This window comes from Maritimibacter sp. 55A14, assembly GCF_003122205.1.
Classification (GTDB): Bacteria; Pseudomonadota; Alphaproteobacteria; order Rhodobacterales; family Rhodobacteraceae; genus QEYE01.
Genome location: NZ_QEYE01000014.1, coordinates 1 through 57,316 on the forward strand (window position 1 = coordinate 1; position 57,316 = coordinate 57,316).

Annotated in this window: 46 protein-coding genes and 1 pseudogene; 27 read left to right on the plus strand and 20 right to left on the minus strand. The window is 66.7% G+C overall.

The genetic code is table 11. The features are described 5' to 3' along the window. The 3 genes and pseudogenes from DDZ14_RS12735 to DDZ14_RS12745 form a co-directional block, all read right to left on the minus strand. A pseudogene (locus tag DDZ14_RS12735) lies at positions 1–398 on the minus strand (transposase); the annotation flags it as partial. Positions 399–531: 133 nt separating this feature from the next. Continuing rightward, positions 532–1,758, minus strand: a complete 1,227-nt coding sequence (locus DDZ14_RS12740) for a M20 family metallopeptidase (protein WP_109425369.1) — start codon at positions 1,756–1,758, stop codon at positions 532–534. A gap of 129 nt (positions 1,759–1,887) precedes the next feature. Next, positions 1,888–2,553, minus strand: coding sequence for a GntR family transcriptional regulator (locus DDZ14_RS12745; RefSeq protein ID WP_146193138.1), 666 nt, complete (start codon positions 2,551–2,553; stop codon positions 1,888–1,890). A 200-nt stretch (positions 2,554–2,753) separates the two neighbouring features. Between DDZ14_RS12745 and ehuB the strand changes: the two genes are divergently transcribed. The 9 genes from ehuB (at position 2,754) to DDZ14_RS12790 (ending at position 12,104) form a co-directional block, all read left to right on the plus strand. Beyond that, on the plus strand, positions 2,754–3,599 hold the full coding sequence (ehuB, locus tag DDZ14_RS12750; protein WP_109425371.1) for an ectoine/hydroxyectoine ABC transporter substrate-binding protein EhuB: 846 nt from the start codon (positions 2,754–2,756) through the stop codon (positions 3,597–3,599). Between the two features lie 66 nt (positions 3,600–3,665). Then, complete coding sequence (gene ehuC, locus DDZ14_RS12755) at positions 3,666–4,331, plus strand: ectoine/hydroxyectoine ABC transporter permease subunit EhuC (protein WP_109425372.1); 666 nt, start codon at positions 3,666–3,668, stop codon at positions 4,329–4,331. A 3-nt stretch (positions 4,332–4,334) separates the two neighbouring features. Then, positions 4,335–5,003, plus strand: coding sequence for an ectoine/hydroxyectoine ABC transporter permease subunit EhuD (gene ehuD, locus DDZ14_RS12760; RefSeq protein WP_109425373.1), 669 nt, complete (start codon positions 4,335–4,337; stop codon positions 5,001–5,003). Beyond that, positions 5,003–5,815 carry an ectoine/hydroxyectoine ABC transporter ATP-binding protein EhuA gene (ehuA, locus tag DDZ14_RS12765; RefSeq protein ID WP_109425433.1) on the plus strand — a complete coding sequence of 271 codons (813 nt, stop codon included), beginning with the start codon at positions 5,003–5,005 and terminating at the stop codon, positions 5,813–5,815. Before ehuD ends, ehuA begins: the two co-directional genes overlap by 1 nt. A 122-nt stretch (positions 5,816–5,937) precedes the next feature. After that, positions 5,938–7,083, plus strand: coding sequence for a Xaa-Pro peptidase family protein (locus tag DDZ14_RS12770; protein ID WP_109425374.1), 1,146 nt, complete (start codon positions 5,938–5,940; stop codon positions 7,081–7,083). A gap of 33 nt (positions 7,084–7,116) precedes the next feature. Beyond that, a complete protein-coding gene (locus DDZ14_RS12775) occupies positions 7,117–8,370 on the plus strand; it encodes a sarcosine oxidase subunit beta family protein (protein ID WP_109425375.1) in 1,254 nt (417 codons plus the stop codon). An 11-nt stretch (positions 8,371–8,381) separates the two neighbouring features. Further along, positions 8,382–8,669 (plus strand): sarcosine oxidase subunit delta, encoded by a 288-nt coding sequence (locus DDZ14_RS12780; RefSeq protein WP_109425376.1) that lies wholly within the window; start codon positions 8,382–8,384, stop codon positions 8,667–8,669. Beyond that, a complete protein-coding gene (locus DDZ14_RS12785) occupies positions 8,666–11,563 on the plus strand; it encodes a sarcosine oxidase subunit alpha family protein (protein ID WP_109425377.1) in 2,898 nt (965 codons plus the stop codon). Before DDZ14_RS12780 ends, DDZ14_RS12785 begins: the two co-directional genes overlap by 4 nt. After that, entirely contained in the window at positions 11,556–12,104 is a 549-nt protein-coding gene (locus DDZ14_RS12790; RefSeq protein WP_158275523.1) for a hypothetical protein, read from the plus strand. Before DDZ14_RS12785 ends, DDZ14_RS12790 begins: the two co-directional genes overlap by 8 nt. A 27-nt stretch (positions 12,105–12,131) precedes the next feature. Here the strand turns inward: DDZ14_RS12790 and DDZ14_RS12795 are convergent, their stop codons facing one another. Further along, positions 12,132–12,917 (minus strand): MBL fold metallo-hydrolase, encoded by a 786-nt coding sequence (locus tag DDZ14_RS12795; protein WP_109425379.1) that lies wholly within the window; start codon positions 12,915–12,917, stop codon positions 12,132–12,134. Positions 12,918–13,513: 596 nt separating this feature from the next. Between DDZ14_RS12795 and DDZ14_RS12800 the strand changes: the two genes are divergently transcribed. The 5 genes from DDZ14_RS12800 (at position 13,514) to DDZ14_RS12820 (ending at position 22,501) form a co-directional block, all read left to right on the plus strand. Then, a complete protein-coding gene (locus DDZ14_RS12800; protein ID WP_109425380.1) occupies positions 13,514–16,036 on the plus strand; it encodes a serine/threonine-protein kinase in 2,523 nt (840 codons plus the stop codon). A 368-nt stretch (positions 16,037–16,404) separates the two neighbouring features. Continuing rightward, positions 16,405–17,472: a transporter substrate-binding domain-containing protein gene (locus DDZ14_RS12805; protein WP_109425381.1), complete on the plus strand. Its 1,068-nt coding sequence runs from the start codon at positions 16,405–16,407 to the stop codon at positions 17,470–17,472. Next, entirely contained in the window at positions 17,472–18,863 is a 1,392-nt protein-coding gene (locus tag DDZ14_RS12810) for a LysM peptidoglycan-binding domain-containing protein (protein WP_233252572.1), read from the plus strand. The genes DDZ14_RS12805 and DDZ14_RS12810 overlap by 1 nt, the downstream gene beginning before the upstream one ends. A gap of 500 nt (positions 18,864–19,363) precedes the next feature. After that, the gene (locus tag DDZ14_RS12815; protein ID WP_109425383.1) at positions 19,364–20,323 is read left to right on the plus strand and encodes a PP2C family serine/threonine-protein phosphatase; all 960 of its coding nucleotides are present in this window, start codon (positions 19,364–19,366) and stop codon (positions 20,321–20,323) included. Positions 20,324–20,590: 267 nt separating this feature from the next. Then, a complete protein-coding gene (locus DDZ14_RS12820; protein WP_109425434.1) occupies positions 20,591–22,501 on the plus strand; it encodes an elongation factor G in 1,911 nt (636 codons plus the stop codon). A 219-nt stretch (positions 22,502–22,720) separates the two neighbouring features. Here the strand turns inward: DDZ14_RS12820 and DDZ14_RS12825 are convergent, their stop codons facing one another. The 8 genes from DDZ14_RS12825 to DDZ14_RS12860 all read right to left on the minus strand — a co-directional run bounded on the left by DDZ14_RS12825 (position 22,721) and on the right by DDZ14_RS12860 (position 32,190). Continuing rightward, positions 22,721–23,515, minus strand: a complete 795-nt coding sequence (locus DDZ14_RS12825; RefSeq protein ID WP_109425384.1) for a hypothetical protein — start codon at positions 23,513–23,515, stop codon at positions 22,721–22,723. Positions 23,516–23,567: 52 nt separating this feature from the next. Beyond that, positions 23,568–23,948 (minus strand): hypothetical protein, encoded by a 381-nt coding sequence (locus tag DDZ14_RS12830; protein WP_109425385.1) that lies wholly within the window; start codon positions 23,946–23,948, stop codon positions 23,568–23,570. Positions 23,949–24,103: 155 nt separating this feature from the next. Next, positions 24,104–25,099 carry a dynamin family protein gene (locus DDZ14_RS12835; RefSeq protein WP_109425386.1) on the minus strand — a complete coding sequence of 332 codons (996 nt, stop codon included), beginning with the start codon at positions 25,097–25,099 and terminating at the stop codon, positions 24,104–24,106. Positions 25,100–25,124: 25 nt separating this feature from the next. After that, entirely contained in the window at positions 25,125–27,203 is a 2,079-nt protein-coding gene (locus DDZ14_RS12840) for a dynamin family protein (RefSeq protein ID WP_109425387.1), read from the minus strand. Positions 27,204–27,383: 180 nt separating this feature from the next. Continuing rightward, positions 27,384–28,706 carry a hypothetical protein gene (locus DDZ14_RS12845; protein ID WP_109425388.1) on the minus strand — a complete coding sequence of 441 codons (1,323 nt, stop codon included), beginning with the start codon at positions 28,704–28,706 and terminating at the stop codon, positions 27,384–27,386. Further along, the gene (locus tag DDZ14_RS12850; protein ID WP_109425389.1) at positions 28,706–29,644 is read right to left on the minus strand and encodes a PP2C family serine/threonine-protein phosphatase; all 939 of its coding nucleotides are present in this window, start codon (positions 29,642–29,644) and stop codon (positions 28,706–28,708) included. The genes DDZ14_RS12845 and DDZ14_RS12850 overlap by 1 nt, the downstream gene beginning before the upstream one ends. Beyond that, positions 29,628–30,737 carry an FHA domain-containing protein gene (locus DDZ14_RS12855; protein ID WP_233252573.1) on the minus strand — a complete coding sequence of 370 codons (1,110 nt, stop codon included), beginning with the start codon at positions 30,735–30,737 and terminating at the stop codon, positions 29,628–29,630. The genes DDZ14_RS12850 and DDZ14_RS12855 overlap by 17 nt, the downstream gene beginning before the upstream one ends. Before the next feature lie 34 nt (positions 30,738–30,771). Beyond that, on the minus strand, positions 30,772–32,190 hold the full coding sequence (locus DDZ14_RS12860; RefSeq protein WP_109425390.1) for a serine/threonine-protein kinase: 1,419 nt from the start codon (positions 32,188–32,190) through the stop codon (positions 30,772–30,774). A 461-nt stretch (positions 32,191–32,651) separates the two neighbouring features. Between DDZ14_RS12860 and DDZ14_RS12865 the strand changes: the two genes are divergently transcribed. The 12 genes from DDZ14_RS12865 to DDZ14_RS12920 all read left to right on the plus strand — a co-directional run bounded on the left by DDZ14_RS12865 (position 32,652) and on the right by DDZ14_RS12920 (position 48,111). Further along, positions 32,652–35,150: a cation:proton antiporter gene (locus DDZ14_RS12865; protein WP_109425391.1), complete on the plus strand. Its 2,499-nt coding sequence runs from the start codon at positions 32,652–32,654 to the stop codon at positions 35,148–35,150. Positions 35,151–35,509: 359 nt separating this feature from the next. Then, positions 35,510–37,726 (plus strand): catalase/peroxidase HPI, encoded by a 2,217-nt coding sequence (katG, locus tag DDZ14_RS12870; protein ID WP_109425392.1) that lies wholly within the window; start codon positions 35,510–35,512, stop codon positions 37,724–37,726. 212 nt (positions 37,727–37,938) lie between these two features. After that, positions 37,939–38,172, plus strand: coding sequence for a hypothetical protein (locus DDZ14_RS12875; RefSeq protein WP_109425393.1), 234 nt, complete (start codon positions 37,939–37,941; stop codon positions 38,170–38,172). 80 nt (positions 38,173–38,252) lie between these two features. Then, the gene (locus tag DDZ14_RS12880) at positions 38,253–39,236 is read left to right on the plus strand and encodes a zinc-dependent alcohol dehydrogenase family protein (protein WP_109425394.1); all 984 of its coding nucleotides are present in this window, start codon (positions 38,253–38,255) and stop codon (positions 39,234–39,236) included. An 18-nt stretch (positions 39,237–39,254) separates the two neighbouring features. Next, positions 39,255–41,702 (plus strand): Lon protease family protein, encoded by a 2,448-nt coding sequence (locus DDZ14_RS12885; RefSeq protein ID WP_109425395.1) that lies wholly within the window; start codon positions 39,255–39,257, stop codon positions 41,700–41,702. After that, complete coding sequence (locus tag DDZ14_RS12890; protein WP_109425396.1) at positions 41,692–42,453, plus strand: hypothetical protein; 762 nt, start codon at positions 41,692–41,694, stop codon at positions 42,451–42,453. The genes DDZ14_RS12885 and DDZ14_RS12890 overlap by 11 nt, the downstream gene beginning before the upstream one ends. 84 nt (positions 42,454–42,537) lie before the next feature. Beyond that, a complete protein-coding gene (gene speB, locus DDZ14_RS12895; RefSeq protein ID WP_109425397.1) occupies positions 42,538–43,521 on the plus strand; it encodes an agmatinase in 984 nt (327 codons plus the stop codon). Then, the gene (locus DDZ14_RS12900) at positions 43,518–44,582 is read left to right on the plus strand and encodes a PotD/PotF family extracellular solute-binding protein (RefSeq protein WP_109425398.1); all 1,065 of its coding nucleotides are present in this window, start codon (positions 43,518–43,520) and stop codon (positions 44,580–44,582) included. Before speB ends, DDZ14_RS12900 begins: the two co-directional genes overlap by 4 nt. 61 nt (positions 44,583–44,643) lie before the next feature. Next, positions 44,644–45,684: an ABC transporter ATP-binding protein gene (locus DDZ14_RS12905; RefSeq protein WP_109425399.1), complete on the plus strand. Its 1,041-nt coding sequence runs from the start codon at positions 44,644–44,646 to the stop codon at positions 45,682–45,684. Beyond that, a complete protein-coding gene (locus DDZ14_RS12910; RefSeq protein ID WP_109425400.1) occupies positions 45,681–46,532 on the plus strand; it encodes an ABC transporter permease in 852 nt (283 codons plus the stop codon). Before DDZ14_RS12905 ends, DDZ14_RS12910 begins: the two co-directional genes overlap by 4 nt. Next, positions 46,529–47,329 (plus strand): ABC transporter permease, encoded by an 801-nt coding sequence (locus DDZ14_RS12915; protein WP_109425401.1) that lies wholly within the window; start codon positions 46,529–46,531, stop codon positions 47,327–47,329. Before DDZ14_RS12910 ends, DDZ14_RS12915 begins: the two co-directional genes overlap by 4 nt. Further along, positions 47,326–48,111: a carbon-nitrogen hydrolase family protein gene (locus DDZ14_RS12920; RefSeq protein WP_109425402.1), complete on the plus strand. Its 786-nt coding sequence runs from the start codon at positions 47,326–47,328 to the stop codon at positions 48,109–48,111. The genes DDZ14_RS12915 and DDZ14_RS12920 overlap by 4 nt, the downstream gene beginning before the upstream one ends. Positions 48,112–48,511: 400 nt before the next feature. Here DDZ14_RS12920 and DDZ14_RS12925 read toward each other — a convergent pair whose 3' ends face one another. Genes DDZ14_RS12925 through DDZ14_RS12955 form a run of 7 tightly spaced genes read right to left on the minus strand, consistent with a single transcriptional unit; the run spans position 48,512 to position 56,102 of the window. Continuing rightward, on the minus strand, positions 48,512–50,149 hold the full coding sequence (locus DDZ14_RS12925) for an AMP-binding protein (RefSeq protein ID WP_109425403.1): 1,638 nt from the start codon (positions 50,147–50,149) through the stop codon (positions 48,512–48,514). Further along, a complete protein-coding gene (locus tag DDZ14_RS12930) occupies positions 50,146–50,586 on the minus strand; it encodes a RidA family protein (RefSeq protein WP_109425404.1) in 441 nt (146 codons plus the stop codon). The genes DDZ14_RS12925 and DDZ14_RS12930 overlap by 4 nt, the downstream gene beginning before the upstream one ends. Continuing rightward, a complete protein-coding gene (locus tag DDZ14_RS12935) occupies positions 50,583–51,761 on the minus strand; it encodes an acyl-CoA dehydrogenase family protein (protein WP_109425405.1) in 1,179 nt (392 codons plus the stop codon). Before DDZ14_RS12935 ends, DDZ14_RS12930 begins: the two co-directional genes overlap by 4 nt. 33 nt (positions 51,762–51,794) lie before the next feature. After that, positions 51,795–52,607, minus strand: a complete 813-nt coding sequence (locus DDZ14_RS12940) for an enoyl-CoA hydratase family protein (protein ID WP_109425406.1) — start codon at positions 52,605–52,607, stop codon at positions 51,795–51,797. Further along, on the minus strand, positions 52,604–53,059 hold the full coding sequence (locus tag DDZ14_RS12945; RefSeq protein WP_109425407.1) for a MarR family winged helix-turn-helix transcriptional regulator: 456 nt from the start codon (positions 53,057–53,059) through the stop codon (positions 52,604–52,606). The genes DDZ14_RS12940 and DDZ14_RS12945 overlap by 4 nt, the downstream gene beginning before the upstream one ends. Positions 53,060–53,070: 11 nt before the next feature. Then, positions 53,071–53,811 (minus strand): SDR family NAD(P)-dependent oxidoreductase, encoded by a 741-nt coding sequence (locus tag DDZ14_RS12950; protein ID WP_109425408.1) that lies wholly within the window; start codon positions 53,809–53,811, stop codon positions 53,071–53,073. Next, on the minus strand, positions 53,808–56,102 hold the full coding sequence (locus DDZ14_RS12955; RefSeq protein ID WP_109425409.1) for a bifunctional salicylyl-CoA 5-hydroxylase/oxidoreductase: 2,295 nt from the start codon (positions 56,100–56,102) through the stop codon (positions 53,808–53,810). The genes DDZ14_RS12950 and DDZ14_RS12955 overlap by 4 nt, the downstream gene beginning before the upstream one ends. A gap of 253 nt (positions 56,103–56,355) precedes the next feature. Here DDZ14_RS12955 and DDZ14_RS12960 point away from each other — a divergent pair, with 253 nt between their 5' ends. After that, positions 56,356–56,793 carry a GFA family protein gene (locus DDZ14_RS12960; RefSeq protein WP_109425410.1) on the plus strand — a complete coding sequence of 146 codons (438 nt, stop codon included), beginning with the start codon at positions 56,356–56,358 and terminating at the stop codon, positions 56,791–56,793. 20 nt (positions 56,794–56,813) lie between these two features. Here DDZ14_RS12960 and DDZ14_RS12965 read toward each other — a convergent pair whose 3' ends face one another. Beyond that, a complete protein-coding gene (locus DDZ14_RS12965) occupies positions 56,814–57,242 on the minus strand; it encodes a GFA family protein (protein WP_109425411.1) in 429 nt (142 codons plus the stop codon). Positions 57,243–57,316: the final 74 nt, after the last annotated feature.

The window sequence follows — 57,316 nt, forward strand, 5'->3', positions numbered from 1 at the left end:
GCCTCTCGGCAGCTTGCGCTGTGTCGAGCGATGCTGACGCAGCACGCGGCAGGCCCGACGCTCCGACACCCGGAGCTGACCCCGCACATGATCGATGCAGGCGCGGCGGCGGGCGGGGCTCAGAAGTTTCCCCGTGCGGCCTCCGTCAGGATGAGCTTGTCGAGCGTCAGGTCCGAGACCGCTTTCCTGAGCCGCTCGTTCTCCTTCTTGAGCCGCTTGAGTTCCTTCAGTTGGTCGGTTCCCATCCCGCCATACTGCTTGCGCCATCGGTAGTAGGTCTGCTCGGTGATGCGCACCTCGCGGATCGCATCCAGCCGCGCCATCCCTTGCCCGACAAGCACCTCAACCTGCCTCAGTTTCGTGACAATCTCCTCAGGCTTGTGCCGCTTCGTAGCCATTCCGGTCCTCCGTTTTCCTAAACATTACGGCGGACCACTTTAGTGGGGGAAGATCACGTGATCTGAACGGCGGCAGGATTCCACGGTAATGCCGTCATTGAGCGGTCGTGGCCGGGGGGTGAAGGCCGGCGATCTAGCGGTCCCGGCCGGGACCGGCCCGGCCCGGTGTGCCTGTCTCGGCGGAGATGAAATCGAGCGCCGTCGCGAAGGCGACGCGCGCGACGTTCACCAGATCCGGGACCGGCACGAACTCGTCGGGCTGATGACAGACCCGAAAATCCCCGGCGCCGAAATTCACTGTGGGAATGCCCGCGTCACAGACGAAATTGCGCATGTCGCTGCCATAGGGCGGGCCCCAGATCTCGGGCTCGGCACCAGTGATCTCACGTATGTTGCGTCCGAGTGACTGCACGAGGTCGCTGTCGAGCGCGGTTTCCGTCGCCTCGTTGAGATCGACGAAGGCGACGTCCCAGCCGATGTCGTCGCGCCCGGCGGCGGCGCGCTCCAGCATGGCGCGCAGGTCGCGTTCCACATTGGCCACGCTCTCGTCGGGCAACATGCGGCGGTCGACGGTCATCTCGCAGCCGCGCGCCGTGCTGTTATGCGTCTCACCCAACTGCAGGCGGGTGATCCGGCAGCCGGGGCTGGCCAGCAGGTGGTGGGTCTTCTGGGACACCTCGGCATGGTAGGCTTCGACCTCGGCGGCGAAGCGCTGCACCACATGCATCAGATCGGCGGCGTCCGGCGCGGTCAGGCCGCAGTGGCACGCCGGGCCGGTCAGCGTGATCCGGTGCCAGCAGGCGCCCCTTGTGCCCGGCCCGATGCGGCTGTCGGTCGGCTCCATCGTGATGGCGGCGTCTCCCGTGTAGCCCTGGGCCAGCAGGGTCTTGGTCCCCGGCTCGTCGGTTTCCTCGCCCATCGGGAACTGCGCCATCAATGTGCCGGGAAGGCGCGCGCCGCTGTCCTTGAGCGCCTTGAGCATCGCCATGATGCTGGCCAGCGATCCCTTCATGTCGCAACTGCCCAGCCCGTAGAGCCGATCGCCCACGCGGGTTCCCTCGAAGGGCGGGTAGGTCCAGAGCGCCGGGTCGCCTTCCGGCACCGTGTCGATATGGGCGTTGAGGATGAAGGTCGGCCCATTGCCGTTGCCGCGCATCCAGGCCACGACCTGCGGGCGCTCCGGGTCGGGGGCGGGGATCAGCTCGGCCTCGATGCCCCAGCCCGTCAGCGTGTCGTGGATGAAGGCGGCGCAGGCTTTCTCCTCTCCCGGAGGATTGCGCGTCGGGATCGCGATCAGTTGGCGCGTCAGATCGACGATCAGGTCTTCCGACAGCGCCGCGATGATCTGGTCTCTGGTCATGAGTTTCCCGGTTGCTCTGGGTATGAACTACCCGGATGTATACATCTGAAGCGATGCGGCCCGCAAGCGGTGGCCGTCGGTTTCGGGGCATATGCCGTGCGGGCGTTTCAGGGGGGCGGCAAAATACTTTCAGACGGCGAGCTCCTCTTCCTGTAGATCGTTCCGAAAATGCTGGGCCTGCCGGTCGATGCTGCCGGTCAGATGCAGCCAGCGGATATGGCCCACGGCACGCACATCGTTGCGCTGCAACGCCATGTACACATCGGTCATCTCGGCGATGAAATGGCCTATCTCGTCGCGCAGGTTCAGTTTCGGGATCGAGTGAACCCACAGTCTTGCGGTCAGATAGTAAAGTTTTTCAGTGACTTCCCTGAGCGCGGCATTCCCGCTGATCTGCTGGATCAACTCGAAGAACTTGGCGTTGAGCTTGGCGAATTCGGTGACCGTCAGGGTGTCGCCGCGCACCTGGCATTGCCGCATGAGCGCGGCCACGCCGCGGCTCAGTGGGCGCGCATCCTCGACCGGCGACATCTGGCACAGCAGAAGGGCCATTTCCTTGCGCAGTTCCAGCGTCTGGAGCAGCGCCTCCGGTTCGATCTCCGTGACGATCGTGCCGACGCCGCGCCGTGCGTTCACCAGCCCCTGCGCCTCCAACTGGGCCAGAACCCCGCGAATCGGGGTCCGGCTGACATGAAACTCGTTGGCCAGTTCGATCTCGCCGAGCCGACTTCCGGGGGGGTAGGTCAGAAAGCAGATCCGGTCCCGCAGCTCGCGGTGTATCTCCTGTGTCTTCACGCCCAACCTCTTGATTCAACGACGGATTAAAGCCCAGCTTGATGCAGGGGTGCAGCCTTGCATCGGTTAAATTGTATACACCGGTTTCTCCGTTCCGCAAGTTTATCGCCGGAATGTGCTAGAATCGCTTGACCGGGGACCGGAAATTTCTGTGATGTATACACCTAGAATAGCACTGCCACCAACAGAGGGGACTACCAATGAGACGCGATTTCCTGAAACTCGCAGTATCCGCCGCCGCGCTGGCGTTCGCCGCGCCGATGGCCGCGCAGGCCGGACAGCTTATGGACCGGATCGAGGCGGGCGAGACGATCCGCATCGGCTTTGCCAATGAAGTGCCCTGGGCCTATCCGGGTGAGGGCAACGAGCCGCTGGGCTTCGTCAACGCCCATGCGCTGGGCGTGCTCGAACAAATGGGTTACACGGATATCGAGCCCGTCGTGACCGATTGGGGCGGGCTTATCCCCGGCCTGAAGGCAGGCCGTTTCGATATCATCACCGGCGGCATGTACATCCTGAAAAGCCGCTGCGAGAACGTCAATTTCTCCGAGCCGATGGCGCAGGTCTCCGACGCGTTCATCGTGGCGTCGGGCAATCCCAAGGGCATCCAGACTTACAAGGATCTGATCGAGAATGACGCGGTCATGGTGACCGGTGCGGGCTTCAACACGGTCGAGGCCGCCAAGAAGGAAGGCGTGCCCGACGCGCAGGTGATGCAGGTGCCGGGACCGACCGAGATCCTTGCCGCCGTGCGCTCGGGTCGTGCCGATGCAGGCGCAGTGACCTTCTTCACCGCACAGGAACTGGCCGCGAATTCCGGTGGCGAGGTGGAGGTGACCAATCCCGCTGCCCTGCCTGAATGGACGCAGAACTGGGTGGGCATCGCCTTCCGCCCCGGGGATCAGGATTTCCTGGACGAGTTCAACGCTGCGCAGGACGCCTATCTGGGCTCCGACGAGATGCTCGCCGCGGTCGCACCATACGGTTATGACGAAAAAGTGCTTCCCGGTGACGCCTCGACGGAATGGGTTTGCGAGAACCGCTGATCGCCATGTGAGAACCGGCGGGCCCGGCGGGCCCGCCCCTATCGCCCGTCGGCGCGCGGAGGCCGTATGTCCTACTGGGAGTTCCTGTCCGAATACGGCCCCCGTCTGATCGACGGAACGCTGGTCACCGCGGCGCAGTTCTTCCTCGCCGCGGCGCTGGCCATCGTGATCGCGCTGATCGCCGGGCTCATGAAACTCTCGCCGTATCTGCCGGTCCGCGCACCGGCCGTCGTGTATATCGAGGTGTTCCGCGGCACGTCGCTTCTGGTGCAACTCTACTGGATCTTCTTCGTGCTGCCGCTCTTCGGCGTCAGCTTCGACAAGTTTACCGCGGGCTTCGTCGCCGTCGGCATGAATCTCGGGGCCTACGGGGCGGAACTGGTGCGCGGCGGCATTCAATCGGTGCCCAAGGGGCAGTGGGAGGCCGCCTATTCCCTGTCGATGTCTCCGCTGCGCCGGATGTGGCGGATCATCCTGCCGCAGGCGCTGCTGAACATGCTGCCGCCCTGGGGCAACCTGCTGATCGAGCTTCTGAAGGGCACCGCGCTGGTTGCTCTGATTTCGGTCGCGGACCTGATGTTCGAGGCCCGGCAGATCAACGGCTCGACCTATCTTTCGGCCCAGACCTTCGGCTCCGCGCTGATTATCTATTACATCTTCGCGCGGCTCATCATCACGCCTTTCATGCGCTGGCTGGAACGGGTGATGCGGCGCAAGCTGGGGAGGGCCTGAGCCATGTTCGACTGGCGCTGGGACTTCACCTGGGAGATTCTGCCGCGGCTGTTCGAGGCGACGCTGAACACGATGATCGCCGCGGGCGCGGGCTATGCGATCGCGGTGGTGCTGGGGCTCGTGCTGGCGCTGGCGCAGCGCACGCCCTGGCGCGTGCTGACCTTCGTCGTGCGCGAGGTCGTGGAGTTCATCCGCTCCACCCCGCTCGTGTTGCAGATTTTCTTCGTTTTCTTCGTGGGGCCGCAATTCGGCATCCGGCTCGATCCCTGGACCTCGGGCATGATCGCCATCGGGCTGCACTATTCGGCCTATCTCTCCGAGGTCTACCGGGGCGGGATCGAGAGCGTGGCGAAAGGCCAGTGGGAAGCCTGCGCCTCGCTGTCGATGTCGACGCGCGACACCTATTTCCGGATCATCATCCCGCAGGCGCTGCCGCCTTCGCTGGCGGGGATGGGCAATTACCTGGTGGGCATCTTCAAGGACACCCCGATGCTCTCGGTGATCGGCGTGGCGGAGCTGATGCACACGGCCAACGCCATCGGGTCCGAGAATTACCGCTTCCTCGAACCCTATACGCTGGTGGGGGTGATCTTCCTCGCCATTTCACTGCCCGCCGCCGGTCTGATCCGGGTCTTCGAGGGCTGGGTCCGCAAGAAACTGGGAATGCAATGATGGACGACCTGACGCAATATCCCCTGACGCTGGAGGGAGCGGACGCGCCGATGGTCAGCTTCCGCAACGTGACCAAGCGCTACGGCTCGCTCACCGTCCTGGAAGGGCTCGACCTGGATGTGGCCGAGGGCGAGATGATCGCGATCATCGGTCCGTCCGGGTCCGGCAAGACGACTGTGCTGCGGATGCTGATGCTGGAGCGCATCCAGGAGGGTGTGATCTATGTGGACGGCAAGCCGATCACCCATCAAGCGAAGAACGGCAAGCTGGTTCCGGCAAGCGACCGCTACCTGCGCCGCGCGCGTGAGCCGATCGGAATGTGCTTCCAGCATTTCAACCTCTTCCCGCACATGACCGCGCTGCAGAACTGTATGGAGGGCCCGGTGCAGGTGCTGGGCATGTCGCGGCGCGACGCGCGGGAGCGCGCGGAGGACCTGCTGGAGATGGTGGGCATGATCGACAAGAAGGATCAGCACCCCTCGCGGCTTTCGGGCGGTCAGCAGCAGCGGGTGGCCATCGCCCGCGCGCTGGCGATGCGGCCCAAGGTGATGCTCTTCGACGAGGTGACATCGGCGCTCGACCCCGAAGTGATCGGCGAGGTGACGAATGTCATCAAGAAACTGGTGACCGAGCACAATCTGACCATGCTGATGGTCACGCACCAGATGGGCTTTGCGCGCGATATCTCTGACCGGGTGTGTTTCTTCTATGGCGGCCGCATCGAGGAGCAGGGCAAGCCGGCGGAGTTGTTCGACAACCCGCAAAGGGAGCGCACGCAACAATTCCTCTCGGCGGTCAAATCGGCCGATTGACCATGAAAACCACGTTCATGCGGCGCCTGTCCGGCGGACAGGCCGCGCCCCCGCTGTGACCCTGGTTCCTTACACCCTGCCGCGCCCGGACGGTCCGGGCCGAATTTCAAGGTCTGACTGACATGCACAAGAACCCGTTTTCCGATGCCGAGCTTGCGCGGAGGCTTGACGCCACGCGCCGTCAGATGGAGACGCGGCAACTCGACATCGCGGTCTTCTCCGCGCCCGAGAGCGTCTTCTACCTGACCGGGCTGGATCACTGGGGGTATTTCGCGCCCCATCACCTGGTCGTGCCGCTGGCTGGCGAGCCGGTGCTGATCACCCGCGAGATGGAGCGTGTGAGTATTGAAAACCAGGTGCGCAACGCCGCCTTCCGGGGCCATAGCGACAGCGAAAGCGCGGCCGATTGTCTGGCGGGCCTGCTGGCGCGGATGCCGGGTGTGCGGATCGGCATCGAGGCGCAGAGTACGGGGCTCAGCGATGCGGCGGGCCGGGCGCTGCGCGCCGCGATGGACGGGCGGGCGTTCGAGGATATCTCGGACCTCTCGCCGCACATGCGGCTGGTCAAGAGCGACGAGGAGATGGCCCTGATGCGCCGCGCGGCGGTGGCCTCCGACGCCGCAGCGATGGCGGCGGTCGCGGCCATCCGGGACGGTGCGCGCGAGGCGGATGTGGCGGCCGAGGCGGTGGCGGCGATGACCCGCGCGGGCGGCAACCCGCCGGGATTCGGCCCCTTCATCCGCCCCGACGCCCGGCTGGGCGAGGAGCATACGACATGGGGCGAGGGCCGCTATGCGAAGGGCGAGCGCGTCTTCATGGAGCTTGCCGGCTGCGTCTCGCGCTACCATGCGCCACTGGGCCGGCTGGTGCATATCGGCAGTATCCGGGACGAGGACGCGCGAATGGCCGAGACGTGCAAGATCGCCTTCGACGCGGTCCGCGCGGCGCTGCGGCCCGGCGCGCGGGCCCGCGATGTCTATGCCGCCTGGCAGGATGTGGCGGACGCGGCGGGAATGGCGCATTACCGGCGGCACCATTGCGGCTACCTGGTGGGGATCGGCCTGCCGCCCTCCTGGACCGGGGGCAACTCGGTCACCGGGCTGCGCCACGATTCCGACCTCGAAATCGTGACCGGCATGAGCTTCCACATCCTCAGTTGGCTGATGGGCACCGGCAAGGGCGATTTCTTCATGTCGAACTGCGTGCTGCTCGGCCCCGATGGGGCGGAAGTGCTGACGCGCACGCCGTCCGGGCCGCAACTGGTCTGACCGCGCGGTGCAGCGGATGAGGGGGTTTGAGATATGAAGCGTTTCTCCGGGCTGCGCATCCTGGCCGAAGGGCTGACCGGCAATGCCGGGTGGCGGCCGCACTGGCGCGATGCCGCACCGGCGGAGGCTTATGACATCGTGATCGTGGGCGGCGGCGGGCACGGGCTGGCCACCGCCTATCACCTGGCCGAGACGTATGGCGAGGCGCGCATCGCCGTGGTGGAGAAAGGCTGGATCGGCGGCGGCAATGTGGGGCGCAACACCACCGTGGTGCGCGCCAACTACCTGTTGCCTGCCAACCAGCGTTTCTACGCGCTGAGCCTGCGCATGTGGGAGCGCTTCGAGCAGGAGTTGAACTACAACGCGATGGTGTCGCAGCGCGGCATCCTCAATCTCTATCACAGCGACGGGCAGCGCGACGCCTATATCCGGCGCGGCAACGCAATCCGCTTCTCCGGCGCGGACGCCGAGCATCTGGACCGCGCCGCGCTGGAACGGATGTGGCCATTCTTCGACTACGACAACGCTCGATTCCCGATCCGCGGCGGGCTCTGGCAGCCGCGCGGCGGCACGGTACGACACGATGCAGTGGCCTGGGGCTATGCGCGGGCAGCTTCGGCGCGGGGCGTTGATATCGTCCAGAACTGCGAGGTGACGGGCTTCGACATCCAAGGCGGCCGGATTGCCGGGCTGCGCACCAGCCGCGGCGCGATCGGCGCGGGCCGGGTCGGCATCTGCGTGGCGGGCCATTCCAGCCGCGTGATGGAGATGGCGGGCATGAACCTGCCGGTCGAAAGCCATGTGCTCCAGGCGTTCGTGTCGGAGGGGCTCAAGCCCTGCATTCCGGGCGTCATCGGCTTCGGCGCCGGGCATTTCTACATCAGCCAGTCCGACAAGGGCGGGCTGGTCTTCGGCGGCGATCTGGATGGCTACAATTCCTATGCGCAGCGCGGCAACCTGCCGATGGTGGAACATGTCTGCGCTGGCGGCATGGCCTTGATGCCGATGATCGGGCGGGCGCGGCTCTTGCGCATGTGGGGCGGCGTGATGGACATGACGATGGATGGCTCGCCGATCATCGACCGCACGCCGGTGGAAGGGCTCTTCTTCAATGGCGGCTGGTGCTATGGCGGCTTCAAGGCGACGCCCGCATCGGGCCTTGTCTTCGCCCATCTGATTGCCACCGGAACCCCGCACGAGGCCGCGGCGGATTTCCGGCTGGACCGTTTCGCGCGCGGCCATCTGATCGACGAGGCCGGCAGCGGCCCGCAGCCCAACCTGCACTAGGAGACACGGCGATGATGATCGACCATCCGATTCTGGGTCCGAGGGATGCCGAGGAATTCGTCTATCTGGGCGACGCCTGCCTGATGGTGCGGCCCGACGGCATGGCTGCTGATGCGGCGGAAGCTTTTGCGACCTATCTCTATGCGCGCGAGAACCCCGCCGGGCGGCATCGCGAGCTCTGGTTTCACGAGCAGGGCGACCAGTCCTGGCTGATCGTCACACGCTGCACGCGGACGCACGCGATCGAGAAGGTGGAACTGGCGCAGGACGCCGCGCGGGCCGGGGTGGTTGGGCAATGACGCAGCACCACCGCATCGGCGGCGGGCTGGTCGATCGCAGCCAGAGCCTGAGCTTCACCTTCAACGGCCGGACGATGCAGGGCCATCCCGGCGATACGCTGGCCTCGGCGCTGCTTGCCAACGGCGTGCGGCTCGTGGGGCGAAGCTTCAAGTATCACCGCCCGCGCGGTATGTTCTCCGCCGGGCCGGAGGAGCCGAACGCGCTCGTGACCCTGGGCGAGGGTGCCCGGACCGAGCCCAACACCCGCGCCACCATGGCCGAGCTTTTCAACGGCCTCCAAGCGGCCAGCCAGAACCATCGCGGCCCGCTGGGCTTCGACCTGATGGCCGCGACCGACCTGCTGGCGCCCTTCCTTGGGGCGGGGTTCTACTACAAGACATTCATGTGGCCGCGCGCCTTCTGGGAGCGTGTCTACGAGCCGTTGATCCGCCGGGCCGCGGGTCTCGGCGCGCTTTCCGGGCAAGACGATCCGGGGCTCTATGACAAGGGCTACCGGCATTGCGACGTGCTGGTGATCGGGGCGGGTCCCGCCGGGATGGCCGCGGCGCTGGCGGCGGGGCGTGCCGGTGCGCGGGTGATCCTGGCGGACGAGGATTTCCGCCCCGGCGGGCGGCTTCTGGCGGAATGGCACGAGATCGACGGCCAGCCGGGCGCGGACTGGGCCGCCGCCGCCTGGGCCGAGCTTGACGGCATGGAGCATGTGCGCCTGATGCCGCGCTGCACCGTATTCGGGGTCTACGATCACGGCATCTGCGGCGCGGTGGAGCTTACCGCGCCGGATACGCCCGAGGACCGGCCGCGCCAGGTCATGTGGCGGATCTACGCGCGGCGCACGGTGCTCTGCGCCGGGGCGACCGAGCGCTCGCTCGTCTTTCCCGGCAACGACCGGCCGGGGGTAATGCTGGCCGGTGCGGTGCAGGCCTATGCCAACCGCTGGGCCGTAGCCGCCGGGCGCAATATCGCGGTGCTGGCCAATCACGACGGCGGCGCCGACCTGGCGGAGGAGCTGCGCGCCGCCGGGCTGAGCGTCGCGGCCGTGGTCGAGGCCCACAATGGGCAGGGCGTCGCCGCCACGCGGGGGCGGCTGGGGCTTCGCGGGGTGACGCTGGGAGATGGCAGGCGGCTGGACTGCGACTGCCTGGCTGTCAGCGGCGGCTGGTCGCCCAACATCCACCTGACATGCCATCTGGACAGCCGGCCGGTCTGGTGCGACGACATCCAGGCTTTCGTGCCCGGATCCGTCCTGCCGGAGGGGATGCGCGTGGCGGGCGCCGCCAACGGCGCCTTTTCCTTGCCGGATTGCCTGGCCGAGGGGCAGGCGGCCGGCCGTGCCGCGGCCGAGGCCGCCGGGCACCCCGCCGCCGCCCCGGTCCATCGCGCTTCCGGCATCGCGCATGCGCCCGCGCCGGTCTGGCGGACCGGGCCGGAGAAGGGCCGCGCCTGGGTCGATCTGCAAAACGACGTGACCGCCAAGGATATCGCGCTGGCCCGGCGGGAAGGATTCGGCGCGGTCGAGCATCTCAAGCGTTACACGACGCTCGGCATGGCCACCGACCAGGGCAAGACCTCGAACCTGCCAGGGCTCGCGCTCCTGGCGGGCGCCACGGGGCGCAGCATTCCCGAGACCGGCACGACCCGCTACCGCCCGCCCTACACGCCGGTCAGCATCGGGGCCTTCGCGGGGCGCGAGCGGGGCCGTCATTTCCGACCCGTCCGCCATACCCCGGCGCATGACTGGGCGGCGCGCCTTGGTGCATCCTTCACCGAAAGCGGGCTCTGGCTGCGGGCGGAATGGTTCGCGCGGCCCGGCGAGACCGGCTGGCGCGACAGCGTGGATCGTGAGGCACGCCAGACGCGCGCCGCCGTGGGCATCTGCGATGTCAGCACGCTGGGAAAGATCGATATCCGCGGGCGCGACGCCTTGTCCTTCGTCGACTTCGTATTTTGCAACGGCTTTGCCAGCCTGCCCGTGGGCAAGGTGCGCTACGGGCTGATGCTGCGCGAGGACGGGCTCGTCATGGATGACGGCACCACCGCGCGGCTGGGCGAGCATCACTTCCTGATGACGACCACGACCGCCAATGCCGGGCCGGTCTACCGGCACCTGGAATTCGTGCGCCAATGCCTTCAGCCGCACTGGGACGTGCATCTGGTGCCCGAAACCGATGGCTGGGCGCAATTTTCCGTCGCCGGGCCGAAGTCGCGCGCGCTGCTCTCGCGGCTCGTCGATGCGCCCTTCGACATCTCCAACGCGGGCTTTCCCTTCATGGCCTGCGCGGAGCTGACCGTCTGCGGCGGCACGCGGGCGCGGCTCTTCCGGATCTCGTTTTCGGGTGAGCTGGCCTACGAGATCGCGGTGCCCGCGCGCTATGGCAACGCGCTGGGCGCGGCGCTGATGGAGGCCGGGGCCGATCTGGGCGTCCTCGCCTACGGGGTGGAGGCGCTCGATGTGATGCGGGTGGAGAAGGGCCACCCGTCGGGCAATGAGCTCAACGGGCAGACAGGGCCCGTGCATCTGGGGATGGACCGCATGGCCTCGCGGCGGAAGGACTATGTCGGGCGTGCCCGGCTGGGGATCAGCCATGTGGACGGGGCAGAGGATGTGCAACTCGTCGGCGTGCGCCCGGTGCGGGAGGGCGATACGCTCTGGAACGGGGCGCATTTCCTGGAACCTGGCGCGGCGGCCACACTGGAGGCGGACCAGGGCTGGATGAGTTCGGTCACCCATTCGCCTGCGCTGGGTCACGCGGTCGGCCTGGCCTTCATCCGCAACGGTGCCGCGCGGATCGGCGAGCGGCTGCGTGCCGTGGACCTGGTGCGCGGAAGCGATGTCGAGGTGGAGATCGTGCCGCCCCATTTTCTCGATCCAGAAGGGGAGCGTCTTCATGCCTGAGCTTCGTTTGACAGAAACGCCGGCGATTGTGCGTGCGCCGGTGGAACGCGGCGGAACGCGGCTTGTGGCGGTCGGCGAGAGCGGCGTCCTGACGCTCGTTCTTCGGCGCGGCGATCCGCAGCGGCTCGCGCAGGAGATCGGCGCGGCGCTGGACTGCGACCTGCCCGCCGTGGGGGGCAGTACCGACGCGACCGGCGGCGCGCGGCTTTTGCGCCCGGCGGCGGAGCGTGCCCATCTGGTCACGCCAGGCTCTTCCGTCCCGTCCGCGGCTGAAGGTGAAACCTTCTATGGCATCGATCAATCCGACTACTGGTCTTGCCTGAACCTTTCGGGGCCGCTTTCGCGCGCCTGTCTGGAGCGGCTCTGGAAGCCCGATCTCGGCGATGCGGCCTTTCCGCCGGGCGCCGTGGCGCGCAGCGCGCTCGGCCCGGTGGCGGCCGTCCTCTGCCGCCTGCGGCCCGCGGCGTACCTGCTGCTGGTGCCGCGCTCCTACGCGCAGGCCGGCTTCGATGAGCTGGAAACCTCGCTCGCCTGGGTCTGAGGCGCGAGCCGGCCGTGCGGTGTACGGTCAGAGGTCCGGGTTGTCAGGATACCAGTCCACCAGCCGGACCGTCGTTGCCGCCGGGACGAGGTTTGCAAAGGCGGCCGGGTCCTGCGTGCCGCCGTCGCGGCCGCGGTAATGGTAGGGATAGACGAACCGGGGCTTGAATTCCGCCACCGCCGAGGCTGCGGCCTCGGCCGCCATGGTGAAGGGCAGGTTCATGCAGACGAAGGCCAGGTCGATATCCCGGAGCGCCCGCATCTCCGGCACGTCTTCGGTATCGCCGGAGATGTAGACGCGGAAGCCCTCGAAGCTCAGCACGTATCCGTTGTCGCGTCCTTTCGGATGGAAGTTCATCCTCTCCTCGGTCAGGTTGTGGGCCGGGATCGCGTCTATCCCGACGTCCCGCCAATCCGTGGCCTCGCCATTTCCGATGACCTGCGACATGCCCGCCAGATGGTCCGGCATCATGCCCAGGACGTCCGGGCAGGTGATGATCGGGGTTCGGTCGGCCGCGAGCGCGGTCAGCGTCTCGGGGCTGTAATGGTCGCCATGGCGGTGGGTGACGAGGATGAGTTCGGGCCGCGGGAAGCCGGCATAGGCTCCGGTGTCACCGACAGGATCGCAGTAGATCGTCCCGACCGGCGTCTCCATGACAAAAGATGCGTGGCTGACCGGATGCACTGCGATCTCGCCGCCCGCAGCCTTGAAGACATCCGGTCCGCCTTCCTCCGCGCGGGCGCCGTAGGGCAGGAGGGTGACCGCCCCGGTCGTCGCGGCGGACACGAGAAAATCACGTCTCGTCTGGGTCATGGCGTTCTCCTTTGCTTCTTCGGGGTGCCTGGGATGTAGCGTGGCCCGACGGGTTGGCCAGACGCGGGACCGGCCGCGTTGCACAAAGCCGTCGATGGCTGAAGGTTGCGTTTCCTCGGGGAGACTATTCCCGTCCGCCGATGCGCTCTTCCGATGTCAACGGGTCTGCGCAATCGGCGCGCAGGTGATTCTCTTTGGGACTGCGCGGGGGCGGCCCCACGGCCTGTCTGCGGCCCCCTCGGCCGCGCGAACCCGCTTCGCTTGTGGCCGCTCCCCCGGCTTTCTTGTGCAAATTCGGTGAGCGTCCGGCCGGCAAGTCGGTTAATTGTTCGAGCCGTCGAAACTATGGAAATTCCGGCTGGCCCGAAAATCCGTGGATTTGCGACCATTTCCGCATGAACTCGGACCCGAAATCTGCGCAGTTTCAGATATTTGCAGCCAAGCGATCCGTCATTATTCCCCCTTTGCGCCCAAATGTTGCCAGTTTCTCGAACGATCAGAAACCTGGTTTCAGGGGATATCAAATCTTCGAACCGGGCTCGGGAGAGGCAGGCGTCCGCACTTCCTTCCCCAATCGACGCAATTGGAGTACCAGAATGGCACCGCAGGAACAGCCCGAGACTTCCGAACTCGACGGGCCGCTAGACGAGTTGCAGCCGGGCACGACCCTGCTTCACGGGCAGTACACCATCACCCGGTTCCTGAATAATGGCGGCTTCGGAATCACCTACCTGGCCAAGGACAGTCTCGACCGCGACGTGGTGATCAAGGAATGCTTCGCCGATGCGTTCTGCCGCCGCACGAACACCATCGTTAGCGCCAGGTCGCGTGCACATCAGTCCTCGCTGAAGTCGATCATCCGGCATTTCATCCAGGAAGCCCGGAGCCTGTCCAAGCTCCAGCATCCCAACATCGTGGGTGTGCACCAGGTTTTCGAGGACAACGACACCGCCTACATGGCCATCGACTTCGTGGACGGGAAGGACCTCCTCGATATCGTCGATGACGCGAAGACGAAGCTGACCGCGGACCAGATCGTCGGGATCACACGCAAGCTGCTCTCGGCGATCGGCTACGTGCATCAGCACGGCATGCTCCATCGCGATATCTCGCCCGACAACATCCTGCTGAACAAGGAAGGCGAGCCGATCCTGATAGATTTCGGCGCCGCGCGGGAGCATGTCGGCGAAACCGGACGCAAGCATTCGGCCTTGCGGGTGGTCAAGGACGGCTACTCTCCCCAGGAATTCTACATCGCCGGCAGCGAACAGGGGCCGTGGAGCGATCTCTATGCCCTGGCCGCGTCGCTCTATCACGGGATCAAGGGCGAAGCGCCGATCAACGGTCAGGCCCGGCTCGCGGCAATTGCCGAGCAGCGCCCGGACCCTTACGTGCCTCTGGCCGGGGCCGTTGACGGATATCCGGCCGGTTTCCTGGAAGCCATCGACAAGGCGATGTCCACGAAGCCCTCGGCGCGGTTCCAGAACGCCGCCGAATGGATCGAGATGCTCGACAATCCGGCGGCAGTGTCGGAGGCGGCCGACGCCAATGTGAAGGAGACGCTCTCCCGCCTGCTCGAGTCCGGCGATCTGCTCGGGCCGGAACAGGACGAGGCCCCGGCGCGGGCGGCTGGAATAACGGACCGTTTCGGTGCCCTGGCTGATCCGGCGGGCCGGCCGCAGGCCGCACAAGCATCGCGGGGCCGCGGCATGATCGTGACGGTGTCCGTGCTTGCGCTCCTGGCCGCACTGGGCGCGGCCGGCTATACCTTCCTGCGGCCCGGCACGCCGCCGCAATCGCAGGTCGCCGCGGTTTCGGATACCGCCCCGATCGTCCAGGACGAAATCGCCGGGACACCGGTGCCCGCTCCCGCGCCCGTCGACGACGGGCCGGTCGCGCAGGCACCTTGGCAGCCGGAGGTGGCGGACAGCCAGACCGGAAGCGGCTTCGCCGCCGCCGAACTGGCCGAACCAGCGGCCAACCACAGCACGGTCGCGCTCGCGGAGCCCGCAGACGCAGAGGCCGTGCCGGTTTCCGAGCCCGCGGCAGAGGACATGGCATCTGACGCCTCCGCACCGGACCAAGCCGCACCGGCCGAAACGGATATCGAGGTTGCCCTGGCGGAACACCCCGATGCAATGGACGCGGCTGACGGCGCTGCCGCGGATGCGCCCATCACGGCCGCCACGGACGAACCGGCGATGGTTCCCGAAGCCGAAACGGCGCTGCTGACTGTGGAAACGGGCGGGTCTGAAACTGTCGCCCAAGCAGAGAGCGCGACCGCCCCTGAAGAGATCGCCGAACCGGAGGCTGCGGGCGAACCGGAAAGCGTTGAGCCGGAGACCGTTGTGGAACCGGAGAGCCTTTCCGAATCCGAGATTGCCGCTGAACCCGTGATCGCCGCCGAGCCCGAGACCGCCGAGCCGGAAAGCGCGGCCGAGCCGGAGCCGGTCGTCGCGGCGGCAGCGCCCGCCGAGCCCGCTCCGCTGGCCAGCACGGGCGCAAGCCTGCCGGTGGCGCAACAGCAGGTGACCTTCGAACTGTGGGATGTCGCCTTCCCCTTCGGCTTTATTCAGAACACCGTGCGCAATGCCGAAGTCGCCGTCATCACCGATGTCTCCGATGCCGCCGATCTGGGGGTTGTGGGAACCTGGGTGCGCGAAGGCGTCGAGATCTACACGGTCAATGACCAGCCCCTGTCGAAGGCGGTTCCGTTTGCCTCGCAGATCCTGAACGCGATGGTCGTGGACCCTGACGGGTACACCCGTGCCGTGGTCCGCTACAAGAACGCCGAGAACAACCGTTTCGAACGGGCCCTTCTGGCTATCCCGGTGGTGCGCCGCTTCGGGCTGGCCGACGGATCGGAGATTGAGGCCCGCTTCGTCGATGACGCTTGGCGCCTTACCGTTGCGCAGGTCGGCCGGCAGCCGGAAGACGGATTGCAGGTGGGCGATGTTCTGGTCGCCGACGTGACGACGGGCCGGGCCTTCGACACGCTTGACGGGGTCTCTGCGGTTCTGCAGCGCCTTGTCGCCGAAGACAGCACGTCGACCGGGTTCCGGGTTTTGCGCGACGGGGCTGAAATGCAGGTGAGCTACGAACTGGCGCGCCAATGGTAACCAGCCGGCGGGTGGCGATGCGTCGCGCGCCGGTCCCACATTGTTGTACGGCGCGGGAAACTGGGCCGCTCGAGGCGAGGAAAGGAAGGACGAGACAGGCAGGGCAGATATCCGTGCAGGCCCGCCGAAGGATGCGTTCGGCGGCGGTCGCGACCGGCAGGACCGGGATCGGATCAGGTTGCCCTGGCGCAGGCGGAGACGGATACAGCGAAGCCGGACCGCGCGGTTGTTCCGCGGTTTTCCGGGTGGCTGTCCAGGCAAGACACAATCAGATGAAACGATCTGTCGGGGCGAATGCGCCGCGGCTGGCCCGGCCATACCGATGCCGGGTGTCGGCCCGGATACCCCGAAACGAAAGGAAAATGAACATGCGGCATTCAACAGGGTTTATCGGTGTTTCGGCCCTTGCGCTCATCATCGGCGCGGGCTCGGCCTGGGCGCAGGAGGACTGCGGAACCTACCAGGTCGCACCGGGCGACTCCCTCCAGAAGATCGCCAGTTCCGTTTATGGGGATGTGAGTTTCCGCGTGATCTACGACGCGAACAGGGACGAGATCGGGTATAACCCGAACGTGATCGAGGCGGGCATGGTGCTGCGACTTCCCTGTATCGACAGGCCGCTGCCGGAGAAGACGGTGCAACGCGTGCCCGAAGCCGCCGAGGCGCCCGCCGCCGCGGAGGACAAGACGATTGTCCTGATCACCGGCAACGACTTCCCCCCGTTCACCGACGAAAGCCTTCCGGGCCGCGGAATGTTCACCGAACTCGTCGAGACAGCCGCGCTCCGCGCGGAAAGCGGACAGACGGTCGAGGTCAGGTTCGTGAACGACTGGGACGCGCATTTCGAAACGCTGCTTCCGGTGCAGGCCTTCGACGGCTCCTTCCCCTGGACGCGGCCGGATTGCGAGGCCCCGGCAAGCCTGTCCGACGAGGACAGGAACAGATGCGAGAACTACATTTTCTCGGACCCGTTCTACGAGGTCGTGGACGGGCTTTTTGCCCGCAAGGGCAGCCCCTTCACATCCACGCTGGACGTGTCGGACCTGGCCGGGACGCGTATCTGCCGGCCGGAAGGCTACTCCACCGCGCGGCTCGACACGGTCGGCTTGTCCGAACCGATCATCACGCTCTACCGGCCGGTGCGGGTCGCCGACTGTTTCGACGCCCTGATGGGCGGAACGGTCGATATCGTGGCGATCGACTCGCTGGTCGGCACCGATATGATCGAGTTCATGGGGCTAACAAACGAGATCGTTGAGAACCAGAATCTCGGCAAAGTCAGCGCGCTTCATGTGCTGGTGCACAAGGACAATTCGCGCGGCAAGGAAACGCTCGATCTGCTCAATGCCGGTTTGCGCGAAATGGTCGGGTCCGGCGAATGGTACGACATCGTTTCCAGCGCCCTCCGGCGAGGGATGATGAGGGAGATGAATTAATGCGGTTCGAGAAAGAAAACCGCAGCGAACCGCCGATGCCACCGCATCGGCAAAATGAAAACGGGCGCGGTTCGGCTCTGCGCCACGAACCTCGGAATACCGGGACAGAAGAAGACCGCGTCTGCGCGCGTTCCCGTTCCGGCATTGTCGCGCCGCATACCGCGTTCGCGACCTCAATTCGGGTCCGTCGGGATTCGAAGCTATTCAGACCAGCGACCGCGCCGCGGGCATCAAGACGAATGCGGCATGAGCTCCTATCAGCAAGCGGTTCGTACAAAGCAAGGAATACAACCATGAAAACAATGACCAAGAGTTTGAATGCGTGTCTTCTGGCTTGCGCGGCGTCGGCCCTCTTCTCAGGGGCGGCGGCGGCGCAGGAGGCCTGCGCGCCCTATACCGTCCAGGCCGGTGACAGTCTCGGGTCGATTGCGCAGGCGGCCTATGGATCGTTCGACTACCAGATGATCTTCAACGCGAACCGGAACACGATTTCCAATCCGAACCAACTGGCGCCGGGGACGCTCCTTCAGATCCCCTGTGAAGACGGCCGCCTGTCGGCCGATCAGGATCTGACCGAGATCATCGAGAAGCAGGAGGAGAAGCAGGCGGCACGGACCACGTCGGACGTGTATTCCCCGCCGATCAAGATGGTCAGCGGCAACGGCTGGGAGCCCTATACCGGCGAGGATCTGAAAGGCGGCGGTATGCTGGTGCGGCTGGCGACGACGGCGCTCAACCGTGGCGGCAACGACCGCGAATACAATCTGAATTTCGTGAACGACTGGCAGGCCCATTTCGATACTTTGCTGCCGATGGGCCTTTTCGATATCTCGATCGCCTGGTACCGTCCGTCGGATTGCTCCAACCTCGATGCAATGGACGACAACACGCGGTACCGCTGCACCCAGCTCGACTATTCGCTGCCGATCTACGAATCCGTCTCGGCCTACTGGACGATGCCGGACAGCGAATACGCGAATGTGACGTCCTATGCGGACTATGCCGGCGCGGTCGTCTGCCGGCCCGAGGGCTGGTCACTCGCGGAACTGTCGAGCGAAGGTCTGGTCGAGCCGGTGATAACGCTTCTTCAGCCGTCGGGCGTCAAGGAGTGCATCGGGGCGCTGGTTTCGGGCGATGCCGATATGGCGCTGCTCGACCTCGAAGGCGGCGATGCCGTGATGGGGGACGTCGAAGGGGCCGCTGGCGTGGTTCAGCCGAACCCGAGCCTGTCAAAGCTGCAGACGATCCATTTCGTCGCGCACAAGACCAACCCGCGCGGCAAGATCTATCTGTCGTTCCTGAACAAGGGGCTCAATGAAATGCGCGAAAGCGGCGAATGGTACGCGATCATCGCCGACAGTCTCGCGGATTTCAACAAGATCGCCCAATAGGGCGAATTCGCCGGTACGACAGCGCCCTCCGCAAGCCGGGGGGCGTTTCCTCATTCCGAATCCAGCCGAAATCTTGTTCCGGAAGGCAGGGCGAAAAATTGCTTCTGGTATTTTGTTCCGGCGTGGGAAGAGACAAAGTGGTGTCATTTTTTGAACAAATTGAAATGGTGTCAATAAGGTGGAATGACGATGGGTATGTATATCCTATTCGCTGACAAGAATAAGAGCGGAGCCAAAGGAGGGGACTGGTTGTTTGCCGAGGCGTTACGGTACGCCCACGCGTCAAGCCTTGCGCGATTGTCCGGATCCGGACCTGTGCGTTCATCCCTGGCCAAGGCGGACAAGGCGACACCCTGAACCCGAATGACGAGCCGGACACGGAAGACGCGCAACAATACGTTGACGATCACGTCCCGCTTGACGGAAGGGTTCGGTCCCCCGCGGGACGGCGTGGCCTGGACGTGTTTCGGGCGTGAAGTAAGAAGAAAAGGGAGCGGATAATGTGGAAATCGCCTGAACCGAGGTTCGACGTGGCCTCTGCGATTTGCCAGGGGGGGCGCGATTACCAGGAAGACACGATTGTCATCGACTTCCCGACTGGGACGGATATCGGCGTCGCGGTTCTCGCGGACGGAATGGGAGGCCATGCCGCGGGCGACGTGGCCTCCAAGATCGTGGTCACCGAAGTCTTCAGCGAGCTGAAATTCGAAAGCGCGAGTTTCGGAGAGCGCGAGCCGGAGATTCCGGCCTACCTCACCTCGGCTGCGGCGAATGCGAATGCCTGTGTCCGGAACTATGTGATGCAGAACCCGCGGGTGCGTGGCATGGGCGCGACCCTTGTCTCCCTCGTCATGGTCGAGAACCGCATGTACTGGATGTCGATCGGGGACTCGCCGCTCTATCTCATGCGTGGCGGAAAGATGCGTCAGCTGAACGAGGATCACTCGATGGCGCCGCAGATCGATGCGATGGTCCGGGCGGGAATGATCGACGCGGAGGCCGGCCGTGACCACCCCGACCGCAACTGCCTGACATCGGTGATCATCGGCGACAGGGTTGCACGGTCCGACTGCCCCAAGACACCCTTCACGCTCGAAGTGGGCGACATCGTCGTTGTGACGAGCGATGGTCTGCAATATCTCGACGAGCCGAAGATCGAAAAAATCCTTTACAAGTACCGGCGCCGCAAGAGCGCGGAGATTGCCGAGCATCTTCTCGCCGCGATCAACGACCTGGCGGACCCCGAACAGGACAACGTGTCCTTCGCGGTGATCAAGCTCAACCACAACAAGCCCGCCACCCATGCGGTGCGCAGAAAGCCGGTCGATCTTGTCGAGGAAAACATGTCCCGCACCACGCGCGTCGTTTCCATCGAGGACGCGCGCCCCGGCGATGCCGAAGTGGCCGCGGACGAAACCCCACCCTCCAGAACCGCGTCCGGCGGCGTCTCGGAGCGATAGGCGCAGCAACGGGCCTTGCCGAAACCTGGGCAGGGGGCTTTCCGGCGCGGCCCGTCGGCTTCGCGACGCCGCGCCCTCTTGACCGGCGGCACGGGAATGTCCGAATGTGAGGGAAAACGCATGTCCTTTCCGGGCCGCTCGGCGCGGCCTGCGAAAAAGGGCAGGTAGGTTCGGTTTCTCAGGTCGGGGCGCACGCCTCTGAATTGCGCCTTCCCCCATCGCGCAGTGGGCAAGTCATTGCGCCTGATGTGGCGGGAGGAGAAGACCATGAGAGCATTCACCGTGATCGGACCGCCCCATTCGGGAAATTCCAGCCTTGTCGGCGCGCTGGCGGGGCTCGACGGCGTACCGGTACGCCGGCTGGGGATGATGGGCGAGGCCAGCGTGACGGGCTTCGACTACATGCAGGAACGCTGGGCCGCCTTCGACATTCCCGGCGGACTCGACAACGTCGCACAGATCGGCCCGGCGCTGGCCGCCAGCGATGCCGCGGTGCTCTGCGCCCCCGCCGAGGCCGAGGCGGCTGTACTCTGCGCACCCTATCTGCGGCTCCTCGAAGCCTCTGGCGTTCCGAGCTTCATCTTCATCAACGGCACGGACACGGCGGCCGACCGGATCAGCGATATCGTGGCGGCGTTGCAGGTCTATTGCGCCCACGGGATCATCCTGCGCCAGGTGCCGATCCGGTCGGAGGGCCAGATATCCGGGGCCATCGACCTGATCTCGGAACGCGCCTGGGAGTATCGCGAGGGCGAACGGTCCGCCTTGGTCGAGCTTCCCGAGGAAATGCGTGCCCGCGAGGAGGAGGCGCGTTACGAGCTTCTGGAGTCGCTTGCGGATTTCGATGACGGGTTGCTCGAGCAGATCGTCGAGGACCAGCGGCCGATGACCGACGATCTCTATTCCGTCGCGACCCGCGTGCTTCAGCATCACGACCTGGTGCCCGCCTTCGTCGGTTCCGCCACGATGGGCAACGGCATCCAGCGGCTGATGAAGTCCCTGCGCCACGAGGTGCCTGGGGTCGCTGCCCTGCGTGGGCGGCTGGGGCTTGGCGAAGAGGTCGCGGCGGTGGCCTGCCTGGCCGACAGCATGAAGCATCTGGGCAAGACGGTTTTGGTGCGCGCGTTGCAGGGCGGGGTCGAACCCGGCGCGCGGCTGGGCGGCGACACGCTTGGCAGCCTCAACGATCTCGACGCCAAAACGCCGGTTTCGGCGCTCGGGGAGGGCGAGTTGGGGCTGACGATCAAGAGCGACCACATCGCGCTGGGGTTCTTCCTGACCTCCGAGGGCACGGTGGCGCTGCCCGACTGGGCGCAGCCGTCGCCGCCCGCGCTCCGGCGCATCCTGCGGCCGCTGCACGAGCGCGACGAGAACAAGCTCTCTGCGGCGCTCACGCGGCTGGGCGAGATCGACACCGGCCTTGCGGTGACGCAGGACGAGCGCAGCGGGCATCTGGTGATCGGCGTGCAGGGGCCGCGGCATCTGCGCCGGGTCGTGGACAAGCTGGCCGGGACATTCGGAATCAAGGTCGAGTGCGAGGAGGTGCCGACCGCGTTGTGCGAGACGATCCGGCGCAATGTCGAACTACGCCACCGGCACCGCAAGCAGTCCGGCGGCGCCGGGCAGTTCGCCGACGTCGTGCTGGCCCTCGGCCGCCAGCCGCTGGGAAGCGGGTTCGCCTTCTCCGATACGGTCAAGGGCGGGGCCGTGCCGCGCAACTACATCCCCGCGGTGGAGGCCGGAGTGCGCGATGCGCTGGCCGAAGGCCCTGCCGGCCATCCGGTCGTGGATGTCGCGGCGACCCTCAAGGACGGCAAGGCCCATTCGGTGGACAGTTCCGATTTCGCGTTTCGGACGGCCGCGAAGAACGCCACGAAGGAGGCCCTGAAGGAGGCCGGTACCGTGATCCTGCAACCGATCATGCAGGTGAGCATCGACGTGCCATCGGTCTATGCCGGTGGCCTCGTACCGCTGATGAGCGGGATAAAGGGCCAGGTCCTGGGGTTCGAGGCGCATCCCTCTGCCGCCGGATGGGATGTCTTCCGCGCGCTCATGCCCATGTCCGTGGAGGAGGAGCTTTTCCGCAGCCTCGCAAGCGCCACACGCGGGACCGCGCGGTTCGTGTCCGAGCCAGACCATTACGAGGAACTGCGCGAGGCGGCCGCGACGACCGCCTGAGGTGGCCGCCGCGGGCGGCCGGCGGGAGGTCCGTCCCGAGAAACTGGACCGAAGCGCCCGCGACGGCCCTTGCGGACGTTGGATAGGTTGGAGATGCGCCGTGCAGTGGCCCGCCCGTCGGGCGGTCTGGCGATCGCGCGACGGGTGTCGCCCTTGATCCCGCGCGAGCGTAACAGGAGAGCGCCCGCCCAAGGTCAGGTATCGCGGAGGGAGGTGGCGTCAGGAATTCGCCGCCTGCCAGAGCGCGGTGATCCGCGCCAGGTTTTCGGATGGGAAAATCAACGCCACGCGCGCCTCGCCGGCCGCGCCATAGAGCAGCGATGCGCCGGTCTCGTCGTTGCCCGACAGCAGTATGCAGCCGTCGCCGCGGGGTTTGCCGGGCAGGGCAAAGCCGCCCTCGGCCAGCGCGGCCAGGCGTTCGGCATGGTTGCCGTCCCCGCCCCGGCCGGCGATCTCCTCCCCGCTCAGGGCGATCCAGGCCAGGGCCAGATCCCCGGCTGACGCCAGAAACGTCCCGACCGGGCCGTCGGGGAGGGCTGGCGCGGGATCCTCGCCGATCAGAGATGCGTCCCAGGCCGTGGCGAGGGCGTCGGCTGAGCAGCCCAATTGCGACTCCCGCGGCCGCCGGGAGAGCTTGCGTGGCTCGACGGTGACCGTCCGCACCCCGTCAAGAAACACCTGCAACAGTTCGCGCAGCGCGACGGCCGCGGGGTCCCGCAGCTCCGAGATCGGCTGATCGAGATGTTCGGAAAAGGTCTCCTGCAGCGTCTCGGGCGCGACGGCGCGCACCCGCAGCAGCCGGCGCCCGGAGACATCGAGGCCCAGCATCTCGCCGCGGTCGTTGTGGAAATCCAGCTCACGGCCCAGCAACGTGTCGTCGATCTCGCGCAGGATCGCGGCCAGAAGCTCCTGCGGTCCTTCGCCCGCCAGATCCCGCCGTCCGGACGCCGCCGCCGGCGTCTCCGCCGCAGCGAGCCGGTCCAGCTTGTCCTTGAGTTTCCTGACGTCTCTCAAAACCGTTGTCCCACCTTGCGTCTCGAATTCAGCGGTGCCGCGCCCGCGCCGCCTAGACCTCGCCGATCGCTTGCAATTCCGCGCGCCCCCGCGAGATCAGCGCGTCGATATCAACCTCCGGTGTCGCCACGATGCAGAGCGCATCCGTCGCGACCGCGGGCGAGCGAAGGAATATCTCCAACCCCCCACCTTCCATCCGCAGGGCGTGTTGCAGCGGTTCCGCGCCGGGCGGAAGCGCGGTGCCAACCGATCTGGCGGTGCGCCCGTCGAGCAGTTCCTTGCCGGTCAGGCAGAGCGCGTCCAGGCGTTCCTGCGGCAGCCGCTGCGCGGAGCTGACCGAGAGCACGAGACCGGCCGAGATGTCCCCGAAGGCCACGGTCGAGCATTCGGGAAAGTTACGCCGCAGTTCTTCGAGATGGTCGACAATCTTCATTGCGCTCCCCGGCCGATGAACGGAAATGCCGGCCACCCGGCCCGAAAGACCGAAAGGCGATGCCGTGCTTCCATCCCATGGCTGAGCCATATCAGCAGTACGCAGCGGTGGGAAGACCGGACGGGCGGGAAACGGATAGCTTCAGGTGATGCGGGTCAGGAGGTGCCGTTGCGTTGCCGTATTGGCCTGACACCCGCCCATTGCGCGACCTCGGAGGGCTCGCCGTCGGGCGGGGACGTGGCCGCGTCCTCGGGGTCGGGCCGCCGGGTGCGGTTCTGTCCGGTGGCCACCGGACGGACCCGGCGCGGCATGACACGCGGGCGGGCCGGTTCGGCTTCGGCATCGATATCGGCATCGGTTTCGTCCGGGCCGGTTTCCGGTTCGATCCGGTCGAGTTTCATTTCCCGCGCGGGACGCACCGCGGAGCCGTCCTCGCCGCTTTCCAGTTCGGCCGCCACCTCGTGGAGCAGCTCCACGAGCCGCTCCATGAAGGCTTCGGCCCCGCTGCGTTCCCATTCCTCGCGGTCGTCCTTGGCGGCGATCGCCTGGGTGAGCGAGATCGGGAAATACCCGCCGAAGAGCCCATCGGTCTCGTGCCGGACACGGCGCAGGACGCGCTTGCGGTCCTTGTCGTTGAGCAGCTTGTCGTAGCGGGTCAGCAGAAGCAGGCTGCGGCTGTAGAGCTTGGGGTCCAGCGTGTCCCAGACCGCCGCCTCACTCTGACGCCAGGCCTGCGTGGCATGGGTGCACCAGATCACCAGATCGGCGTGCTCGATCACGTTCTGCCACAATTCGGGGGACATGTTGGGGTCGGATATCCCCGGCATGTCGATCAGATCGCAAAGCTCCAGTATGTCGCATTTCTGGAAGATCCGGATCACCCGCGTCTCGTCGGGCGAGATGCTGTCGATATTGTTGAGATCGAAGGGCCCGACATTGCCGGCATTGTCCTCGCGGAACGCGCTCTGGTCCCCGTAGGAGACCCAGACGGGCGGCAATTGCGTCGCCGTGACCTTGACGGGCAGGGGATCGGCGCCGATCAGCATGTTGGTCAGCGTGCTTTTCCCGGCGCTGAACTCTCCCATGAAGGCGATCCGGGGCTTGCGCTGTTTCACGCCGGTTCCGGGGGTCGGTATGTCAGCAATATTCATCTTGAAAACACCCTCTTACTGATGGTCACGCGGCGTTGCAGGTCAGGGAATCCATGGTGCCCCGGATGGCGTCGAGACGTTCCTTGGTCGCCCGGCCGCCGAAAATTTCCTCCAGGCTTGCGCGGCCGCCTTCACCGGGCTCGCCCAGGCTCGTCAGCATGCTGCGCTGTTCGGACAGGAAATCCTTCAGCGCCGCCGTAAGGTCGTTGCGGACCGCTTCGATATGGGCCGATTTGAGGTCCACGAGCATCGGGTCGGTTTCGGCCTTGATCATCTTGTAGAACGCTTCTGCATAGGCTTGATAGCCGCGCCGGCGCTGCCACCAGCTACGCCACCAGTTGCCGCGGATATCCAACGCAATGGTCTGGTCGATCGACACCGGCGGCGGGATGCGCGGCGTGCCGGGGGGGGCGATCTTGAATTCGTCCTCGATCTCGAAGGCCCGCCGGTAGAGATCGGCGACGTCCGACGCGGCATCGCCGAACACGGTCTTCGTGCAGCGCTGCAGCTTGGTGCCGAACACCTGATAGGCCGAGCGCAGTAGCAGCCGCAGGCCCGTCGGCTCGTAGCTCCAGATCTTTTCCTCGCCATGCTTTTCCAGATGGCCGATGAGCGAGGCCGTGGCGCGTTCCAGGAAATTCGCATGGGCCCGGTCCAGGCGGTTGTGGTAGCCCGCGACCATGGTGTCGAATTCTTGTGCGAGCCGATCGAGGCTCCGGGCCTCGATCCGGTCGAGTTCGGCGTTCAGCGCCGCCTTGTCCAAATGCAAGATGCGCGGGGCGTTGCCGTCGCCCGCAGCCACGAACTCGCTGGCCGCCTGGACGCCCTTCGTCAGGTTGCCGGCGCTGCGCGCGACACGGTCGATCATCTCCTGGCCCACGCTTTCGGAAATCCGCTCGGACAGCGCGCTGAAGAGGGCCGGCAGGCCGGAAATGTGCCAGACGGTTTCCAGCGGCGAGCCGTTCAGCTCGCCGTTGCGCAGCACGCTTTCGGCCCAGTTCAGCAGGGCCTCGGCGCTTTCCCGCGTCAGGGCGCCCAGCGATCCGGAGAGCGCGTTGAGCGCCCAGTAGGCACTGCCGAATATGATCTGCGCATCCGCCGGGCCTTCGTGTTTCTTGAGGGTCTGCCGGATGGCGTCGCGGATTTCCGGGATCTGCTTGGCCGGGTCGGCGAGTTCGTCGATCCGGTTGACGAAGATCACGACCTCCCGCGACTTGATGCTGGAGATCAGGCGGATCAGCGCCATGTCCACCGACGAGAGCGCCTGATGCGCCGACAGCACGACCACGCAGATGCGGCTCTCGCGGATCGAACGGATGGTGATCTGCTCGCGCATCATGAAGGTATCGTTGACCCCCGGCGTGTCGCGGACACAGAGCTTTAGCGGCAGTTCGGCGCGCCGCAGATGGAGATCGGCGGATTTGGTGATATCCGCGAAACGGCCCTGATGGGCCGAGGCCGGATCGTCATCCTCCTCGGCGTCGAAATCGTCGCCGAGGCAGACATAGCGCTCGATCAGGTCCTCGTCGAAACTGCTGTATTCGTGTTCCTGGCCCAGCAGCATCTCGAAGCGGCGCCCCAGCCGGTTACGGGTCTTCTCACGCATTGCCTCGATCTGCCGGTGGACTTTTTCCAGTTCCTCGTCTGCGCCCGCCCGGCTTGCCAGTTCGCCCAGCCGTCCGCCTTTCTCCACCAGCCGCGACCATTCCTCGTCGTCGAAGAAGCGGAAGGTGGCACCGTTTGCGGCGCGTGGCGCTTCGGGGTCGAGGTGGAGGGACGTCACCACCGAGGTCCAGGGGTTCACATCGGCGGGCAGCAGGCCGGGCCGGCCGATCATCGCGTTGACCAGCGAGGTCTTGCCGGACTTGACCTGGCCGATCATCGTGATGCTGGGCTCGAAGGCTGAAAGCTGCTGTCTGAGGCGCTCTGCGCTGCCGCGGGTGGTCTCGTCGCCAATCTCCGCAAGCTCGCCCAGCACGGCGTCGAGTTCGCGCGATTTCTCCAGGAACCCCGCGAGCTTGCCGAAGCCGGACTTGAGCAGATGCGCGTTCTTCGCCTCAGCGATCACGCTGCGCATTTCGGGAGCCCCACTCTCATCATTCATCTGGTACCTGCCAACACCTTCCAAGAACACTTATTTGCGACGCGCCGGAAACCATTTCCCGGAATTTCGCGGAATAGTCGCCGCGCTGCGTGAGCGCAGACTCGTTCCCGCCCATTAACCGCATGTAAGTTGGCAATTCTGAGGCGTTTTTCCGGCGAGAAGTGACGGGTTTTGTGGATTTCAGGCCGTGAGCCCGGTTTCGATATCGCGCCTGAGTTGAAGCAGCAGCGTAATCGCGTCCTCGGCTTGCTCGCCCCCCTCTTCGAGGCGCAGCAGGAGCATGAGTTCCGACGCTTCCATCACGTCCTCATGCAGCGGTGAGGGTTCGGCGTCCTCGGGCTCGTGCTCCATGAAGAGATCGGCAATTTCGTCCATGGTCTCGGTGCATTGGCCCAGAACCGCGCCGAAGGCATCGTCCTCCGATGCCTCCAGTTCCCGTGACAGGGTCTCAGCGCGCGCCCGCAGAAGCGCTGCCGCGGCCGCGTGCGGGGCGGGTGATGCCGCTTCGCCGGCCGAAGGCTCGGCAACAGGCGGTGCCGGCGGGGGGGCGGCGGCCTCGGCAGTCTCCGGCGGTGCCCGGTCGGCGGCGGGAGCGCGCGGCGGCGCGGCCGGAGCGGGCTCGGGGGCTGTCACGGGTGTATCCGCGGCGGGGTTCGGCGCCGAGCCCAGCTGTTTCGATGTTTGCCCACCATAGCGGCGCAGCAGCAGAGCCGCATTGTCGATATCGGCGCGGCGGCCCTGTTCGACATGCTTGAGGACCCCGTCGATCAACGCCCTGCCGCCGCTGGCGTAAAGTGCGGCGTCGTCCACCGATCCCTCGCGTTCCAGCGCCGCCAGCGCCTGGAGCGTGGCAACGGGCTGGATCATGAAGAACTCGACGTCGATCACGTCTTCCAGATCGGCGAGTTGCTGCGCAAGCTGTCGGCGCTTGTGCAGCAGGTCCGCCTTGGTCAGGGCGAGGAAACCGTGATCCTTCAGCCGGTCCGGAACCTGTGCCCAGAGTTCGCGTTCTGCGAGCGAAAACTCCTGCGTGCACCAGATCATGATATCGGCCCGCGCGGCCCCGTATTCGAGGGCGCGGCGCTGGCTCTCCCCGGAGGCGCCGGAAACCACTTCCAGAAGGCTCATGCGTTCGAGCACCGGCAACGGCGCCTCGACGACGATCCCGGCGGCCTGGGACGCCTCGGGCGCGTCCAGCGCGATGCCGTCCAGCGCCGTCTCGTTGCCGTCCCGGTCACTGAGGAGCGTCCTGTGCGACGATCCGTGCCTCAGGCGCAGGCTGGGCAGGCCGGCGCCGTCGGCGATCACGCTGCGCCCGGCGAGCATGTTGAGGAGCTGGGACTTGCCGCTGCCCGGCAGTCCGGCCACCGCGACCCGCACTGGCGAGGCCAGCCGCTGCGCCAGGCTCTCGCCAAATCGCTGAGCGGCGCGCGGCAGGGTGCCGGCCGCCAGCAACGGGGCCAGTTCCGACAAAATGGACTTTGCGGCACTGTCGCTATTCATCAGCCCTCATTCCTAGAAAACGCCAGTCCGCGCAAGGAGAAAAGCCCGCGCATCAGCGACGGGCGCCGTGCCGCCGCAGTTCCCGCGTCGCGGTGTTCGGGGATGAATCTGGCTTCGGCGGTATCGGGCAGGGTATGTTCGGCAAAGCGCGGCGGCGCCGCGCGCACGACCGACAGCGCGACATTGTCCTGATCGTCGTAATCCTGCTGGCGCAGCGCGTCGAGCAGGGCATGGGCAATCTCCCGGCTCGTCTTGTAGCGGTGGACCTTGAGTATCTCCCCGATCACGTCGTGGGGCAGGAATTGCAACCCGTCGCTGGCGGCGATGAGAAGGTCGTCCTCGAGCAGCGCCAGTGGCTCCGCCGGGCAGTCGATCCGCGGGATGTCCCCGCCGCAGAGCACGGAGGTCAGGCAGTTCCGGTCGGGATGCGCGCGGGCCTCCTCTTCGGTCATCCGGCCAGCCCGCGCCAGCATGTCGATCTGCGGCCCTGCGGAATGATCCTCGTTGATCTGTCGCAACGCGCCGTCCCGGAAGAGGTAGAGCGGCGAGTCGCCCACCGATATCCAGAAGAGCCGGTCCTTCACGAATGCCAGCGCCAGAAGGGTCGCACCCATGCCGCGTGTCTCTGCCTGGCCCTGGGAATGGGCCCGGATGCAGGCATTCGCCGCGTGCGCGACCTCGCACAGGATCTGCGGGGCGCCGTCCTCGAAAGCGGCGACATTGCCGCTGCGCAGTTTCAACTCGCTGAACACTTCTGTCACGGCGATCTTGCTGGCCACGTCGCCCGCGGCGTGGCCGCCCATGCCGTCGGACAGCACCACGAACCCCATGTCGCTGCCGATCGGGAAATCGGTGATCAGCGCGTCTTCCTGGTGGTCGCGACGGCCCTGGCTGATCGCCGCCGCCGCGTCAAACCCGCTGTCACAGGTTCGCAACATGGTCCTCGTCTTCGGAAGCCGTGGTGTTCCAGTCGAACGCCTCGCCGCAGAAGGCCACGAAGCGCAGCGTCGTCTCGCCGATCCGGATCAGGTCACCATCGGCCAGCGGTTCGGTGCTGAGCACCGGCATGTCGTTGAGCCGCACGATATTGGCCTTGCCGCTGTGGCCTAGGAAGTGTTTGCGCTGTTCCGCGTCATAGGCGACCACAGCATGATTGCTGCGCGAGATGCTGGAATCTCCGAAATCCAGCCTTACGGCCTGGTCGTCGCCGCGGCCGATCTGCGAGACACCGTTGAAAAGCGTGAAGGATGCCCCCCGGCCGGGGCCCGCGATGACCACGATCCAGCCCACCGGGTAGAGTTGTTCCTCCTTCGCGGTGCCCTCGATGGCTGCCGCGAACGGATCGGTTTCGGTCCGGTTGCTGTGCTCGAACCCCAGAAGCCGGGTCTTCACGCGCCCCGCGCGACGCCCGCTTTGTGTGGCGGACGCGGCCGGCACTTCGACGATCTGGGCGGCGGTGGCGCCATCTTCGGGTTCCGCACCGAACCGCCCGGTGATCACCTCCGTATTGGCGCGAAGGCGGCGTTGCGGTGTCGCCATCGGGGCTTCGGGCTCCGCTTCGGTAAGGGCCGCGGCGACCGGTTCGGGGCGGCCGTACTCCTGCCGGGGGAGAGACTGCTCCGCGTCGCCGCCTTTGGCCTCGGCCAGTTGCCGGCGCAGGAGGTTGATCCGCTTGTCGAAGCCGTCGGAACTGTCCTGATCGGCTTGGGGGGTAGCGGCGCCGCGCTCGTGACCCAGCGCGTGAAGATCAAGCGACTCGTCTTCTAGGTCGTCAGCCTCGGCGATGGCGGGCTCGCCTTCTGGTTCGGCCGCGTCGGGCGCCGGTTCCGCGGCCATTTCGACGTCGTTGGGCGCGTCCTCCCGAGCCGCGCCTTCCAGCTGCGTGCTTTCGCGAAGCCGCTCAAGGATCGAGGCGGCGATGTCGTCGTCGGCCCAGTCCTCGGCCGCGTTCATCGCATCCTTCCGGGAAGTCGGCTCATCCGGATCCGCGTGGACGGCCTCATCTTTCGAATTGCGTCTGAAGAATTTCATGGCGTCTTTTCCTTTTCTCGTCGCTCCGCCTGCCTCAGGCCCGGAGCACTGCTCTCAGATTTCTGCCGAAGCGGCCCAGGAGGCTGCGGGGCGGCGGTTTCGGGGCTTTTGGTTCCGCGTCCGGATCGGGCGTCCCGTCGGGCGCGCCCGCAAGGTCGCGTGCTGCCTGTGCGGGGACGTCGGCCGGCGGCGGAGTGGTACCTGCCGCCGCGGCCGCCTCGGTCCCGTCCATGCCGGTGAGCGACTCTGATGCGTCCGGGTCGTCTTCCGCGTTGTTCCCCGCGAGTTCGCAGGCCTCGTCTTCTTCTTCCTGGCCGAGAAGCCAGTCTTCCTCCAGTTGCCAGGAGAAATAGGGCTTTTTGACCTCCTCCTCGGGCGGCGCCGTCTCCATCGCCTTCTTGCGTTCCTCTTCCTGCTGGCACGCTGCCAGAACAGCCTCGTTGGTCTCCGCGACAAGGCGGGAGATGGTCCGCACCACGGTTATGTCGCTGTTGCGCGCCCGCGCACAGGGCGCCGCCTGCGCCGTATCGCCGGCGATGAGGTCGAGCCATTCCTTCGCCGATTGCGGGCGTTCGCTGGGAAACAGGTTCATCGCCTTGTCGACCGCCGCAAGGAAGGCGGGGTCGTATCCGGTCAGCCTTCCAGCCAGCGGAACATAGGGATCGTCCTTCTTTTCGGCCACGGCGGCAAGGCGCATCTGGCTGTTGGGCGGGGCCTCGCCGGTTATCAGGTGACAGAAGGTGGCACCCAGCGAATAGAGGTCGCTGCAAGGGGCTTGCGGTCCGTCGGATATGTAGAATTCATGCGGCGAGTAGCCGTCCTTGACCACATGCAGCGCCGAAAGCACGCGGCTTTTCTTGGAAGCCTGCTCGCGCGCTGCGCCGAAATCTATCAGGACGGGTTCGCCCGACCGGTCCAGCAGGATATTGTCGGGGGAGATGTCGCGGTGCAGCAGCGCGTGTTCATGGACGTGGCCGATGGCGTCCAGGAGCTTCGCCAGCATAGCGCTGATCTGGCTTGGGGGCAGGGCGAACCCGTCATCCCCGATGATGTCGAGCAGGTCGTCGCCCTCGATGAAGTCGAGCGCCATATAGGCGGTCTCGTTATCCTCGAAGACCTGGTGCACGCCGACGATGTTGGGATGACGCACGCTGGCCAGGCGGCGGGCTTCCTGCACGAAGAGGCGCACGACCGAGCGGAAATCCTCCTGATGTGCGCGGGAGCGCGGGCGGACGTTGTCCTTCTCCCGGCTGCACAGCGAACCCGGAAAGCATTCCTTGACGACCACGATCCGGTCCAGGCTGTCGCGGGCCAGATAGGTCATGCCGAACCCGCCGACTTTCAGGAAGCTCTCAATCGTGTATTGGCCGTTCAACAGGGTTGTGCCCGGCTTGAGTTCGTCCGCAAAACCCTCCTGGGGCACGGCGACGTTTATGTTGAGTGCAGAGCTCATCAATCCCCATTGGCGGCTTGCGGCACGGCGAGAAACAATGATCGCGGCAGCGGCGGTCAGTTCCGATATTTGCCGGGGAATCTGACCAAATAATGGTGGCATTCTGGCGGATTGCGTTCGTATTGTGTCGGATGCGCCATGCGGTCGAAACTTTCGCCCCGCGCATGTGCCGTCATCCGACCCCGATGCGCCCGCAAGCACTGCGCCGAGGGCAAGGCGGCCCCGGCAGCCGCGGGGATCCGCTTGCCGTCGCTCCCCCGTCGTTGCGCATCCAGGGGCAAAGCCGCCTGAAGGTAGACATCCCTTCGCGGACAGCAACAATGGCGGGAGATATCTGGCGTCATCGTGATGAGTATCCGATCAATTCCTGTGCCCTGCCGCCGGCGGCAGGACGCCCGCACCGGGTGGCCGATGCGCCGAGGCGTATTTCTGGACCGCGGTTTTCGCGCTATGGCTTGATCATGGAAATTGTCATCGTCACCACGATCATCACCTCGCTCTTCCTGGTCATCGCGCTGGCCGAGCCGCTGGCCACCCGCCTGCGGCTGCCCTACAGCGCGATCCTGGCACTGCTGGGCATCCTGATCGGCGCCGGCGCGATCTTCTTCCTGCAAACCGAATTGACCGACGCGCTGAACCCGGTGGCCGAGGCGATCCTGGCGCTGCCCATCCGCTCGAACGTCTTTCTCTATGTCTTTCTGCCGACGCTGCTTTTCCAGGCCACGCTTGGCATGAATCTGCGGCGCATGATCGACGACTGGGTGCCGATCCTGGTGCTCGCGGTCGTGGCGGTGGTGGTGGCCACGCTGACCGTGGGCTATGCGCTCGCCTGGGCCAGCGCGCTGCCGCTTGCGGCCTGCCTTCTGATCGGCGCGATCGTGTCGACCACCGACCCGTCGGCGGTGGTCAGCATCTTCCGCTGGATCGCCGCGCCGCGCCGTCTGGTGCGCATCATCGAGGGCGAGAGCCTGCTCAACGACGCCGCCGCCATCGCGCTGTTCGGCCTCTTCATGGGTTTCGTCATGCTGGGTGTGCCGGACCCCACGCTTCAGGGGGCCTTCTCGCGCTTTCCCATGCTGATTGCGGGCGGGGTGGCGACCGGCTGGCTGGCGGCGCGCATCGCGGTCTGGATGATGGCGCTCATGCCGCGTTACGAGCGCGCGCAGATATCGGTGTCGGTGGCATTACCCTACCTGGCCTATATCGGCGCGGAGCAGAGCATCGGCGCCTCCGGCGTGATCGCCGTGGTCAGTGCCGGGCTCACGCTCAACTTCCTGGGGCCGGGCCGGCTGGCGCCTGCGTTCTGGGTCAACCTGCGGGAAGTCTGGGACTTGCTGGCGCATTGGGCGGGGGCGCTGATCTTCATCCTGGCCGCGCTGCTGATCCCGCGGCTTCTGGAGGGCGTGCGCCTGGGCGATTTCCTGCTGATCGCGGTGGTTGTGGCGGCGGCCATCGCGGCCCGCGCGGTCATCCTCTTCGGGTTGCTTCCGGTGCTCTCGGCGCTGCGTCTCTCGCCGCATGTGGATCGTCCCTACCGCACCGCAATCCTGTGGGGCGGGCTGCGCGGGGCCGTCACGCTGGCGCTGGCGCTGGCCGTGACCGAAAGCTTCCGTGTGCCGCTGGAGGTCAAGCGGGTGGTCGGCATCCTGGCGACCGGCTTCACGCTCTTCACGCTGGTCGTGCAGGGCACGACGCTGCGCTGGGTGATCGGCAAGCTGGGGCTGGACCGGCTTTCGCCGCTCGACCAGGCGCTCAGCAACCAGGTGATCGCGGTGGCGCTTCAGACCGTGCGCGAGGTCGTCGCGAAGACCACGGGGAATTACGAGCTTGGCCACGATATCGTCCGCTCCGAGGCGAAACGTTTCGCGGCGGGGCTGGACGCGGCCGTCAAGACCGCCGAGGAGAGCGCCGAGATCCTCGACCGGGACAGGATCACGCTGGGCCTCATCGCGCTGGCCGGGGCGGAGCGCGACTCGATCCTGGCGCGGCTGCGGGAACGCACGATCTCCTCGCGGCTTGCCGATCAGGCGCTTTCCAACGCCGACCGGCTGATCGAGGCCGCGCGCTCGGGCGGGCGCACCGGCTATCAGCGCGCCGCGCATGTCAGCGTGGATTACGGGCGGGCCTTTCGCGCCGCGGTTTTCATGCACAACCGGCTGCGGCTGTCGCGCATCCTGGCGCGGATGACCGCCGACAGGTTCGAGATACTGCTCTCGCAACGGCTGATCCTGCGCGATCTGGACAGTTTCATCGACGCGCGCATCCGCCGCATCCACGGGCGGCGCGTGGCCGAACTGCTGCACGATCTGCTGGCACGCAGGCTGGAGGCAGTGACCACTGCGCTGGAGGCGCTGCGGCTGCAATATCCGGGCTACGCGGAGGAGCTGGAACGCCGCTTCATTCGCCGCACCGCCCTGCGTCTGGAGGAGCGCGAATACGAGACCATGCGCGAGGACGGCCTGATCGGGCCGGAACTCTATACCTCGCTGATGGAGGAAATCGCGCTGCGCCGCGCACGGGCGGAGGAGCGCCCCAAGCTCGACTTGGGCGTGCACCGCGCCAAGCTGGTAAGGCAGTTCCGGCTCTTTGCCGATCTCGACGACGCGGCGCTCAGGCGGTTGGTCCGTGCGCTTCGGCCCCGTTATGTCAATGCGGGCGACCTGGTGATGCGCAAGGACGCCGCAGCGCGTAGCGTGTTTTTCATTGCCTCGGGCGCGGTGGAGTTGGAAGCGGCGGGACAGACCTGGCGGCTGGGCCGGGGGGAGATGTTCGGACAGATGGCCATCCTCATGCAGAGGCCGCGGCGCGCGGAGGTTCGGGCGATCGCACCCTCCACGCTTCTGGTTCTCGACGAGGCGCGTTTCCGGCGGTTGCTCCGACGCAGCAAGACGCTTCAGAACGCGGTGCGCGAGAGTGCCGAGAAACGCGGCATAGATCCGGAGCGGCTGACTGCGGCGTGACGGCGGTGCAGGGCGCCCGCCGTGCGTAATAAGATAAAGTTATCGGCGCGATGATTAAATGCAACTTAAGACAATCGAGTGAATTTGCTATACCCCTTACATAGACGGGGAATCGGCCAAGCCGCGTCCGCCCGCCGGGGCGGCCCGCGACAGTGGACCGGCCGTACCCGTCGGGAACCAGCGGAGCCCAAGCCGCCCTCCGCCCGCAGATGCGGGCGGCGCCGGTGCGGCGGGCTTCCGGCAGCCAGGGGGAGCCATGCGCAGGACCGCATCGCCGCCGCAGAGCAGCGGCCGCCGGCGTATCGCCCCGCCGGCCGCCGACCCATACGCAATCAACCCAGCCACGATCGGAGACTGACATGGACGGAAACGACATCGGCAAATGCCCCGTGATGCACGGGGTGCCAACAAATGCGGGTCTGGGGCCGTCGAACAGCGACTGGTGGCCCAATCAACTCAACCTGCGGATCCTCCATCAGAACCCGCCCGCGGGCGATCCGCTGGGTGGGGATTTCAACTATGCCGAAGAGTTCAAGAAGCTCGACCTCGCCGCGCTCAAGAAGGATCTGCACGCCCTGATGACCGACAGTCAGGATTGGTGGCCGGCGGATTACGGCCATTACGGCGGGCTCTTCATCCGCATGGCCTGGCACAGCGCCGGCACCTACCGCACCGGCGACGGTCGCGGCGGTGCCGGGTCGGGCTCGCAGCGTTTCGCGCCGCTCAACTCCTGGCCGGACAACGGCAATCTCGACAAGGCGCGCCGGCTCCTCTGGCCGATCAAGCAGAAGTACGGCAACAGGATTTCCTGGGCGGACCTCTACATCCTGGCCGGCAATGTCGCCATTGAGTCGATGGGCGGCCCGATCTTCGGCTTTGCCGGCGGACGCGAAGACATTTTCGAGCCCGAGCAGGATATTTACTGGGGGTCCGAGAACGAGTGGCTGGCCACGACCGACCACGAGCAAAGCCGGTATTCGGGCGACCGCGACCTCGAAGACCCGCTGGCCGCCGTGCAGATGGGCCTGATCTACGTCAATCCCGAAGGGCCGGATGGCGAGCCCGATCCGCTCAAATCCGCGCATGACATCCGCGAGACCTTCGCGCGCATGGCGATGAACGACTACGAGACCGTCGCGCTGACCGCGGGCGGGCACACGTTCGGCAAGATGCACGGCGCGGGCGATGCCGCCAATGTCGGTCCCGAGCCCGAAGCCGCGCCGCTGGAGGCGATGGGCCTGGGCTGGCTGTCGAGCCACAAATCAGGCAAGGGCCGCGATGCGATCACCTCGGGTCTGGATGGCGCGTGGACGCCGAACCCGACCCAGTGGGACATGGGCTATTTCGACGTGCTCTTCGGCTATGAATGGGAACTGACCAAATCGCCCGCCGGTGCCTGGCAGTGGACGCCGAAAGACATCAAGCCCGAAGACATGGCCCCCGACGCGGAGGATTCCTCCAAGAAGGTGCCGATCTTCATGACCACCGCCGACATGGCGATGCGGATGGACCCGGATTACGAGAAGCTCTCGCGGCATTTCCACGCAAACCCGGACGAATTCGCCGATGCCTTCGCGCGCGCCTGGTTCAAACTGACCCATCGCGACATGGGGCCGAAATCGCGCTATCTTGGCGCCGAGGTGCCCGATGAGGACCTGATCTGGCAGGACCCGGTTCCGGCTGCCGACCACCCGCTGATCGGCGCGGACGACATCACCGCGCTGAAGGCGAAACTGCTCGACTCCGGTCTCACGGTCTCGGACCTGGTGCAGACGGCCTGGGCTTCTGCCTCGACCTTCCGCGGCTCCGACAAGCGCGGCGGCGCCAATGGCGCGCGCATCGGCCTGGCCCCGCAGAGGGACTGGGAGGTGAACCGCCCCGCGCAACTGGCGAAGGTGCTCGAGACGCTTGAAAGCATCCGCAGCGATTTCAATGCAAGCGCCGCAGGGGGCAAGAAGGTGTCGCTGGCCGACCTGATCGTGCTGGGCGGCGCGGCGGCGGTCGAAAAGGCGGCGAAGGATGCCGGACATACGGTCGAGGTGCCGTTCGCGCCCGGCCGCTTGGATGCCACCGAGGAACAGACCGATGCGGAATCCTTCGAGGTGTTGGAACCGATCGCCGACGGGTTCCGCAACTACACCAAGGGCGAGTATACCGTCTCGGCCGAGGATCTGCTGATCGACAAGGCGCAACTTCTGACCCTGACCGCGCCCGAGATGACGGTGCTCATTGGTGGAATGCGTGTGCTCGGCGGCAACTACGACGGTTCCGCCAACGGTGTCTTCACCGACCGGCCCGGCAAGCTGACGAACGATTTCTTCGCCAACCTGCTCGACATGGGGACGGAGTGGAAGGCTGCCTCGGAGAAGGGCGATCTATTCGAGGGCCGCGATGGCAAGAGCGGCAAGGTCCGGTGGACCGGCACGCGGGTCGATCTGGTCTTCGGCTCCAACTCGCAGCTTCGGGCGCTGGCCGAGGTCTATGCACAGGATGATGCGGCGGATAAATTCGTGAAGGATTTCGTCGCCGCGTGGACCAAGGTGATGAACGCGGACCGTTTCGACCTGGCGGGCTGACCGCCGTTCATATCCGCGCGGTCGGTCTAAGGCGTTCCGGGGCAAACCGGGGCGCCCATTCGCGTCTGATCCCGGCGCCGGCGGGTGATTTCAGGTGCCGGGAGGGACGAGCACCGGCTCCATCCTCGCGCAGCAGTAGGTGCGAACGTCTCGATCTGCGCTCGGAGGAGGCGCCGCACGGCGTCGCCTGCCTGATCGCCGCCCCGTCTTTCGTGGCGATCAACACCGCGGGGGCCGGGCGGCAGGCCGACGGTACCGCGCGGCCCGGATCGGCCGGCGACGGTTTCGACGAGATGTCGCCGGAGCGCGCGGCGTGCCTGATCCTGGACGGCGTGGCACGTCGGTGCCCGATGATCCCGGTGGGTCGGGTCGCGCGGCTGGCCTGGTGGCTCAACCGGCTCTCACCTTTGCTCTACGAGCGGCTGAGGGCGCGGCGCATCCTTTGACCGGGTCCGGCTTGATCTCAGTCATTCCGTGGCGCGGGGCAGGGGGTTAGACTCGGCGCGCAGGGAATCGGAGGGCTGCGATGCGCGCGATGGTTCTGGAACGGCCCGGCGGCAGGCTGGAGGCGCGGGAGATCGAACTGCCCGAGCCCGGCGCGGGCGAAGTGCGCATCCGGATCGAGGCTTGCGGGGTCTGCCGCACCGATCTGCATATTCTCGACGGCGACTTGCCCGACCCCGCGTTGCCGCTGGTGCCCGGACACGAGATCGTGGGGAAAGTGGAGGCGCTCGGTGCGGGCGTCACCGGGCTGGAGCCCGGCCAGCGCGTGGGCGTGCCCTGGCTGGGATCGACCTGTGGCACCTGCCGCTATTGCACCGGCGGGCAGGAGAACCTGTGCGACAGGGCCGTCTTCACCGGCTACACGCGCGACGGTGGCTATGCCGAGGCCTGCGTGGCCGATGCGCGCTTCGTCTTCGCGCTACCGGAGGCGGGCGAACCGGTGGCGCTGGCGCCGCTGCTTTGCGCCGGGCTGATCGGCTACCGCTCGCTGGCCATGGCGGGCGAGGCGGAACGCCTGGGCTTCTACGGTTTTGGCGCGGCGGCGCATATCCTGGCGCAACTCGTCGTCTGGCAGGGCCGCAAGGTCTATGCCCTGACCCGCCCCGGCGACACCGTCGCGCAGGATTTCGCGCGCGGACTGGGCGCGGTCTGGGCCGGAGGCTCGGACGAGATGCCGCCCGACGAGTTGGACGCGGCGCTTATCTTCGCGCCGGTGGGTGCGCTGGTGCCCGCCGCCCTGCGCGCGGTGCGCAAGGGCGGCCGCGTGATTTGCGGGGGCATCCACATGAGCGACATTCCATCTTTTCCCTATTCCGATCTCTGGCAGGAACGCCAGATCCGCTCGATCGCCAATCTCACGCGGCAGGACGGCGAGGCGTTCCTGCCGATGGCCGCGCGGGCCGGGATCAGGACAGAAACGCGGCCCTATCCCCTGGAACAGGCCAATGCGGCGCTTGACGATCTGCGCGGCGGGCGGCTTCAGGGCGCGGCGGTGCTTGTGCCATGAGTTGCAACGGAGGATGACATGACCGGCACCGAAAAACCGGCCGCCCTGACGCCAGACCGGCTTTGCGCGCCGATCGCGGCCTCGGATTTCGGCTTCGCCACGACCGCCGAGTTGGAAGAGAGCAGCGGCTGGCTGGGCCAGGATCGCGCCGTGGACGCGATACGCATGGCCGCCGAGGTGCCGCATGACGATTTCAACCTCTTTGTGCTGGGCTTGCCGGGCAGCGGTCGGCACGCGGTGGTCCGCACGATCCTGACCGAGGCCGCCGCCGCCAAGCCACGGCCGCAGGACTGGGTCTATGTCAACAATTTCGAGGCGCCGCACAAACCCGTCGCCATCGCTCTGCCGCCAGGGGGGGCGGCGGCCTTCCGCACCGCGATGGAGACGCTGATCGACGAGTTGGCCAACGACATCCCGGCGATGTTCGAATCCGACGACTACCAGAGCCGCCGCCGCTCCATCGAGGAGGAGTTCTCGGAGGCCCATGAGACCGCCATGTCCAAAGTGTTCGAACAGGCCCGCGCCCGCAAGGTCGCGATCCTGCGCACGCCGATGGGCTTCACCTTCGCGGGGATGCGCGACGGCGAAGTGCTCTCGCACGAGAAATATCAGAAGCTGAGCGAGGCCGAGCAGGAGGAGCTCGACGACGCCATCGAGCGCACACAGGAGGACCTCGCGGAGACGCTCAAGTCGATCCGCACGCTGGAGCGAGAGCAGCGCAGGCGGATCGAGGCGCTGAATTACGAACTGGCCCGCGAGGGCGTGGACGAGGCAATCCGGCGCGTCAAGGGCAGCGTCCCCGATCTCGACGCCGTCCAGACCTATCTGGAGGAAGTTCGCAAGGACCTGATCGAGAATGCCGAGCTTTTCCTGATGCGCGAGGACGGGGCCGAGGCCGGTGCCTTCCCCGTCGCGACGACCAAGCATTACGCCAAGCCGCAGTTTCAGCGTTACGCCGTCAATGTGATGGTCACGCATGACGAAGGGGCAGAGTCCGGCGCCCCGGTTGTGACAGAAGACCTGCCGACGCTGGCCAATCTGATCGGGCGGGTCGAATACGCCTCGCAGATGGGCGCGCTGGTGACCAACTTCACCATGATCAAGCCCGGCGCGCTGCACCGCGCCAATGGCGGCTTCCTGGTGCTCGACACGCGGCAGGTCCTGACCGAGCCCTTCGCCTGGGACGCGCTCAAGCGATGCCTGCGCTCGGGGTCGATCTCGATCTACTCGCCGGGGGAGCGGCTGGGCCTGATGTCAACCGTCTCGCTGGAGCCCGACCCGGTGCCGCTCGATCTGCGGGTGATCCTGGTGGGTGAGCGGCTGCATTACTACCTGCTGGCCGCGCTCGATCCCGATTTCCGGCAGCTTTTCAAGCTGGAGGCCGATTTCAACGACCATATCGCGGCGGAGGGAGAGGCGCTGGAGCGATATGCCCGCATGGTGGCCGATATCGCACGGCGCGCGGGGACCCGCGCGCTCGATGCCGCCGCGGTGGCTGGTCTGCTGTGCGAGAGCAGCCGGCTGATGGAGGATGCCGAACGGCTGTCGCTCAATGTGGACGATCTCTCGGATATGCTTCGCGAGGCGGATTTCTGGGCCGGCAAGGGCGGGGCGGAGGTGATCGGCCCGGACGAGATCGAGGCCGCGGTCGAGGCGCGTGAACGCCGCGCCGGGCGGCTGCGCGACCTCAGCCACGAGGCGATCACCCGCGAGACCGTGCTGATCGACACCGACGGCGCGCGCGTCGGCCAGATCAACGCGCTCTCGGTGCTCCAGATCGGCGGCTTCCGCTTCGGCCGTCCGACGCGGCTGACCGCGCGCACCCGGCCCGGCTCCGGCAAGTTCGTCGATATCGAACGCGAGACCGAGCTGGGCGGGCCGATCCATTCGAAGGGTATGCTGATCCTGCAGGGCTACCTCGCGGCCAGCTATGCCACCGGTGTGCCGATGTCGCTCTGGGCGAGTCTCGTTTTCGAGCAGAGCTATGGCGGCGTGGATGGCGACAGCGCCTCGGCGGCGGAGCTGATCGCGTTGCTTTCCTCGCTGGCCGAGGCGCCCGTCAGCCAGGCGTTCGCGATCACCGGCTCGGTCAACCAGTTCGGCGACATTCAGGCGATCGGCGGGGTGAACGAGAAGATCGAGGGGTTCTTCGACATCTGTGCGGCGCGCGGTCTGACCGGAGATCAGGGCGTGCTGATCCCGGCCTCGAACGTCAAGAACCTCGCGCTGCGCCGGCGCGTGATCGAGGCGGTAGAGGCCGGCCGCTTCGGTATCCTTCCCATGCAGCGGATCGAGGACGGTATCGGCGTGCTGACCGGGATGGAGCCCGGCGCGCGCGGATCGGGTGGCGCCTATCCCGAGGGCAGTTTCAACCGGCGGGTGGAAGACAAGCTCACAGCCTTCGCGGAGATCCGCAAGACCTTCGTCCGGGAGGCCCGGCAAAAGGGGGCACAGAATGACGACTGAACCGACCGTGATCCGCCATCGCGTAATCCTTGGCGCGACCTGCTATGCCGATGCCGAGGCGGCGTTGCACCTGGCTGTCGAGTTGGGTCGCCGGCTGGGTGCGGAAATCCAGGGACTTCTGGTCAGCGACGAGACGATCCTGTCGGCCGCCGGCCATCCCAAGGCGCGGGTCGTGTCCTATTCCGGCACCTCCGTCAGCCAGGTCACGGCCGAGGCCATGCGCTCGGCCTTCCGGGCCGATGCGCGGCTCTTCGAGCGGCAGTTGCAGCGGCGTGCGGCCGCGGCCGCGCTCGGCGTGAGTTTCCGGGCGGAGCCGGGGCGCCTCGCATCGGTCCTGGCCGGGGCCGCCGGGGCGGGCGATCTGGTGATCTTCGGCTACCGCCGGGCGATCCGCGACGGCGACAGCGTCGTGCTGGTCGCGGGCGGGGACGGGATGACCACCGACGCACTGCGAACCGCGGTGCAACTTCGCGCGATCCTGCGCAAACGGCTGGTGGTGCTCACTGCCGCCACGCGGCAACGGGAGGTCGTCGCGGCCCTGGCCGATCTGGGCGAGGGACCGGCCGAGCTGCGCGTCGTCTCCAGCGATGCCGACCTGCTGCGCGCGCTCGACCGGATGAGCCCCGCCGCGGTGGTCATGGCCTCCGCGCCCGCCGATCTCGCGCTCGTCGTACAGGTGGTGGAGGCCGCGCGCAGCCCGGTGATCGTGCCCTTCGGCGATGCCGGTCCGCCCCCCGGCGGCACTGCCTGAGGCGCTGCGCGGCGGGTTTCGTATTCTCCGCGGCCTCCGGCTGCGTTAACCTCCGATTCGACCAGCGTCCGGATCGGAGAGCCCATGACCGCGCGTCGCTTCAACCAGCCGCTTGGTGGAAATGAAATGCCCCGCTTTGCCGGGCCGGCCACCATGATGCGCCTGCCGTCCGCGCCGGACGCGGCAGGGCTGGATGCCTGTTTCGTCGGCGTGCCGATGGATATCGGCACCTCGAACCGGTCGGGTACCCGCCACGGTCCGCGCCAGATCCGGGCCGAAAGCTGCATGCTGCGCCCCTACAACATGGCCACGGGCGCCGCCCCGTTCGAGCATCTGCAGGTCGCCGATATCGGCGATGTGGCGATCAATACCTTCGACCTGAAGAAGACCGTGGGGATCATCGCCCAAGCCTTTGACGCGATCCTGGCCGCGGGTGCGGTACCGCTGACGCTGGGCGGCGATCACACGCTGACCTGGCCGATTCTGCGCGCGATGAAAGCCCGCCACGGGCCCGTCGCGCTGATCCATGTGGATGCCCATGCCGATATCAACGAGCACATGTTCGGCGAGCCGGCGGCGCATGGCTGCCCGTTCCGTCGCGCGTGGGAGGAAGGCTGCCTGGTCGACGACAAGGTGTTCCAGATCGGGCTGCGCGGCACCGGCTATGCGCCGGAGGATTTCGACTGGGGCCGCGACAGGGGCTGGACCGTGATCCAGGCCGAGGAGTGCTGGCACCGCTCGCTGGCCCCGCTCATTGCCGATATCCGGGCGCGCATCGGCGAGACGCCGGTCTATCTGAGCTTCGACATCGACGCGCTCGATCCCGCCTTCGCGCCGGGCACGGGCACGGTCGAGATCGGCGGGCTGACGATCTGGCAGGGGTTGGAACTGGTGCGCGGCTGCGCCGGGCTCAACCTGGTGGGCGCCGATCTGGTGGAGGTTTCGCCGCCCTACGATCCCAGCGGCAACACCGCGCTGGTGGCCGCGAATCTGCTTTATGAAATGCTCTGCGTTCTGCCTGGCGTTCCGCAGGGCACCAACGTTCGAAAAGGGGAGATATCAGGATGAAAAGACGTTCCTTTCTCGCCGCCGGCACATCGGCGCTGGGGCTTCTCGCGGCCCCCGCGGTGCTGCGCGCGCAATCGTCCAAGCTGAAGATCGGCACCTATGGCGGCTATTTCCAGGACAGTTTCGACACGCATATCTATCCCGATTTCACCGCCGAGACCGGGATCGAGGTCGAATCGATCGGCGAGCCCACGGGCGAGGCCTGGCTGGTTCAGCTCCAGCAGGCCGCCCGCGCCGGGCAGGCCCCGGCCGATGTCTCGATGATGGCGCAGGTCGCCCGCATCCGGGGTGAGCGCGCGGGGCTCTGGGCGCCGCTCGACACTGACGCGATCCCCAACATCGCCAACCTGCCGGACCATTTCGTGCACGGCTACGAGGATGGCGGCGTCTACGGCACTGGCGCGGTGAGCTGGTATATCACGCTGGTCACCAATACCGATGTCTACGCCGAACCCCCCGCCTCGTGGAACGCGCTCTGGGATCCGGCGAACGAGAACCGGCTGGGGCTGCTGGCGCTGGCCTCCAACTCCTTCCTGCTGGAGATCACGGCGACCACGCATTTCGGCGGCACCGACATCCTGGCGACCGAGGAGGGGGTGCTGAAGGTCATGGACAAGCTGGCCGAGGTGAAGCCCAATGTCCGCCTGTGGTACCGCGACGAGGGCCAGTTTCAGCAGGCGCTGGAGACCGGCGAGATCCCGATGGGCCAGTATTACCACGACGTCACGGGCCTGGCCGCCGCGGATGGCAAGCCGGTGCGCTCGACCTTCCCGAAAGAGGGCGCGGTGCTCGATTCCGGCTCCTGGGTCGTCTCCAAGGCGTCCGGGGCCATCGAGGCTTCGCAGGTCTTCATCGACTACATGGCGCGGCCCGAGATACAGGCCAAACTGTCGCGGTTCGTGGGCACCGCACCCACGGTGGACCGGGCACTGACCGACCTGACGGATGAGGAGTTCGCGGCGGTCGCCTCCGACATCCCGCCGATCCTGCCGCGCTACGATCTTTATGTGGACCGGGCGGACTGGGTGAACCAGAAATGGTCCGAATTGATCACCGGCTGAGGCCGCGGCGCGGACCGGACCCGGCGTTTGCGCGTCCGGGTCCGGTACCGAAAGGGGCCACATGACCGAGCTTTCCCTGCACGGCCTGACCAAGCGCTTCGGCGGCTTCACGGCGGTGGACGATGTCACGCTCGACATTCCCGACGGGGACTTCGTCTGCCTCCTCGGTCCGTCGGGCTGCGGCAAGACGACCCTGCTGCGGCTCATCGCGGGGCTGGAGACGCCGAGCGCGGGCCGGATCGTGCTGGCCGGACAGGACCAGTCGGACGTGCCCACCCACAAACGCGGCTTCGGAATGGTCTTCCAGTCGCTCGCGCTTTTCCCGCATCTCAGCGTGATCGACAACGTGGCCTATCCGCTCGCCCTGCGCGGCCATGACCGGGCCGACCGCCACGCCCGCGCGCAGGAGTTGCTGGACCTGGTGCAACTCGGCGGCATGGGCGCGCGGCGCATCCACCAGCTTTCCGGTGGCCAGCGGCAGCGCGTGGCAATCGCGCGCGGCCTGGCCATCGACCCGGCGGTCTTCCTGCTCGACGAGCCGCTCTCGGCGCTCGACGCCAATCTGCGCGAGCACATGCAGGTCGAACTGCGCCAGTTGCAGCAGCGGCTGGGCGTGACCACGGTCGTCGTCACCCATGACCAGAAGGAGGCGCTGACGATGGCCGATACCGTCATCGTCATGGATGGCGGGCGGGTGCAGCAGATGGGCGCCCCGATGGAGGTCTACCGCGACCCGGCCAACGCTTTCGTGGCCAGCTTCATCGGCAATTCCAACCTGCTGCCCTGCACCCTGACGCGGGACCGCACGCTGGAGATGTCCGGCGTCCGCATGGCGCTGAGCGACGCGGATCGGGTGAAATGCGAGCCCGGCCCGGCGATGCTCTCGGTGCGGCCCGAGGACGTGCGCATCACCGATGCGAAAGGGCTGCCCGCGACCGTCGCCTTCATCCGCGATCTGGGCGAGAGCGTGCAATACGTGCTCGACCATCAGGGCACGGAACTGACCGCGCTCTTCGCGCCGCGCGACCGGCCGTCGGCGGGGCTGGGCGATGCCGTGACGCTGGACTTCGAGACGGGCCGCCGCGTGGTGCTGGCGCGATGAGCGCGCCGCAGAAAGCCACGCCAGGCTGGCTGGCCGCGATACCCGCACTGGCGCTCGGTATCTTCTTCATCGTGCCCTTCGCGATCATGCTTTCCGTCAGCGTGGCGCATCGCGTACCGGGCGGCTTCTTCGAGCCGGGCTTCGAGCTTGCGAGCTACATACGCTTCCTGTCGGCCTTTTTCGGCTCGATCCTCGTCACCTCGATCACGATTTCGGCGGCCGCGGCGGCGATCTGCGTGACACTGGCCTTCCCCTTCACCGTATTCCTCGCGGGCATGGGGCGGCGCGCGCAGACTTGGATCCTGGTGATCCTTCTTTCGGTGCTGTCGCTCTCGGAGGTCATCATCGGCTTCTCGCTCTCCACCCTGCTGTCGAAGACAGCCGGGGTTGGAAACCTCCTGGCCTGGCTGGGTATTCTGGAAACTTCCCGCGCCTTCACCCCGTCGCTTTTCGCGCTGCTGACCGGAATGTGCTATCTGGGGTTTCCCTACGCGGTGCTGGTGCTCTATCCGCCGGTTTCGCGGCTCGACCCGGAACTGGGCGAGGCCGCGCGCACGATGGGCGCCTCGCCGCTGCGCACCTTCTTCGGCGTCACCCTGCCGTTGCTGCGCGCCCCGGTGCTGGGTGCGCTGGTGCTGGTCTTCGTCTTCACGCTGGGGGTCTACCTGCTGCCGCAGGTGCTGGGCCGGCCGCAGCACTGGACGCTGTCGGTCCACATCACCGACCAGGCGATCTTCCAGTCGAACCTGCCCTTCGCAGCGGCGATGGCGGTGCTGCTGCTTGTCGTGACGCTGATGCTTGTGGGGCTGACGCTGCTTCTGGGTCGCGACGCGGGGGCCAGGCAATGACGGCGTGGATCAAGAGCCTCTATATCGGGCTGATCCTGCTTTTGCTGGTCGCTCCGATCGTCGTGGTGGCGGGCGTGTCGCTCAACGAGGCGCAGTCGCTGCGCTTTCCGCCGCAGGACCTGTCGCTGCGCTGGTACGGCGCCCTTTTCCGCGAGCCCGACTGGCTGGTGCCGCTGCGCAATTCGCTGGTGATCGCGGCCACGTCCAGCCTGCTCGCGGTGCTGGTGGCGCTGCCGCTGGCGCTGCATGTGTGGTCGCGGCGGGGCTGGCTCAGCCGCGGGCTCTACACGCTGGGGGTGGCGCCCTTCATGCTGCCGCCGGTGATCTCGGCACTGGGATTCCTCGTCTTCTGGGTGTCGCTGGGCATGTACGGGCAAATGGCCGCCACCATCGTCTCGCACGGGGTCTTTCTGGTGACGCTGCCGGTGGTGACGATCTCGCTGGGGCTCAACGCCATCGACCCCGCGCTGATCGAGGCCGCGCGCACCATGGGCGCTGCTCGCGGGCAGGTGCTGCGCACGGTGATCCTGCCGCTCATTGTGCCTTACATCCTGTCGGGTTATGCCTTTGCCTTCGTGCTGTCCCTCAACGAATACATCATCGCCTACATGGTCGCGGGCTTCACGGTGGAGACGCTGCCGATCAAGATTTTCAACAGCCTGCGCTATGGCTACACGCCGATCATGGGCGTCGTGTCGGTGCTCTTCATCCTGCTGGCGGTGGCGGTCTTCGGGATGATCGGGCGGTTCGGCAACCTGCCGCGGCTCATGGGCTCCGAACGGGTGAGGGACCAATGACGCTGCGGCTGGGGCTCTGGCAGGGGGCGGGGGTGCCCGGCGATCTCGATGCCACTGTGGCCGAGGCCGCCCGCGTGGCGGAATTGGCGGCGGCTGAGGGTGCGCAGCTTCTGATCTTCCCCGAGGGATTTCTGACGGGCTACCATCTGCCCGACCTCTCGCTGGCCACGCTGCCGGATGTGGAACCCGCGCTGGAGCAGATCGCTGGGATCGCGGCGCGGGCCGGGCTGCATCTGGTGATGGGCAGCCATGTTGCTGACACGGCTGGGCTGCGCAACGCGGCCATTGCCTATTCCGCGACCGGCGCCGAACTGTGCCGTTACCACAAGCGCGCGCTCTACGGCGATTGGGAGCGCGCGACATTCGTCCCCGGCGACCGGCCTGCGCGGTTCGACTGCGCGGGGCTGCGGGTGGGGCTGCTGATCTGCTATGACGTGGAGTTCCCCGAGCTTGTGCGCGCCGAGGCCCGCGCCGGGGCCGATCTGCTGGCCATCCCGACCGCCAACATGGCGCCCTTCACGCGCATTCCGCTCCAGATGGTGCCGGTGCGTGCGATGGAGAACCAGCTTTTCATCGCCTATGCCAATCGCAGCGGTTCGGAACATGAGCTGGACTTCGTGGGCCTGTCGAGCATCCGCGGCCCCGAGGGCGAGGCGCTGGCCGAAGCCGGGGCGGGTCCGCAATTGCTGATCGCGGATATCGACCCGAAGCGGCGGTCCGAGGCCCGGCGCGAATTCAGCTATCTCGACGATCTCGCCCGGCTGGAGGGGCGGCAGCCCTGACGCCGGCACCTGATCGCGGGCGCCGTGCTTTCCTTCGGCACGGCATTTCAACCGATCCGACATACACGGCCTCGAGCAGACGTCTGTCCGCCGCCCCCGCGCGAAAAAGGGAGAAGCCCGCCGCGCGATCGCCGGACCGCCCGGACGCGCTGGCGGTTGGGTGAGGTTCGCGCGAAGTATTAACCTTGTCCGGACGTGGCCGGGATAAAGCGCGCCGTTTCTACGTCGGAACGCCATCCCGCGGTCTGGTCATCCTCTGTGCTTGCCTGTGACCGCGAGGGCCTTCGTTGCCGCTTCGAGCCGGGTTCTCGGGACGTGGCACGAACCCAACCCTGTCGTCGCAAGATCAGGTCCGCGGATGACAACGCAGGCCACACCATTCAGGAACCGGCTTCGCCACTCAGCCCGCGCCGTCCTTGAGCCGGAAACGCTGGATCTTACCGCTCGGGGTCTTGGGCAGGGTGTCCGTGAATAACACGCGGCGGGGATACTTGTAGGGCGCGATCGCTGCCTTGACATGCTCCTGAAGCTCCCGCGCTTTCGCCTCGCCGCCACTGGCATCTTCCACCAGGACTACGTGCGCCTCGACGATCTCGCCCCGTTCATCGTCCGGGGCGCCGATAACGGCGCATTCCAGCACCTCCGGGTGCGACAGGAGCGCGGCCTCCACCTCGGGCCCCGCAATGTTGTAGCCCGACGACAGGATCATGTCGTCATTGCGCGCGGCGAAGTGGAAATAACCGTCCGCGTCCTGCACGAAAGTATCGCCGGTGATGTTCCAGCCTTGCTGCACGTATCCGCGTTGCCGCTCGTCGGCGAGATAGCGGCAGCCCGTGGGACCGCGCACCGCGAGCCGTCCGGGCGTGCCGCGCGGCACCTCGTTCATCGCCTCATCGACGATCTTCGCGTCGTAGCCGGTGACGGGCTTGCCGGTGCAGGCCGGGCGGTGGTCGTCGAAACGGTTGGAGATGAAGATATGCAGCATCTCGGTCGAGCCGATTCCGTCGAGCATCGGCTTGCCGGTCTTCTGCATCCATTCCTCGTAGACCGGGCCGGGCAGCGTCTCGCCCGCCGAGACCGCGGCGCGCAGGCTGGAGAGGTCGGCGCCGTCCTCCATGGCTTTCAGCATCACGCGATAGGCGGTGGGGGCGGTGAAGCAGACCGTGGCGCGGTAGCGTTCGATGATCTCGACCAGGTTGGGCGGCGAGGCGTCCTCCAGCAGCGTCGCGGTCGCGCCGAAGCGCAGCGGGAAGATGGCGAGTCCGCCCAGCCCGAAGGTGAAGGCCAGCGGCGGCGAGCCTATGAAGACATCATCGGGCGTGACGCCCAGCACCTCGCGCGCGTAGCCGTCGGCGATGATCAGCAGGTCGCGGTGGAAATGCATCGTGGCCTTGGGCGCGCCGGTCGTACCGCTGGTGAAGCCCAGAAGCGCCACATCATCGCGCCCGGTCGGCACCGCTTCGAAGGCCACCGGCTTCGACAGCGCCAGCCGGTCGAGTTCCGCGTCATGATTGGCGGTGCCGTCGAAACAGGCCATGCGGCGCAGCGGGCCGGGCAGTTCGACGGCGCGCTCCATCTCTTCCGTCAGCCGCGTGTCGCAGAGCGCCAGCGCGACCTGCGCCTTGTCGATCACCTGCCGCAACTCGGCGGCGCGCAGCATCGGCATGGTGTTGACGACCACTGCGCCGGCCTTCGTGGCCGCGAGCCAGCAGGCGACCATCGCGGGGTTGTTGGGGGCGCGGATCAGCACCCGGTTGCCGGGCCGGATGCCGTAATCCTCGACCAGCACATGGGCGATGCGGTTGGTCCAGTCGGTCAGTTCCTTGTAGGTGCGCTGCCGCCCGTTGCCGATCAGCGCGACATGGTCGCCGAAGCCGCGCGCCACCATCCGGTCGGTCAGTTCGACTCCGGCGTTGATGCGCTCGGGATAGTCGAAACCGCGGAGTTCCATCTCCGGCCAGAGTTCCGCCGGGGGCAGGTTGTCGCGCGCGAAACTGTCTTCATGCGCACTCGGTCCCAGTGTCGGTTGTGGGCTCATCTTTCCGCTCTCCCTTGGCCGGCGGCCGGGGGCTCCGGCAGCACGGCGGTTGCCTCGATCTCCAGCTTCGCGCGGTCCTCGACCAGGGCCGCGACCTGCACCAGCGCCATCGCGGGGTAGTGGCGGCCCAGCACCGCGCGATAAGCCGCCCCCAGCGGGCGCAGACAGGAGAGGTATTCGTGCTTGTCGGTGACGTACCAGGTCAGGCGCACCAGATGCTCGGGGCGCGCGCCGGCCTCGGCCAGGACCGCGCGGATGTTGTGAAATATTTGTGCGGCCTGCGCGACGAAGTCGTCGCTCTCGAATTCCTGCTCGCCAGTCCAGCCGACAAGCCCGCCCAGGAAGATCAGCCGGCCCGAGGCGGCGATCCCGTTGGCGTAGCCGCGCGCGGGTTTCCAGTTCTTCGGGTTCAGCGGTTCATGCGGGGATTGGGTCATGCCGGTCCTCCGTCCTTGCGGGCCGCGCGTGCCTCCGCCCCGGCCAGCACCGCGCGGGCGATGACCAGTTTCTGCACGTCGCTCGCGCCCTCGTAGATGCGCAGCGCCCGGATTTCACGATAGAGCGCCTCCACCCGCGTACCGCGGCGCACCCCGGCGCCGCCATGAAGCTGCACCGCCGCGTCGATCACGCGCTGCGCGGCCTCGGTCACGTGAAGCTTGGCCATCGCGGCCTCGCGGCTGATGCGCGGCGCGCCGCTGTCCTTGGTCCAGGCCGCGCGGTAGACCAACAGCGCCGCGGCATCGACCTCCAGCGCCATGTCGGCGATATGGCCCTGGACCATTTGCAGATCGGCCATCGGCGCGTCGAAGAGCCGGCGGGTCTGCACACGCGCCAGCGCCTCGTCGAGCGCGCGGCGCGCGAAACCGAGCGCGGCCGCGCCCACGGTTGTGCGGAACGTGTCGAGCACCGTCATCGCCACCTTGAAGCCCCCGCCGGGCGAGCCGATCAGGGCGCTCTCGGGAAGCTCCACACCTGATAGCCGCAGATGCGCCAGCGGGTGCGGGGCCATGACCTCGATCCGCTCGACCACTTCCAGCCCCGGTGTGTCGGCGGGCAGCAGGAAGGCCGAGAGCCCCTTGGCGCCCGGCGCCTCGCCCGTGCGCGCGAGGATCACGTAGACATCCGCGATGCCCCCGTTGGAGATATAGGTCTTCTCGCCGTCGAGCATGTAGCCGCGATCCGTTCGCCGCGCCGTGGTGGCGATGCGCGCGACATCCGAGCCGGAGGCGGGTTCGGTCAGTGCGAAGCCCGCGATCGCGGTCCCGGCACGGGTTCGCGCCAGCCAGTCGCGTTGCGAGGGCGTACCGAACAAGCTAACCGCGCCCATACCCAGCCCCTGCATGGCGAAAGCGAAATCGGCCAGCCCGTCATGGCGCGCCAGTGTCTCGCGGATCAGGCAGAGTGTGCGCAGATCCAGCCGCTCGCCCGCGTCGGCGCCGCTGTGCCGCAGCCAGCCATCCGCACCGAGCGCGGCGACCAGCCCCCGGCAGGCGGCATCCGGGTCGTCATGGGAGACCGGCAGATGCGCCGCGGCCCAGGCGTCCAGGTCGGCTGCCAGTGTGCGGTGGCGGTCGTCGAAGAAGGGCCAGTCGAGATAGGATCGGTCGGGCATGTGTTTTCTCCTGCCGTGCACCCCGGCGCAGGTTCAGTTGCCTTCGAAAACCGGCTGCTCCCTGGCCACGAAGGCGTGGTAGGCACGTTCGAAATCCCGCGTCTGCATGCAGATCGCCTGGGCCTGGGCCTCGGCCTCGATGGCCTGTTCGAGGCCCATGTTCCACTCCTGGTTGAGCTGGGTCTTGGTGATGCCATGCGCGAAGGTGGGGCCGGCGGCCAGCCGGGCGGCCAGCGCCATCGCCTCCTCCTCCAGCGTCTCGGCGGAGTGGAGCGCGTTCCAGAAGCCCCAGCGCTCGCCCTCCTCGGCGCGCATGGCGCGGCCGGTATAGAGAAGCTCCGCCGCGCGGCCCTGGCCGATGATCCGGGGCAGCATGGCGCAGGCGCCCATGTCGCAACCGGCAAGCCCCACGCGGGTAAAGAGGAACGCCGCGCGCGTATCGGGCGTGGCCAGGCGGATATCGGAGGCCATCGCGAGGATCGCCCCGGCGCCCACGCAGACGCCCTCGACCGCGGCGATCACGGGCCGCGAACAGCCGATCATCGCCTTGATCAGATCGCCGGTCATGCGAGTGAAGGCCAGCAGCCCCTTCATGTCCATTTCCACCAGCGGGCCGATGATGTCATGCACATCCCCGCCGGAGCAGAAATTCCCGCCATTGGAGGTGAAGACCACCACATCCACATCTTCGGCATGGGCGAGGGCGCGGAACGTGTCGCGCAACTCGGCGTAGCTCTCGAAGGTCAGCGGGTTCTTGCGGTCGGGCCGGTCGAGCCGGATCACCCCGATCCGGTCCCGAAGCTGCCACTGGAAATGGTTGGGGGTGAAATTCGCGAAATCCGTCATGGTGCGGTCTTTCCTATCCGTTTCAGGATGTCCCTGAGCGTGTCGAGATCGTCCTCGGTCAGCCCGGCAAAGAGCTGGTTGACCTCGCGCTCGTGGTCGGCGGCGAGCGTGGCGAAGCGGCTTGTACCTGCCGCGGTCAGCGCGACATGCACCGTGCGCCGGTCGGTCTTCGAGCGGACCCGGCGCGCCAGCCCCTCCCGTTCCAGCCGGTCCACGACCGCGGTGGCGTTGCCGTTGGAGACCAGCAGGAAGCGCGACAACTCGGTCATTGTGACCGGCTCGCGACGGCGGTAGAGCGCGGCCATCACGTCGAACCGGGGCAGGGTGGTGCCGTGTTCGGTTCGCAGGAACTCCCTGAGGTGGCTTTCCGCGCCGCGCGTGGCGCCCAGCAGCCGGATCCACATCGTCAGCCGCCGCTTGGAGAGCGGGTCGTCGGTCCGGGTTTCTGCCATCCGCGCCCCCGTCACAGCTCGCCCCCCGCGATCGCGATACCCTGTCCGTTGATCCCCTCGCTGCCCGGCATCGTGAGCCAGAGCGCGGCCGCGACGACCTCCGACGGCTGGATGAGCCGGCCCTGCGGATTGACGCGCTCCAGCGCGGCGCGTGCGGCGGCGCGATCCTTGCCGGTGCGCTCCATGATGGTGGCGACCGAGCGGTCCGTCATCTCGGTCTCCATGAAGCCGGGGCAGAGCGCGTTGACGGTGATGTCGCGGCGCGCCACTTCCAGCGCGATGGATCGCACCAGCCCCAGGACCCCGTGCTTGGAGGCCGCGTAGGCCGAGGCATAGGCATAGCCCTTGAGCCCGGCGGTGGAGGCCACGGCGATCAGCCGGCCCCAGCCGTCCATCTGCGCCAGCCCGGCGCGGAAGGTCAGGAAGACGCCGGTCAGATTGACCGCGAGCATGGCGTTCCAGTCTTCCAGCGTGGTGCGTGCGAAGGGGGCGCTTTCGGCCGCGCCGGCATTGGCGATGACGATCTCCACCGGCCCGGCCTGCCGGAAGAGCGCCGCGACGCTATTCTCCCGCGTCACGTCGGCGGTGACGGCGGTGATGGCGTCGTGCGAGGCGGCGACGGCCTCCAGCGGTCCGGGCCTGCGTCCGGCGATGACGACCTCGGCGCCGGCCTCGGCAAAGCCGTGCGCCAGCGCCGCGCCGGAGCCCGTGCCGCCCCCGGTGATCAGAACCCTGCGCCCCGCGACGCTCATGCCCGGATCTCCTCTTGCTGGCGTTCGGCCAGGCGCATCGCCTGGTCCCGCCCGGCGAGATAGGGCAGCGGCCAGTCGCTGCCCGCGTCACCCAGCGCGATGGCTGCGTGATGGGTCCAGTAGGGATCGGCCAGATGCGGCCGCGCAAGACAGACCAGATCGGCCCGGCCCGCCATCAGGATCGAATTGACGTGGTCGGGCTCGTAGATATTGCCGACCGCCATCGTGGCGATCCCGGTTTCGTTGCGGATACGGTCTGAGAACGGCGTCTGGAACATCCGGCCATAGACCGGGCGCGCCTCGGTGCTGGTCTGCCCGGCGGAGACGTCGATGATATCGGCCCCGGCGGCGTGCAAGGCGCGGGCGATGGCGACCGCCTCCTCGGGCGTGACGCCCGCATCGCCCACCCAGTCATTGGCCGAAATGCGCACCGAGAGCGGCTTGTCGCCGTGCCAGGCGGCGCGCACCGCTTCCAACACCTCCAGCGGATAGCGCAGGCGGTTCTCCAGGCTTCCGCCATAGGCATCGCCGCGCCGGTTCGACAGCGGCGAGATGAAGGAGGAGAGCAGATAGCCATGCGCCGCGTGAAGTTCGATCATGTCGAACCCCGCGCGCCCGGCCATTTCCGCGGCCGCCACGAATTCCGCCGTCACTTGGTCCATGTCCGCTCGATTCATCGCGCGCGGCGTCTGGTTGCGCGGCGACCAGGGGATTTCGCTGGCCGACATCACCGGCCAGTTGCCCTCGGGCAGCGGCGCGTCCATCTCCTCCCACCCCAGTTGGGTGGACCCTTTGCGCCCGGAATGGCCGATCTGGCAGCAGATCTTCGCACCGGTTTCGCGATGTACGAAATCGGTGATCCGGCGCCAGGCGGCCTCGTGTTCGGGCGCGTAGAGCCCGGTGCAGCCCGGCGTGATCCGGCCCTCGGGCGAGACGCATGTCATTTCGGTCACGACGAGCCCCGCGCCGCCCTTGGCGCGCTCTCCCAAGTGTACGAGATGCCAGTCGGTCGGGCAGCCGTCCTCGGCCCGGTACTGCGCCATGGGCGAGACCACGATGCGGTTCTTCAACTCCATGCCGCGCAGGCGGAAGGGCGCGAACATCGGCGCACGCACCGGCGCGCTTTCCGGCATGCCCGCGCGGGTCTGGAACCAGCGTTCCGCGCCTTCCAGCCATGCCGGGTCGCGCAGGCGCAGGTTCTCGTGGCTGATCCGCTGGCTGCGGGTGAGCAGCGAATAGGTGAACTGGACCGGGTCGAGATCGAGATAGCGTTCGACATCCTCGAACCATTCCAGGCTGTTGCGTGCCGCGGATTGAAGGCGCAGAACCTCCAGCCGGCGTTCGTCCTGGTAGCGCTGGAAGGCGCGTTCCAGCGTCGGCTCGGAATGCAGGTAATCGGCGAGCGCGATGGCACTGTCGAAGGCCAGCCGCGTGCCCGACCCGATGGAGAAATGCCCGGTCGCGGCGGCATCGCCCATCAGGACGACATTGCCATGATACCAGCGCTCGCAGATCACCCGCGGGAAATTCATCCAGACCGCCGCGCCGCGCAGGTGGGCAGCGTTCGACATCAGCGCGTGGCCGTCGAGATATTCGACGAAGATCGTCTCGCAGGTGGTGACGATCTCTTCTTTCGACATCTCCGCGAAACCCCAGTTCTCCCAAATTTCTTGGGAGCATTCGACGATCACCGTCGCGGTCTCGGCGTCGAACTGGTAGGCATGGATCCACATCCAGCCATGTTCGGTGCGCTTGAAGATGAAGGTGAAGGCGTCGTCGAATTTCTGATGCGTGCCCAGCCAGATGAACTTGCAGTGGCGGATGTCGATATCGGGTTTGAAGACATCTTCGTATTCGCTGCGGATGCGGGAGTTGATCCCGTCGCAGGCCACGACCACGTCATAGGCATCGCGATACTCCGCGGCCGTGCCGAACTCCGTCTCGAAGCGCATCTCGACGCCGAGCGCCCGCGCGCGCTCCTGCAACAGCACCAGCATCTGCCGCCGCCCGATCCCCGCAAAACCGTGGCCGCCCGAGACGGTGCGCACCCCCTTGTGGATCACCGCGATATCGTCCCAGTAGGAGAAATGATCGCGGATCGCGCGGGTGCTTTCGGGGTCGTTGCGCCACATCCTGTCGAGCGCGTCGTCGGAGAGCACGACGCCCCATCCGAACGTATCGTTGGCGCGGTTGCGCTCCATCACCGTGATCTCGTGCGACGGGTCCCGCAGCTTCATGGAGATCGCGAAATAGAGGCCTGCCGGTCCGCCGCCAAGACAGAGTATCTTCATCGTCTAGCCCCTTGCGGTCATGTGTTTCGCAGAAGCAGGCTGCCAGAGGCGGGAATTTAATTCAAGTTTAAAATTTTAAACATGAAATAAACCCGTGCAGCCGGGAACGGGCCTAAAGTCGTAGATCGCGATCGCACAATGCCCCCGCCCGCTGTGCTAGACTGGCTACGGTTTTGGCCGTATTTTCGGGCCGGACCGCGTTCTTTGTACTCCAGTAAAACCAGTAGAGTGACCCGGAAAACAGGGGGGAGACATGTCCCATAGCTATGACGGCGGCTGCGATCACATCCACACGCGTGCCGAACATGACCCGATCGACAATCACACCTGCCATTGCTCGGTCTGCAAGCGCGTCACCGGGCAGGACACGACCCATGTGGTCTTCTTCAAGCATGGCGATGTCGCGGTGGATCATCCCGAGAAGCTGAACCGCCAGCCGTTCAACGACCAGAATCCGAACGGGCCGCTGGAGCTTTGCACCTGCGCCGATTGCGGCACGCCAATCATGCTCGACGACAAGCAGAGCCGGATCCGTGCCGTGGTGCCCAACCTGATGGGTTTCGGATCGTCGATCCCGGATGCGTCCTATCACGCCTTCTACGACCCGGCGACAGGCGAGCCCAAGCCAAATGACGGGCGACCGGTCCATGAAGGGCTGCGCCCGGATTTCGTCTGGCCCGAGCCGTCCTGAAGGGACGGCGCGCGGGCCGGCTATTCAGGCAGCATCTCGCCCGATCCGCCGAGTTCTTCGGGGAAGTCGCGCAGTTTGGGCAGGCCGTCGTGGATCGGCAGAACGGTCTGGGCGTAATTCACATGCACCGCCGGCGCGAAATCGAGCGTCGGCAGGGTGGCCGCGTAGACGTCGACCAGGCCGAATGTCGGGTGGTTGGTCAGAACATGGCCGCCGCACCGTGTGCAGTATTTGCGTTCGCTGGTTTCAGTCTTGCTGTAGCTGGCTAACGCGTCTTCGCCCTTCGTGACCTTCACCCTGTCGGGTTGCCAGAGCGTGAATGCGGTGACCGGCGCGGCCGACCAGGACCGGCAGGAGGCGCAGTGGCAATAGCCCATCGCCTCGGGGCTGCCGGTCGCCTCAACCTCCACCGCGCCGCAGAAGCATTGGCCTTTGTGTGTCTGTGACATGGATCGCTCCCCGGTTCGACTTGTCGGGCAAGCGTAGCACAGGCGGCCCGGTGCGGGCAGGGGAAACGCCCGCG

What these genes read in the sequence shown, in the direction of transcription:
- DDZ14_RS12930 (WP_109425404.1), bottom strand. Translation starts at nt 50,586, where the DNA reads ATGACCCAATCCCCGCATGAACCGCTGAACCCGAAGAACTGGAAACCC.
- DDZ14_RS12815 (WP_109425383.1), top strand. Translation starts at nt 19,364, where the DNA reads ATGTGGAAATCGCCTGAACCGAGGTTCGACGTGGCCTCTGCGATTTGC.
- DDZ14_RS12770 (WP_109425374.1), top strand. Translation starts at nt 5,938, where the DNA reads ATGCACAAGAACCCGTTTTCCGATGCCGAGCTTGCGCGGAGGCTTGAC.
- speB (WP_109425397.1), top strand. Translation starts at nt 42,538, where the DNA reads ATGACCGCGCGTCGCTTCAACCAGCCGCTTGGTGGAAATGAAATGCCC.
- DDZ14_RS12820 (WP_109425434.1), top strand. Translation starts at nt 20,591, where the DNA reads ATGAGAGCATTCACCGTGATCGGACCGCCCCATTCGGGAAATTCCAGC.
- DDZ14_RS12945 (WP_109425407.1), bottom strand. Translation starts at nt 53,059, where the DNA reads ATGGCAGAAACCCGGACCGACGACCCGCTCTCCAAGCGGCGGCTGACG.
- DDZ14_RS12840 (WP_109425387.1), bottom strand. Translation starts at nt 27,203, where the DNA reads ATGAATGATGAGAGTGGGGCTCCCGAAATGCGCAGCGTGATCGCTGAG.
- DDZ14_RS12860 (WP_109425390.1), bottom strand. Translation starts at nt 32,190, where the DNA reads ATGAGCTCTGCACTCAACATAAACGTCGCCGTGCCCCAGGAGGGTTTT.
- DDZ14_RS12915 (WP_109425401.1), top strand. Translation starts at nt 46,529, where the DNA reads ATGACGGCGTGGATCAAGAGCCTCTATATCGGGCTGATCCTGCTTTTG.
- DDZ14_RS12865 (WP_109425391.1), top strand. Translation starts at nt 32,652, where the DNA reads ATGGAAATTGTCATCGTCACCACGATCATCACCTCGCTCTTCCTGGTC.
- DDZ14_RS12935 (WP_109425405.1), bottom strand. Translation starts at nt 51,761, where the DNA reads ATGCCCGACCGATCCTATCTCGACTGGCCCTTCTTCGACGACCGCCAC.
- DDZ14_RS12800 (WP_109425380.1), top strand. Translation starts at nt 13,514, where the DNA reads ATGGCACCGCAGGAACAGCCCGAGACTTCCGAACTCGACGGGCCGCTA.
- DDZ14_RS12885 (WP_109425395.1), top strand. Translation starts at nt 39,255, where the DNA reads ATGACCGGCACCGAAAAACCGGCCGCCCTGACGCCAGACCGGCTTTGC.
- DDZ14_RS12795 (WP_109425379.1), bottom strand. Translation starts at nt 12,917, where the DNA reads ATGACCCAGACGAGACGTGATTTTCTCGTGTCCGCCGCGACGACCGGG.
- DDZ14_RS12960 (WP_109425410.1), top strand. Translation starts at nt 56,356, where the DNA reads ATGTCCCATAGCTATGACGGCGGCTGCGATCACATCCACACGCGTGCC.
- DDZ14_RS12830 (WP_109425385.1), bottom strand. Translation starts at nt 23,948, where the DNA reads ATGAAGATTGTCGACCATCTCGAAGAACTGCGGCGTAACTTTCCCGAA.
- DDZ14_RS12835 (WP_109425386.1), bottom strand. Translation starts at nt 25,099, where the DNA reads ATGAATATTGCTGACATACCGACCCCCGGAACCGGCGTGAAACAGCGC.
- DDZ14_RS12880 (WP_109425394.1), top strand. Translation starts at nt 38,253, where the DNA reads ATGCGCGCGATGGTTCTGGAACGGCCCGGCGGCAGGCTGGAGGCGCGG.
- DDZ14_RS12790 (WP_158275523.1), top strand. Translation starts at nt 11,556, where the DNA reads ATGCCTGAGCTTCGTTTGACAGAAACGCCGGCGATTGTGCGTGCGCCG.
- DDZ14_RS12950 (WP_109425408.1), bottom strand. Translation starts at nt 53,811, where the DNA reads ATGAGCGTCGCGGGGCGCAGGGTTCTGATCACCGGGGGCGGCACGGGC.
- ehuD (WP_109425373.1), top strand. Translation starts at nt 4,335, where the DNA reads ATGTTCGACTGGCGCTGGGACTTCACCTGGGAGATTCTGCCGCGGCTG.
- DDZ14_RS12845 (WP_109425388.1), bottom strand. Translation starts at nt 28,706, where the DNA reads ATGAATAGCGACAGTGCCGCAAAGTCCATTTTGTCGGAACTGGCCCCG.
- DDZ14_RS12900 (WP_109425398.1), top strand. Translation starts at nt 43,518, where the DNA reads ATGAAAAGACGTTCCTTTCTCGCCGCCGGCACATCGGCGCTGGGGCTT.
- DDZ14_RS12855 (WP_233252573.1), bottom strand. Translation starts at nt 30,737, where the DNA reads ATGAAATTCTTCAGACGCAATTCGAAAGATGAGGCCGTCCACGCGGAT.
- DDZ14_RS12890 (WP_109425396.1), top strand. Translation starts at nt 41,692, where the DNA reads ATGACGACTGAACCGACCGTGATCCGCCATCGCGTAATCCTTGGCGCG.
- DDZ14_RS12965 (WP_109425411.1), bottom strand. Translation starts at nt 57,242, where the DNA reads ATGTCACAGACACACAAAGGCCAATGCTTCTGCGGCGCGGTGGAGGTT.
- DDZ14_RS12940 (WP_109425406.1), bottom strand. Translation starts at nt 52,607, where the DNA reads ATGACGGATTTCGCGAATTTCACCCCCAACCATTTCCAGTGGCAGCTT.
- katG (WP_109425392.1), top strand. Translation starts at nt 35,510, where the DNA reads ATGGACGGAAACGACATCGGCAAATGCCCCGTGATGCACGGGGTGCCA.
- DDZ14_RS12805 (WP_109425381.1), top strand. Translation starts at nt 16,405, where the DNA reads ATGCGGCATTCAACAGGGTTTATCGGTGTTTCGGCCCTTGCGCTCATC.
- DDZ14_RS12775 (WP_109425375.1), top strand. Translation starts at nt 7,117, where the DNA reads ATGAAGCGTTTCTCCGGGCTGCGCATCCTGGCCGAAGGGCTGACCGGC.
- DDZ14_RS12955 (WP_109425409.1), bottom strand. Translation starts at nt 56,102, where the DNA reads ATGAAGATACTCTGTCTTGGCGGCGGACCGGCAGGCCTCTATTTCGCG.
- DDZ14_RS12905 (WP_109425399.1), top strand. Translation starts at nt 44,644, where the DNA reads ATGACCGAGCTTTCCCTGCACGGCCTGACCAAGCGCTTCGGCGGCTTC.
- DDZ14_RS12920 (WP_109425402.1), top strand. Translation starts at nt 47,326, where the DNA reads ATGACGCTGCGGCTGGGGCTCTGGCAGGGGGCGGGGGTGCCCGGCGAT.
- DDZ14_RS12740 (WP_109425369.1), bottom strand. Translation starts at nt 1,758, where the DNA reads ATGACCAGAGACCAGATCATCGCGGCGCTGTCGGAAGACCTGATCGTC.
- DDZ14_RS12780 (WP_109425376.1), top strand. Translation starts at nt 8,382, where the DNA reads ATGATGATCGACCATCCGATTCTGGGTCCGAGGGATGCCGAGGAATTC.
- DDZ14_RS12910 (WP_109425400.1), top strand. Translation starts at nt 45,681, where the DNA reads ATGAGCGCGCCGCAGAAAGCCACGCCAGGCTGGCTGGCCGCGATACCC.
- ehuB (WP_109425371.1), top strand. Translation starts at nt 2,754, where the DNA reads ATGAGACGCGATTTCCTGAAACTCGCAGTATCCGCCGCCGCGCTGGCG.
- DDZ14_RS12925 (WP_109425403.1), bottom strand. Translation starts at nt 50,149, where the DNA reads ATGAGCCCACAACCGACACTGGGACCGAGTGCGCATGAAGACAGTTTC.
- DDZ14_RS12810 (WP_233252572.1), top strand. Translation starts at nt 17,472, where the DNA reads ATGCGGTTCGAGAAAGAAAACCGCAGCGAACCGCCGATGCCACCGCAT.
- ehuC (WP_109425372.1), top strand. Translation starts at nt 3,666, where the DNA reads ATGTCCTACTGGGAGTTCCTGTCCGAATACGGCCCCCGTCTGATCGAC.
- DDZ14_RS12785 (WP_109425377.1), top strand. Translation starts at nt 8,666, where the DNA reads ATGACGCAGCACCACCGCATCGGCGGCGGGCTGGTCGATCGCAGCCAG.
- ehuA (WP_109425433.1), top strand. Translation starts at nt 5,003, where the DNA reads ATGGACGACCTGACGCAATATCCCCTGACGCTGGAGGGAGCGGACGCG.
- DDZ14_RS12850 (WP_109425389.1), bottom strand. Translation starts at nt 29,644, where the DNA reads ATGTTGCGAACCTGTGACAGCGGGTTTGACGCGGCGGCGGCGATCAGC.